Origin of the sequence: Caballeronia sordidicola, from assembly GCF_000729995.1 — a bacterium.
GTDB lineage: Bacteria > Pseudomonadota > Gammaproteobacteria > Burkholderiales > Burkholderiaceae > Caballeronia > Caballeronia sordidicola_A.
On record NZ_JNFG01000023.1, the window covers coordinates 57,672 to 101,993 of the forward strand.

Consider the following 44,322-nt stretch of genomic DNA (forward strand, 5'->3'; position numbering starts at 1 on the left):
CAAGACACTTTTACTACGTTGTCTTCTCGAGATGCGGTTGCAGCCAAAGATCGAGCTGCCCCGCAGTCATCGCGCCGCAGTGGCGTTCTATCTCCTGCCCATTCCTGAAAATGACAAGCGAGGGGACGCATTCAATTCCGTAGCGTTGGGCGAGCGATGCCTCCCTGTCCGTTTCCACTTTCGCAAACAATGCCCGCCCGGCGAGCTTACGAGCGCCAGTGGAAAAATGGGGCAACATCGCCTTCGATACGTTGCACCATCGGGCCCAGAAATGAATGACGATTGGCAGGTCGGACGCACCAACATACTGATCGAACGTAGCCGCGGTTAGTGAAATCGGACCACCGACGGACGATCGTTTGTGGGCAGGGATCCGCGCAGGGGTAGCGGCAATCGATTCGGGTGAAAACCCCTTCGAAACCGGGTCGTTTCCATAAAGCCTGTTCATATTCCACTCCGCAGTTCATCCTTACAACGGCCCGCACGTGGTCGCTTGTAATCGGGCAGCGTTTCCGGTTCCTGGTCCCGGGTCTGTGTAAGTTCGTGTTAACAACAATATCCGCAACACGCGCGTTTGGCTTGCGTCAGATCAAGATCACACGCCGTTGATTTATTCGACCAACGAGTTCCCGCAGGCTTAGGACCGCCTTAGCCGGGTCGAATTGACCTGCGTAGCCTCCGGGCGTTTCGCGCTATTACTTCGACAGCTATTCCTTGGTGAAATTCGATGCCTCGCAGTTGTGCGCGGGCATATTTTTCGACTTGAGCTCGGCCGGCCGCTGGGTGGTGCAGAACGGACAAACGCCACAGGTGTGACCCAACCATGGAATACCGACCCGCTCACCCAGCTGCAGGCCTTCGACGTCTGCCCCGAGAGCATCAATGCGTCCAATAATCTCGTGGCCGGGAATGATAGGTACTTGCGGATGCGCGAGCTCACCGTCGACAACATGAAGGTCCGTGCGACAAACACCGCACGCGCCCACCTTCACGCGAATCTGGTTCGGACCAGGTTCCCGGTCGGCGAGCTCGGTCCATTCGAGCGCACCGCCGACCTTGTTCAGCACCATTGCATGCATCGCTCTCTCCGTTTTCATGACCTTGAGCAACGTGGCCCGCTTCCCTGTTTGACGGCTATTTAAATCCTGAGCCTGGCAATGCCCAGCACTTAATGATTGGTGAACTCCAGCACCACGCGCGAAGGAACGTCGCCATGGGCCAGCCGATGGAACACGTCGTTGATCGCCGATAGCGGCTGCAACTCAATATCCGCCTTCACTTTCCCGTCGGCAGCAAAGGCAAGTGTTTCGGCCATGTCGCGGCGATTACCGACGAACGAGCCCTTGATCGTGATGCAGTTGGCCACCACGTCGAACAACGGAGTCGGGAATTCGCCCGGCGGCAACCCCACCAAAACGCAGGTTCCGTGCTTGCGGGTCATGCCTACACCCTGCTTGAACGCCCCTAGCGATGGTGCGGTAATCAGCACACCATGAGCGCCGCCACCGGTGGCCTTCTTGACGGCGGCGATCGGATCTTCGTCCCGGGCGTTGACCATTACGTCCGCGCCCAGACGTTTAGCGTGGGCGAGCTTGCCCTCGTCGATGTCGACCGCACAAACGTGCAGACCCATGGCCTTGGCGTACTGGATACCCAAATGTCCCAAGCCTCCGACGCCCGAAATGACGACCCATTCGCCCGGGCGGGCCTGCGTTTCCTTGATGCCCTTGTAAGACGTGATGCCGGCGCAGATAAGCGGAGCTGCATCCCGGGCGGCCAGATGCGCCGGGATGTGCGCTACGTAGTTGGGGTCCGCGAGGATGTACTCGGCGAAGCCACCGTTTTTCGTGTAGCCGCCGAACTGAGCTTGCGCACACACGGGTTCACGCGCCGCGAGGCAATATTCGCAATGTCCACATGCCGAATAAAGCCAGGGCACACCAACACGGTCCCCTTCTTTCACGGCCGTGACACCCGCGCCGATGGCGGTGACTATGCCGATACCCTCATGGCCCGGGATGAACGGCAACGTGGGCTTCAAAGGCCAGTCGCCGTTCGCCGCATGCAGATCGGTATGACAGACGCCACAGGCCTCGGTCTTGACCAGTATCTGCCCAGTACCGGGCGTTGGAATGTCGACTTCCTTCAACACCAGTGGCTTGCCGAACGCTTCGACAACAGCCGCCTGCATTTTGCTTTTCATGATTTTCGCCTCAGTTGAAACGTGTCTGGCGCTTTACGCCACTGCAGGCAAAGTCAGCCTCTGACCGCCTCGATTGTCTTGATGAGCACCGTCTGCGCATCGCCGTAGACCATGTCGCAGTTATCCCTCAAGACGGCTGCGTAGCTACCGCCTCTTCAATGCCGGTCGCCGTGGCATCGATCGATGTCCCGGCTTGGCCGGCGATCATTGCCTCGATGTCGCTCAACGCACCGATGACCGCCCGGCGACCCGTGCGGCTCGCAAAGTCGCAAGCTGCTTCCACCTTTGGCGCCATGGATCCAGCCGGGAACGCCAGCTCGCCAAGCGCTGCCGGATTTGCTCGCGCGACCAAGCGCGACGACGGCTTGCCCCAGTCGAGATAAACCCCTTGCACGTCAGTCGCGATTACAAACAAATCCGCCTTGAGTTCAGCCGCGAGCATCGCTGCGCTGCGGTCCTTGTCGACCACTGCCTCCACACCGCGATGCTGCCCTTGTGCGTCAGCGACTACCGGAATCCCGCCGCCCCCGGCGCAGATCACCACACAATTGTGTTCCAGCAACCAGCGCACAGGCTCTATCTCGAGCATGCGCACCGGCTTTGGACTCGGTACGACACGCTGTAACTTGTCGCCTTGTGCAGCCACGGTCCAGCCTTTTCCCTGCGATGCCACCGCCGCTTCGGCGACCGTGTACCTGGACCCGATCGGTTTGTCGGGGTGTTCGAAAGCCGGATCGGACGCGCTCACTTCAACCATGCTCAGCAAGCTCACGCAAGCCCGTCCTGCAGGCAGCAGGTTGCGCATTTCCTGCTCGATCATGTAACCGATCATGCCTTCCGTTTCCGCGTCGAGGACATCCAGCGGGAAGCTGCCCGCCTGCAGCGCGAGCATGCCAACCTGCGGTCCGTTGCCATGCACGATCACGAGATCGTTGCCGGCCGCTGCCTTCGCGAGTTGTGCGGCAGCGATCCGGACGTTGTTGCGCTGTACTTCGGCGCTGACCGCCTCACCGTGCTTGAGCAACGCGTTACCGCCCAATGCGATTACCATCAGCATTGCGTTCTCCTCACTCGGCCAGCGTAGCGACGAGAATAGCCTTGATCGTGTGGAGGCGGTTTTCTGCCTGCTCGAAAACAATCGACGCGTCCGACTCGAATACGTCGTCTGTCACTTCTACGCCATTCAGCAAGCCATATTTCTCGCCGATCTGCTTGCCGATCTCCGTCTTGGTGTCGTGAAGCGCGGGCAGGCAATGCATGAACTTCACGCGCGGATTGCCGCTGGCCGCAAGCAAGGACGCATTCACCTGGAAGGGCAGCAACTCCTCGATCCGTTCGCCCCATTTTTCAAACGGCTCACCCATCGATACCCAGACGTCGGTATAAATGAAATCGACCCCCTTCACCGCTTCCGCCGGTGTTTCCGTTAGCGTCAAACGACCTCCGCTAGCGGCCGCGAACGTGCGGCACTGCGCGATCAGGTCGTCGTGCGGCCACAAGCGGCGCGGCGCACACAGGCGTACGTCCATGCCGAGCTTCGTGCCCACGATCATCAACGAATTGCCCGTGTTGTTATGGGCATCGCCTATATAGCAGTAGCTGATTTCGTGGATCGGCTTGTCGCTGAATTCGTGCATGGTCAGCACGTCGGCGAGCATCTGGGTCGGGTGGAACTCATCAGTGAGCCCGTTGTACACGGGTACCCCTGCGTACTTGGCGAGTTCATCCACAATCTCCTGACCATACCCCCGGTATTCGATCGCATCGTACATGCGGCCAAGCACGCGCGCGGTATCTTTCATCGACTCCTTGTGACCGATCTGGGACGCGCCCGGATCGATATAGGTGACATGAGCGCCCTGATCATGAGCCGCGACTTCGAATGCGCAACGCGTACGGGTCGAGGTCTTTTCGAAGATCAGTGCAATGTTCTTGCCCACCAGACGCGCGATTTCCGTGCCGGCATATTTCGCGCGTTTAAGATCCCGCGACAGATCCAGCAGATAGCGAATCTGACGCGGCGTGTATTCGATCAGCGTCAGGAAACTGCGGTTATGTACATTGAACACGATGAGATCCGGTTGAGAATGGATGAAAGGCGGGTGAGTGATTCAGGCGTCGATCGCGTCGCGCTCGATCGGGCAACTGAGGCAATGCGTGCCACCACGTCCGCGTCCGAGTTCACCGCCCGGGATCTCGATGACCTCCACGCCCGCCTGCCGCATCTTGCGATTGGTGTAAGTGTTGCGGTCATACGCGACCACCACGCGCCGGTCGAGTGCCAGCACGTTGTTGCCGTCGTCCCATTGTTCACGCTGCGTTTCATACGCATCGCCGCCGGTTGTCAGAATGCGCAGTGAACCCACCCCGAGGGCATTGCTCACCACCGTCAGGAACTTGGCGTGATGGCGCTCATAGTGGATTTCGCCGGGTGCATCACCTGGATACAGGCTGGTGCAGCGGATCTCATCGGCGACCTCGGGATAGATGCTGACGAAGTCGATATCGAGAAATGAGAACACCGTGTCCAGGTGCATCGAAGCGCGACGCTTCGGGAACTCGCACGCGATCACCCGCTTGGCGCCGCCGCCCGCGAACAGATGCCGCGCAACCTGCGTGACCGCTTGCGGACTCGAGCGCTCGCCCATGCCGATCAGCACCACGCCGTTGCCAATGGACATGACGTCACCACCTTCCATTGTCTCCACGCCGAAGTTGCGATCGGGGTCGCCCCACCATGTATTCACCTGGCCGGCGAAGCGGGGATGAAAGCGGTACACAGCGGCGACCAGCAATGCTTCCTTGCGGCGCGCCGGCCAATACATGGGGTGAACCGTGACACCGCCGTAGATCCACGCGCTGGTGTCGCGCTGGAAGATCAGGTTCACGAGCGGCTGGATCACAAAGTCCGATTGCTCCAGATAGCCGCCAAAAAGGCCGCGGGCGTCGAAGGGCATTTCGGCCTTTGCCACGCCGCCGACCAGCACCTCGGCCAGTTGTGCGGCCGGCATCTGTTCGAGCCACGCGCGCAACTCTTTCAGCATCCCGGTGCCGACCTCTTCCTCGACAATACGTCGATCGAGAATCCAGTCACGCGCGATCGGGTCGCCGCATATTGCTGCAAGCAGATCGTGAAACTCCAGTACCTCGATACCCCGCTCGCGCATTACTCTCGTGAAAACATCGTGGTCTTCCATCGCCTTGTCGACCCAGATGACATCGTCGAATAAAAGGGCTGCCGCGTTGGCGGGAGTCAGCCGCCGGTGTGCAAGACCGGGACGGCAGACCATCACCGTGCGCAGCTTGCCCGCTTCCGAATGAACGCCCAGAGCCATCAGTGATTCCCCCTCATGTCTTCACGCTCTTCATGAATTGACGACGTAGGTATAAAGCCGCACGCTGCCGTCGGTCTCCTTCTTGCGATAAATTCCCTGGATCTCGTTTTCGAAACCAGGGAACCGGTTCCCGCCTTCCTCGAACATCCGGAAGTAATCGAGCGTCGGCATCGCGCGCTCGGTGTAGCGCTCGCCGGACACCACCACCGCGATGCCCGGCGGATAGACAAGGCCGAGCGTTGCCGCGATTCGCCCCTCGATCTGGTCGATCGGCAACAACTCCACGTTGTTGCGCACGAGTTCGTGCATGGCGGCTTGCGGGGTCATCGCCATTTCGGGAAAGTGCGCTGCGCGGAACTGCTCGCGTTGCAGACGGCTCGCATTGCGCTCACGATAGAACGCATGCATGTCGGCGCAAAGATCGCGCAGGCCGATTCCCGCATAACGCTGGCTATGTGCGGCGACGAAGGTCGGGATGACATCGTCGAGAAGCGCGTTATCGTCATGCAATTGCTTGAAGCGCACCATTGCCGAAAGCAGCGTGCCGGCCTTGCTCGACTCCAGCCCAGGGGTCAGCAGGAACAGGATGCTGTTGAGGTCATTCTTCTCGGGCACGATGCGCCGTTCGCGCAGGAACTCGGCGAGCACCGCCGCCGGAACGCCGTGCTCCGCGTATTCGCCGGTGCTTCGATCGAACCCGGGTGTGATGAGCGTCAGCTTGTTCGGGTCCGTCATTGCATAGCCCGGAGCAAGGTGGCCGAAGCCATGCCATTTCGCGTCCGGCACAAGCTCCCAATAACGCGGGTCGCTCGCGAGTTCGTCCGTCGACAGGTCTTCCCAGCGTTGCATGCCGCTCGCGGCCGCAACCTTGTCCGGGACGAACGGATCGAAGAACCAGCGGCGTGCGGGGTCCGTCTCCGTCGCTTCGTAGTCGTGTTTCAGCGCACGGATCTTCTTGCGCATCTCGATCCCGAGCTTGATCGTGTCGTCCCACAGCACTTCGCCGGAGCGGCCCTTCATCATTTGCGCGCCCACATCGAGCGAGGCGAACAACGGATAGAACGGTGACGTGGACGAGTGCTGCATGAAAGTCTCGTTGAAGCGCCGGTGACTGACCTGGCGACGCTGGCCGTCCAGGTGCGCGTCCTTCACGTGGATCTGCGACGCCTGCGAGAAGCCAGCAAGCTGCTTGTGCGTCGACTGCGTGGCAAGAATGCCGGGCGCGTTGGCATCCAGTCCCTCGATGCCCATCGCGAAACGTCCCTTGAACAACGGATGGAACTTCATGAAGCCGGCCCAGGCTTCGTCGAAGAGAATGTATTCGCACAGATGCCCGATCTTCTCGATCAGCATTTGCGCGCTGTAGATCGTGCCGTCGTAGGTACATTGCTCGATCACCGCAACACGAAACGGCCGCTCGCGCTGCCACGCGTTGGAATCGGTTACGAGCTTGTTGTAACGAATGCCGTCGCGGATGCGGTCCTCGTCGAGCGCGTCGAAATCGATCGGGCCGATCATCCCGTGCGCATTGCGTTGCGTCTGCAAATAGACGGGGATGCCCCCGCCGAGCAGCAGCGCGCCGTGATGTGCCGCCTTGTGGTTGTTGCGATCGAAGAGCACCAGGTCCCCCGGTGTCACGAGCGCGGTCAATGCAATCTTGTTGGACGTGGACGTACCGTTCAGCACGAAGTAAGTCCGCTGCGCGCCGAAGATCCGCGCCGCCGCTTTTTGCGCAGCGAGCGCCGGGCCTTCATGAACCAGCAGGTCCCCCAGTTCGACGACAGAGTTATCCAGGTCGTTACGGAACACCGCTTCGCCCAGATGCTTGACGAACGCGCGGCCGATCGGACTCTTCTGGTAAAACACGCCACCGTTGTGGCCCGGACAGGTCCACATCTGGTTCGCCTGCTCCGCGTAGTCGACCATCGCGCCGAAGAACGGCGTCTTGAGCGAGTCCGCGTACGTCCGTAAATGACTCACCAGATTGCGGGCAACGAACTCCGGCGTATCTTCTTCGATGAACACATAACCCGTCACATGCCCCAGCACCGCAACCGGAATTTCCGCGAGCAGATGGCGCTCGACGAGAATGAAGATGGGTACGTCGAGACCCCGCTCTCGCACAAAGCGCACGAAAGCCTCAACGTCTGTCTCGGACTCGGTCAGCGACCATTCCACGATCACGCAACCGACCGCCGCCTCGCTGCGGATCGCAGAGGACGCTTCTGCCACCGTGACCGCGACGGTGGTGGCATACCCCATGCGTTCGAGTTCATCGACGAGACGCTGAAAGCGCGACGAAGGCAACGCGGGCGGCAAGGGCAACGCACAGCAAAACAGGAAGCCGAACATCTGGTCATACAGCATCTTGATCCTCGTATTGGAAATACGTATTAAGTCACTCCCGAGCTCAACTGATCTTCACCACGCCCCGGCTGAACAGGACGATAGCCACGCCGGCCACCACCACGAGCACGCCCGCGACCGATGCCTCACGTCCCGTGAACACGCGCTCGCCGGCCGCATGTTCTCGCCGCGCCCACCAGAAGACGGGGAAGCCGAGTGCGAAGAGAATGGTCGACATCAGGAGGAACTGCAGTCCCGCGGCATAGACAAGCCAGAGGGAATAGACCGTCGCAAGGACGCCGGTCCAGATCGATTCTTTTGAGGTTTCACCGGCGGTCGGTGCGTACTTCGACTGCGTCGCGAAGCGCCACAGGAAAACGGTACTAGCCAGATATGGCGGCAGGATCATGATCCCGGTGATCGAGATCAGCCACATCCAGGCGTCGTTGGCGAACAGCACCACGAAGATCACGAGCTGCATGGTCGCGCTCGATACCCACAGCGACGGCGCTGCGGCATGGTGACGGTTTTCTTTAGCGAGAAACTTCGGGAACACGCCGTCCTTCGCGCCTTCGAACGGCAACTCCGCAACAAGGATGGTCCAGGCCAGCCAGCAGCTCAAAAGCGACACGAGCAATGAGACGACGATGAACACCGCGCCCCATTCGCCTACCGCTGCCTTCAGCACATAAGCCGCCGACGGTGAAGCAAGCCCCGCGAGTTGCGCCTGATGCATGACGCCGAACGGCAGCGCCGACAACAAGAAATAGAGGATCGTGCAGACCGTCAGGCCGAGAAAAGTCGCGATCCCCACTTGCGACGTTTTGCTGGCACGGTCCGACACCACCACCGCGCCCTCGATGCCGATGAACACCCACAACGTGACGAGCATCGTGCTCTTGACCTGCCCAAGGAGGCTGCCCAAATGCTCCTGAGCGCCCCAGAAGTCGTAGGAGAACATACCGCCCTTGATCGCAACCGCCATCGCGCAGAGGGCAACCGTGATGGTGCCAATATTCAATACGCTCGATATCACGCTCAGGACTGCTGCACGCTTTACGCCATACAGCACGACAAAATGCATGACCCAGATCAGCAGCGACGCGCCGACAATCGACGGCCAGGTGTTGCCCGCCGCGAACACGGGAAAGAAATAGCCGACCGTCTTCATGATCAGCACGGCGAATGCAACGTTACCGAAAGCGGCGGACAGCCAGTAGCCCCAAGCCATCTCGAAGCCTGCTAACGAGCCGAAGCCTTCTTTCGCATACGAGTAGATGCCGGCCTTCAGATCAGGGCGTTTGTCCGCCAGTGTCCGGAAGGTATTCGATAGAAAGAACATACCGACAAGCGTGATCGTCCATGCAATCACGATTGCCGCCAGTCCTGCGCCCTGGGCCATGTTCTGCGGCAAATTGAAGGCGCCGCCGCCGATCATCGAGGCGATCACAACACCCGTGAGGAGCGGCAAGCTGAGCTTGCGGCCGCCGGGCTGAATAGCGGGCTGAGCGACAGGTTGAGTGCCGGGCTGTGCCGCGACCGTATCGGCGGCAGCGGGCTTGAGCGGCAAACTGCTATGCGTCTGGTCCATGAGGCGTTTTCTCCCTGCTGCTGGTGTGCCGTCGGTGTCGCGTCTGTGCGCCCATGCAAGGCTTTTCGACGTTTGACCTGATTCAGCATAGGGACTGCATGGCCCCGCTCGTTGATCTGTGTCAACCCCGGTTTAAGTGGGACCGCTACCTTTCAAAGCGGTGCCTTCGTGCCCATCGCTTAACACAATCCCAACTGGGGTGATCCCATGCAACGTGCGTACACGGGCCCTGACAGCCCGTTCTCCTCCGAAGACAGCAAGTTCTATCTGGTGGGAGGCGGCATTGCATCCCTGGCAGCGGCCGCCTTCCTGATCCGCGATGCCGATGTTCCGGGTCGCAATATCACGATACTGGAAGCGCTTGGCGTAGCAGGCGGAAGCCTGGACGCAGCGGGCTCGGCGCAAGAAGGTTATGTACTGCGGGGCGGCCGCATGCTCGAGAGCAAGTACGTGTGTACGTTTGACCTGTTTTCATCGATCCCTACGCTCGATGAAAGCAAGACGGTCACGCAGGAAATCCTGGACTGGAATGAAACGATGAAGACTGCGTCGAAGTCTCGACTGGTACGCGACGGTCATCGGATCAACAAACCCGAGTTCGGGCTCACTGAACGAGACATCCTCACGCTCGAACGTCTCGCGATCGAACCCGAGCACATGCTCGGCCGCGACCGCATAGCCGACCACTTCGATCCAGCCTTCTTCAAGACCCACTTCTGGCTGATGTGGTGCACGACCTTCGCGTTCCAGCCATGGCACAGCGCAGTTGAATTCAAGCGCTACCTGCTGCGGTTCGTGCACATGGTGTCGGGGTTCAACCAGTTGCACGGAATCATGCGCACGGTCTACAACCAGTACGACTCGATGGTCCGGCCGCTGAGCAAATGGCTCGACGACCGCGGCGTCCAGTTCCAGTTCGGCACGCGTGTGATCGATCTGGTGCTCAACGAAACCACCGGCGAAACGCACGTGGAGGGAATCGTCTGCGAGCGCGAGGGACGTAGCGTTTCAATCCCGGTCGGCCCGAGCGATGCGGTGATCGTCACGCTGGGTTCAATGACCGAAGGCTCGACCCTCGGCGGTATGGATCGCGCCGCCGTGCTGGACGGGAGCGCCAGCACCGGTTCCTGGGCACTCTGGAACAAAATCGCGCTGAACCGCCCCGCTTTCGGCCGCCCGACGGTATTCGCCGATCACGTCGACGAATCGAAGTGGCTGTCGTTCACGACCACATTGCATGATCCTGCGTTCTTCAACCTGGTCCGGGATTTCACCGGCAATGTGCCTGGAGAAGGTGGGCTCATCACCTTCGCGGATTCGAACTGGCTCATGTCGATCGTCCTGCCGCATCAACCGCATTTCATCGGTCAGCCGAGCGATGTACAGGTGTTCTGGGGATACGGCCTCACGATCGATCGCCCCGGCGACTTCGTGAAGAAACCGATGGCCGAGTGCACGGGCCGAGAGATCATGACCGAGGTACTGGGACATCTGCGGGCTGGCAACGCGGCTGCGGTTCTCGACCACGCCGTATGCATCCCGTGCCTGATGCCTTTCATTACGAGCCAGTTCATGCCGCGCGAGCACGGCGACCGGCCGGAAGTCGTGCCGCAGGGATCGGTGAACCTGGCTTTTACCGGCCAGTTTTGCGAATTGCCGGATGACGTTGTCTTCACCGTCGAGTATTCGATTCGCTCGGCGCAGGCGGCGGTCTATCGTCTGCTTGACATCGCGCAGACGCCGCCGGCCGTCTACAAGGGCAAGTTCGATCCGCGCGTCCTGTTCAAGGCGTTCGAGGCCCTTCACGACCTGTAAAAATCAGCCGACACGTTTATCACCGCACTACCGCACTACGCACGGCACGCACTGAGTAGTTTCCGAGCCTGCGCCCATTCAACGCGTTACAAGGAGAAGCAAATGACTGGCAACGACGTTCTGATCGCCACGTTCAATGACCACACCGAAGCCGATGCGGCCGTCCGAAAGCTCATTGAAAACGGCTTCGATATGAAACATTTCAGTGTGGTCGGCAAGGGCTATCACACTGAAGAGAAAGTGGTCGGTTTCTACAACACCGGCGACCGCATGAAGATATGGGGCAAATATGGTGCGTTCTGGGGAGCGCTTTGGGGTGCCCTGTTCGGTGGTGTCTTCCTGACGCTGCCGATCATCGGACCGGTCGTCGTGGTCGGTTATCTTGCATCCATCGTGGTATCCGCTCTCGAAGGCGCGGTTGTAGTAGGCGGTGTCAGTGCCCTGAGCGCCGCGCTCTTCAATGCGGGCGTTCCGAAGGATCATGTGATCCATTACGAGACCGCGCTGCAGGCCAACGGCTTTATCGTCATGGCGAACGGCCCGGCCGAAGAGATGGCGCGCGCCCGTGCAATCCTGCAAACACATCAGCCGGCAAGGTTGGACCTTCACGAAGGCGCCATGCCTGCGTCCGAAGTGCCGGCCGCAACGGCCCTCTGATGTAATTCGCGCCGAATCGGCACGCTGACCTGACATAGTCCGCAGTCGCTCGCGGACCCATGGAGCATCCAATGATTCCGTCGTCGACCCACTCGCAAACCGGCGACAATTCCGGTCCTTCAGCGGGACAGGATTCGAGCGCAGTGGTCGACGACCACCGCCCGGTCCCGCCACCCGATCGCCAGGACCCTCCCACCGCCGCCGCGCTATCCGGCCTCACGACTGATGAGGCCGAACGCCGTCTGAAGACCGAAGGCGCGAACGCGATTGCAGATGTTCGCCAGCGTCCCCTCTGGATGGCAGCCAGGAAATTATGGGCGCCTGTACCCTGGATGCTTGAAGTCGCCATTGTTTTGCAACTGGCGCTAAAAGACTATGTGGGAGCAAGCATCGTCCTCTTGCTCTTGCTCTTCAACGCGGGTCTCGGCCTCTTTCAGGAGAGCCAGGCTCAAGCGACGGTCGACGCGCTCCGGTCGCGTCTTGCGTTGCTGGCCGCAGTCCGTCGCGACGGCAAATGGCAGACCTTGCCCGCTGCTGGCCTGGTGATGAACGATATCGTCAAGCTCTCGCTCGGGACGGTCGTCCCAGCCGATGTCGACTTGATCGACGGCTCCGTGCTGCTGGACCAGTCGATGCTGACCGGCGAGTCGGTGGCAACCGAATCGGGCGCGGGTGCTCACGCGTTCGCAGGCGCACTCGTGCGACGTGGGGAAGCGCGAGCCAGGGTGGTCGCAACAGGCGAACGCACCAAGTTCGGAAGGACAGCGGAACTCGTTCGCACCGCTTCGGCGGAGAGCTCGCAACAGAAAACCGTATTGCGAGTCGTGCGTAATCTTGTGCTGTTCAACGGTGCCGTGACCGTTCTGCTGGGCGTGTATTCGTTCTCGGTCTCCATGCCGATCGGCGAGATGGTGCCTCTGCTTCTGGTCGCGATCCTGTCTTCAATCCCTGTGGCATTACCGTCGATGTTCACCTTGGCCGCGGCTGTCGGCGCCCGGTCTCTCGCGAGCAGGGGTGTGCTGTCAACACGCCTCTCGGCAGTCGACGAAGCAGCCGGTATCGACGTTCTCTGCTCCGATAAAACCGGTACCCTGACGCGCAATGAACTTGCGGTCATGTCGATCAGCCCGATGCCTCCATTCGACGAAGCGCACCTGCTGGCGCTGGCCGCGCTTGCGAGCTCAGACGGTGGCCAGGACGCAGTCGACACCGCCATTCGCGGCGCGTCCTCAGCCAAGCCGATCCCGGACCCGCCCGCGTTAGTCACGTTCGTGCCGTTCGATCCAGCCCTGAAGCGCTCCGAGGCCACGCTACGCACAGAGAACGGCGCGCCCCTGCACGTTGTAAAGGGCGCCTTTGAGACCATCTCTTCGTTGACACCCTCTTGTGCGGCCGCTGCATCGGAAGCGGAGAAACTTGAGACGAAGGGATTGCGGGTGTTGGCCGTGGCCTCGGGCCCGCCCGGCGCACTCGTCATGGCCGGCGTGATCGGGCTCAGCGACCCGCCCCGCGACGACTCTGCTGCGCTGATCACTCAGCTCGGCGAGCTCGGTGTGAGAACAGTCATGGTGACGGGCGACGCTCGCAAGACCGCCGAAACCGTCGCGGCCCTGGTCGGCATTACCGGGAAAACCTGGGCCACCACACCCTTGCCCGAAGACATCGACGCGCAGTCTTACTCGATCTACGCAGGCGTCCTGCCCGAGGATAAATACCAGCTCGTCAAAGTGCTGCAGAAGCACGGCCATATTGTCGGGATGTGCGGCGACGGAGCGAACGACGCACCGGCGCTCCGGCAGGCGCAAATGGGTATCGCGGTGTTGAGCGCCACCGACGTGGCGAAGTCGGCAGCAGGCGTCGTGCTGACCGAAGCGGGTCTGGGTGGCATCGTCGCCCTGGTCGAGGAAGGCCGCACCACCTTCCAGCGTATCCTGACCTATACGTTGCGCTCGATCATCCACAAGATCGTGCAGGTTCTGTTCCTCGCGGCCGGCCTGCTCATGACCGGTCACGCGATACTGACGCCCGCACTCATGGTGCTCATGATGGTGACGGGCGACTTTCTCGCCATGTCGTCATCCACCGATAATGTACGGCCCTCACCGCGCCCGAACATCTGGCACATACGCAACCTGACGCTGGCGGGCATTGCCATGGGCATGATCGATCTGCTCTTCTGCATAGGAACCCTCGCGACCGGCAAGTTCGTACTGGGTCTCGATACCGACGCCCTGCGGACCGTTGCCGTCATCACGTTGGTGTTCAGTGGACAGGCCGTGTTCTACGTCGCACGGGAACGGCAGCGTATGTGGAGTTCCGTGCCCGGACGATGGCTGATCGCGTCCTCGGTCGCGGACGTGGCAATCATTACGGTGCTTGCGTCGAGCGGACTGCTTATGACGGCGTTGCCGCTGCAGCTCATAGCAGGCATTTTGTGCGCCGCTGTCGTGCTGGCCATCGTTCTGGATAGTGCAAAGCTTGCACTCTTTCGCCGCTTGGCCGTTGCTTGAACGTGGGCAAGCCCGTTATCTCGTGCCTTCCCCGGGCTTTAATACCCGTGGCGCTAGCCTGTACGGCATGCGCGACAGCGTCTCGCATGCCGTACAGGCTGAGCAGCAGACCCGCCGTTGACCACTATCCGGATTGACGGAACGCGTATCGGCAAACTGGCTGCATCGTTGCTGGTCGAGCGGATAAGGGATGGCGAAGTTGACCGGCGTGTGGTCGACGTGGGTTTCAAGCTGATCGAGCGCGAATCCAGTTAAGACGGTGCTGATGGTGATGGCACGACGTTCGAGGCGCCCGGAAACGATTACGAATAATGCTGGGAAAACAAGGTCTCAAGCGGATAAGCATTCTTCACGATCGGCGACTTCATCATGACGTAACTGGAGTACTTTTCAATACCGATGTTTCGCGCCAGCAAGTCTTCAATCAGGCTCTGATAGTGCCCAACGCTGCGTGTGACAAACTTGAGCAGGTAGTCGTAGCCGCCGCTCGCGAGATGGCATTCGACAATCTCGTCCACCCCGCGAATGGCCGCGACGAACCTGGCGGAATCCTCACGCCGGTGGTCGGCGAGCGTGACCTGCGTGAACACGCTTTGGACGTCACCCATTTTTTCCAACAGGATCTGCGCGGCATAGCCCGTGATATAACCGGCACTCTCAAGTCGCTTTACGCGAATCAGGCAAGGACTGGGGGAAAGACCAACAGCATCGGCGAGCTCGACATTCGTGATGCGGCCTTGCGTCTGTAAGCGAGAAAGAATTCTGAGGTCGATCCGGTCCAACTTGCAGTTTGTACTCATCAAACGTCTCCCAAATTGATTGGCCGAGCGAAGCGCGACGGCTTCCGCAAATAAACGATCAATTTTCTAAAAATCAACAATGCCTGTTGTCTTACATATCATTCGATATCCGAAGCATTTTCTAAAGCAAACCGGATGATCCATACGCGCGCTACATGGTTCGTGCCAGCCGGAAAGCATCGAAGATTGCGGCATGTATGTTCCGCGACGATTCCGCGTCGCCGATCCGGTAGAGTTCATAGCTGGCAGGCTCCGCGGTCGTCCACGGTTGAGCCTTCCCAAGCAGGAGGCAATCCAGATCGGGTTTCCCGTCATTCACGGACTCGCTACGCAACTCATGGAACAGCTCGTCGACGGGCATCATGCCGCGCTCGACTACAACATGGTCCGCATCCAGACAAACCACTTCTGAAGTCAGTTCATGCGTGAACCAGGCGCGGCGTTTTTTGCCTGGCAAGCGCTCGACGCGCTGGAGCCGCAAATCGTGCCGCAGGGAAACCTTTAGTTCGTTGAAGCGACGCTGCCAACCGATGTCGTCTCCCCGCCCCTCCAGTTCCTCGCCGAAGCATCGATCCAGCGTGATCAGTTCAACGTCGATGCCAGCTTGTGCGTATCTCTCTGTACAAGTCGCGGCCACATGCCGGCCGGTACCGTCGTACACGAGTGCGCTTCCCGACGTGGGGACGTGCATCGTCAGCGCATCGAAAGCCGAAGTACAGTGTTCGTTTCCCGGCAGATCATCAAGATCGGGCATCCCGCCGGTCGCGACAATCACCACGTCGGGATGTTCAGCCAGAACCACGGAAACGTCGGCATAGGCGCCGGTCCTGACATCTACATCAAGACGACTTAGCTCGTTCGCACGCCAGTCGACAATCCCGATCAAGTCTTTACGCCAGCTACCCATGTGCGCAAGCAGTACCTGACCGCCCAGCTTGGGCGACGCTTCGAACAACACCACGTCATCCCCCCGCAGCGCGGCGCCGCGCGCGGCTCCCACCCCCGCCACACCTCCGCCTATCACCACTACCTTGCGGCCAGGCCGGGGAGCCGGATCAACCTCGTGTGCGATCCAGGTCTCGCGTCCCGTCGACGGGTTGTGAATGCAGGCGGATTGATGAGACCGGCAAAAGGATGCGCCGACACAGGGCCGAACGCGATCCTCTTCGCCCGCCATCAGCTTTTTCACAATATGCGGATCGGCGATATGCGCACGCGTCATACCGACCAGATCGAGCATGTTTTCCGATACGGCGTAACGCGCGCTGGCAAGGTCGGCGATCTTCGCTGCATGGAACACCGGTAATGACACTTCGCGCTTGAACGAGGCGACCGCAGATAGCCATGGCGCCGACCTGGCGTACATCGTCGGCATGTTGTCATCGGCAAGTGCCGCCGCCGTGTCCATACGCCCGTAGACCACGTTGAAGAAGTCGATCAGGCCCGACGCTTCCAGTATTTTGGCCGCCGTCAACGCGTCGGCGGAAGTCAGGCCTCCTTCAAGCGCCTCGTTGATGACGTAGCGAATACCGACAACAAAGTCGTGTCCAACCTGCCGGCGGATCTCTTCATGAACTTCAAGGGCGAAGCGGCATCGATTCTCGATGGAACCGCCATACTCATCGGTCCTCCGATTGGTCATCGGGCTGAGGAACTGCCCGATCAAGTGCCCGCCAGCGAGGGTCTCAATTCCGTCGAGCCCCCCTTCCCGGCAACGCCGGGCCGCATGGCCGAAGTCGCGGATGGTCCTCGCTATATCACTGTGGTCCATCTCGCGTGGAATGCTTCGATGCAGCGTCTCGCGCACTCGCGACGGTGCGATCGTCGACAACCAGTCGGACGTGTATGGACTTCCCCGCCGGCCCATGTGCGTAAGCTGGCACATCAATGCGGCGCCATGTCGATGCATCCGCTCGGAGAACGCCTGAAAACAGGGAATGATCCGATCATCAGTCAAGTCGATCTGCGCGAATACATTGGAACTGTCGCGGCTCACAACCGACGAGCCGCCGAACATGCTTAGCCCAATACCGCCAATAGCCTTTTCTTCGTGATAACGCTGGTAGCGTTCGAGCGGCAAGCCGCCTTCGGTCAAACCGCTCGCGTGGCTCGTGCTCATAATCCGGTTCTTCAGCACCAGGTGTCGGATCCGCAGGGGCTGCAGCAGCGGGTCGTGGCTCCGTGGAGGACGGTTCATTGAACTTACCTTTGGATTGGGGGATGGATGGATCGGCAGGCACGCCATTTTTCAAACACCCACTGCGCAAACGCGGACAGAATGTTATGGTTATCGACAGCTGCTGCTACCCGCGTTTGAATAGCTAGAACATAGGTAGTGCATTAATTTCCGTCAAATGACATTTGCTCTTTCGAACACAACACAATGTTATGGATACCCTGCGCAACTTCGGTTCTTCAATGAATTCGCTGGTGGTGTTTGAGGTCGTCGCCAGGGAGAAAAGCATCACCCGCGCGGCGAATGAACTGAACGTGACACAGGTTGCTGTCAGTCGAATGATCGTGAGACTGGAGAAAGCGCTGGGCACTCAGTTGTTCTTGCGCTCGCGCGCCGGCCTGGTGCTGACAGACGACGGACTATTGCTCGAACGCGGCGTGACTGAGGGCTTCGGACATATCAAGCGCTCCGTGACCGATATCAAACAGCGGCAGCAGCGCACGCAAATAGTTACCTTGTCGCTCTCCAGCGCTTTCATTGCGTACTGGCTGATGCCCAGATACCAACGCTTTCAAAGCGCGTTTCCCGAGATCAGCTTGCGTTTTCATGTCATCAGCGGCGTGCTGCAGGGAACCGCGGATGAAGCCGATCTTGCGTTGCGCCCAGCGGACCAGCGGCGTAAATCCCAGCAAAGCTGGACCTTCACGCCTGAAGTTATCGTGCCGGTCTGCAGCCCTTCTTATCTTGAGAACCACGGACCGCTCGACGACGCACGTGATCTGTCAAAGCACACCCTTATCGAGTTAGTGCCGACGACAATCAACTGGGAAAATTTTCACGAACGTGTCGGCATGGCCGGCGCGGTGTCCGGCGACCCGCTCATCTTCTCCGACTATGCGCTGGTACTCCAGACAGCAATGATTGGCCGTGGCATAGCGCTGGGGTGGGTGTCCGGCGTGTCCTATGCGTTGCGAACCGGCCAGTTGGTTCCGGCTTCCCGGCACGTTGTCGCGACGGGCCGTCACTATGAGCTCATTAGCGGTCAACGGCCCGCAAGAGCGCATGTGGAGCGAGTCAAGGACTGGCTGGTCGCCGAGATGGAGGCCGATCTTCAGGAAGTCGCCCGGCTGTATCCGCTTTTGGGGAAGACGGAACCGCCGCGAGAGCTTGATCAACCGCTCGCGACCTAGGCGCAGAGATCTCTGAGCTAGTCCGCCGCAACGCGCGTTGCGGCGGAACTGAAAGCAGGAAACGTAAGTTCAGGCAACCTGAAACGCAGCAACACTCTCTACAAGCCCATGCGCTTGCTCGCGCATTGAGACTGCAGCCGCTGCCGCCTGCTCCACCAGCGCCGCGTTTCGTTGCGTGACTTCGTCCATTTGCGTTACTGCCTTATTAACTTGTTCGATCCCGTCGCTTTGCTCCTCTGAGGCCGACGCAATCTCCTTCATGATCGCGGTGACTCGTTGCACTGAAACCAGTATCTCCTTCATGCACTGGCCGGCGTTATCGACGAGCGTGGCGCCGTTCTGAACGCGATCATTCGAATGATCGATCAGTCTCTTGATGTCTTTCGAGGCGGTCGAGGAACGCTGCGCCAGATTCCGGACCTCAGATGCGACAACAGCAAATCCTCTGCCGTGTTCACCGGCCCGCGCGGCCTCGACAGCCGCATTGAGTGCAAGGATATTGGTTTGGAAAGCGATCCCTTCGATCATCCCGAGGATCTCTCCAATCTGTTTCGTACTATGGGTGATCTCGTCCATGGTCGCGACAACTTCGGAGACGACCTCGTTGCCGCGATTGGCGATGGAAAAGGCGTCGCCGGCGAGCACTGAAGCTTGCCGCGCATTGTCGGCATTCTGCCTGACCGCCGACGTAAGCTGCTCCATGCTTGCGGCAGTTTCTTCCAACGATGCGGCCTGCTCCTCGGTTCGTCTCGACAGGTCCGCGTTGCCTGACGATATCTCATCCGTGGACGTTCCAATGGAATGCGCTGCACCGATGATCGCGACTACCGCATTACGCAGTTGCGCCTGCATCTCCTGAAGCTTGAACAGAAGGCTGCCTCGATCGCCGGCTTGCAGGTCTATGTGTTGAGCGAGGTTACCACCCGCTGTCGCTGCCACGACCTGTGCCGCATACTCCGGCGAACCACCTAGCGAACGATTCAGCCTGCGGTTCACCAGGTACACGACACCAGACAGCATGGCAGCGATGACGGCGACGAGCACAACCAACTGGCGCAGCGATGCGTTGAATGCCTCGTCAATGTCGTCCAGGTAGGCACCCGTCACGAACGACCAGTCCCAAGGTTTAAAGGTGGCGATGTGGCTGCGCTTTCGTACGGGTTCTTTTGAACCAAGCCGGGGCGTAGCATAGTCAACAAACCCATCGCCGGAACCCTTCGCGATCTCTGCCATCGCGCGGTACACGTACTTCCCGTTGGAATCCTGATAGTCGCCGAAGTACTTGCCCTCGGTTTGTGGCTTGGATGGGTTCATGACTGAATGACAGTCTGAATCGACGATGGATACGTATCCGTCAGTGCCATAACGGATCGCTCGTAATTGTGCGAGTGCCTGCTTCTTCGCTTCAGGCGTCGATAAGGTTCCGTCAGCGGCCAGCGCCGCGTAGCGACGCGTAATGCTCATCGCGATGTCCCCGGCATCCTTCAATGAATGCTGCCTTTCTTCCAGACGGACCTCGCGAGTCTGGTAAGCCCCAAAGCCCGCTACAGAGATCAGGCAAACCAGGGAGAGCGCCAAAGGAATCCACAACTGTTGCTGAAATGTAAGGCGTTTCATGAGGTCTTTATATGGAAGTGTACTAAGCGGTGTACGGCACGAAACTCGAATACTTAATAGCTCTCATCGAGTTCATTGGTGTTTTGCAGATTTCAGCGCTGCTGCAGGGCGCACTTCACTCCCTTCGTGTCCGGCGCTCGCCAACACTCAGTTGCCCAAGTTGCTCGCATAAGTTCAGAACGCATGTACACATTGAATTTCTCCCAAGAAGGTCCGATTTCATGCATGTGATTTTCGATGGGGTATTCCCTTAAATGAGGCGTTTTCTAAGGGTTTTCACCAAACTAAAGCATCCATGCACCAACAAAAATATACTTAGATATCTTGCCAAATTATAATGTGAACACTAGACTTTTAGATATCAAAAGCAACCTGACGCCGCGCTTCGGAGGAGTCGACCAGATGACAAATATCTTGCGTGCCGGGCAGATTGCACCGCCGTTGCTGCAACCCACGCTTGCTGCACGAACCGGATCTCGAACGCCTGGCGTCGGACGCGTTGTTCTCGGGCATTTACTGGAAGCACCAGATGCAAACGCGACGCTGGCTGAGACGAACTTTGAGTTCGTCACGGGCGCCGCCGTCTGTTCAACCTGCTTGGTGTCCGGGCCTGACCTGGATTTTGAGCGTAGACGCTTCAATCGCAGGCGGAAACGACAGGCACAAAAAATTAAGTAAGACGCTTCGCCGGGCGTCCACTATTGCGCTCTAAATCTTATCTATTTCGTAGTCCGACATTTTTGTAATGTTCGACTTCAGAGGCACTTCTTCTGATGCCCTCGTCGAAAGAAACAACCTTTTTTTCACACACTTGGAGACTGACATGTACGACGTATTTCAAACGGATCGCCTGATTGACATGTGGCTGACCGAGGACATTGGGTACTGTGACCTCACCGCACAGGTCATGATCGAAGCGAACGAAACCGGTGCATTCTTCATGAATGCACGCGAGGATCTGATCGTGGCGGGTATCGACGTCGCAGCCCGCGTGTTCAAGCGCTACGATCCAACGCTTGAAGTGGTCGTACGCGTCAACGATGGAGACCACGTAAAGAAGGGTGCTGTGCTTCTTGACGTACGGGGAAATGCGCGAAGCGTACTGACCGCCGAGCGAACGGCACTTAACATCCTGCAGCGCATGTCAGGCATTGCCAACCTCACCGCGGAGTATGTCAAGGCAGTCGCGGGAACGCGCGCACGATTGATTGACACACGCAAGACAACACCCGGTTTGCGCATGCTGGAAAAGCATGCGGTGACCTGCGGCGGGGGCTTGAACCATCGCCTCGGACTTGATAACGGCGTGATGATTAAAGACAATCACATTGCGGTTTGCGGCGGAATCATGAAGGCTGTGCAACGTGCGCGTCGCCAATTGCCGGTGTTGACGAAACTCGAAGTGGAATGTGATCGCATCGAGCAGGTCGAGGAGGCGCTGGAAGCCGGCGTTGACGTCATCATGCTGGACAACATGTCCGTCGAGGAAATGACGAAGGCCGTGGAGTTGGTCAATGGCCGTACGAAGCTTGAAGCGTCCGGCGGTATCAACCTCGCAACAATCGGGGCAATCTCCCGGACGGGCGTCGACTATATCTCCACGAGCAAGATAAACCAGGCTTCCGTGTGCGTTGACATCGGTCTGGACGAGGCGGAGTAATACCCTCATGTCCGACGGAATCTTCTTTTTTGTGGTCGGCCCGAGCGGCGCCGGCAAAGACTCTCTGATTGACGGAGCGCGTGACGTTCTCAGCGATTTCGTCTTTGCGCGTCGAGTGGTTACCCGGCCTCACGGCTCGCCGGGCGAGGATCACGAAGCGCTTAATGAAACTGAGTTCACGCGGCTCGACTGCCAGGGAGAATTCCTTATTACCTGGTCGGCACACGGACTAAGATACGGTTTGCGTCGTGATCTCCTCGACGCCCTTTCGCGGGGACGTCACGTCATTGCGAACGGTTCGCGGGCAATGATCGACGTGCTTTCAACCCGCGTGCCGCGGCTGGTTGTAGTCGAAGTGAGCGCGCCCGCCTCCGTACTGGCGGGAAGAATTCTCGCTCGGGGCAGGGAAACGCCGGAGGAGGTTGAAAAACGTGTGACGCGTCAGGTCGAAGCCACCGCTGCTGACGTTGAGGTCCTGAAGGTCATGAACGACTCAACGCTTGAGCAGGGGATCGAACGTTTCGTCGCAGCGCTTGGCCGCGCCACGCAACCTGCTCCGCCCAGCATGCGCGCCTTGAAGGCGAAGATCGCGGGCGATGCACTGAACGAGGCTCAATATGGCGCAGTGCTCGACGACATCCTTGCCCTGCGTTATTCGGACCGGGACATCAACGCGTTCCTTTTGCATGCATCGCAAAACCTGTCTGACACGGAAGTGCTCGCGTTGGCAAAGGTGCGTTGCAAGCTGACGCCACGGATCGTTTGGGACGAGCCGATACTCGTTGACAAGCATTCTATGGGTGGCGTCCCCGGTAGCCGGATCACGTTGATCGTCGTACCTATTGTGGCGGCGTTCGGGCTTGCAATGCCAAAGACGTCATCGAGGGCAATCACCTCTGCCGCGGGCACTGCCGATGCGATGGAAACGGTTGCGCGTGTCGATCTCACCAGCTCAGAAGTACGTCGTTGCGTGAGTCAAGCGCGCGCTTGTATTGCGTGGAACGGACGGTTGAATCACTCGTTGATTGACGATCGGATCAATGCATTTACCAGACCACTGGGCCTTGATTCAAACCGCTGGTCTGTTGCTTCGATTCTATCGAAGAAGTGGTCCGCAGGATCCACCCATGTCATCATCGATCTTCCTTACGGCCCGCATGCCAAGCTAAAGGATGAACTCGAAGCGCGCACTTTAGGTAAGCTCTTTGAGTCTGTTGGCGCGGGCCTGGGATTGCACGTAAAGGCGATGGTCACCGATGGCAGCGGCCCAATCGGGCGGGGCATCGGACCTGCGCTCGAGGTACGGGACGTTAAGCTGGTCCTGGATAACGATCCGGATGCGCCCGCCGACCTGCGGAAAAAAGCACTCCGTTTCGCGGCGGAGATTCTTGCCTGGGCGCCCGCCGTCGGCACTGTTTCCATGGGCCACCAGATTGCGGAATCGCTGCTTTCCTCCGGCCGGGCCCGAAGTGCATTCGACCGAATTGTGGATACTCAGGGTCGGCGCGTACCGCCGGTTTCGCCGGCCAGGTTTGTACGAACGGTTGTGGCGCAAGAGGGAGGCGTCGTCTCCGGCATCGATGGCTGGGCCATAGCGGGAATCGCGCGAAAAGCCGGTGCTCCGGCGGACCTCGGCGCCGGCGTTGATCTTCTCGCAACGGTGGGTCAGTACGTCGAGCCCGGGGACGGACTATTTAATATCCATGGCGCTGACGAAGGGCTTGTCTCGGCAGCGGCTTTGCTGGCGCAAACAACGCGCACGCATGATGTCTGCGTTGAAAGCAGGAATAGCGCGCCCCTCCCCTCCGCTTAGCGCATGCCGATGAAGCGCATGACGATGACGAAGGGCAGGTGATTGGCAGGACCGCATCGGTAGCAGTGATTCCATAAAAGCGCGTCGTTAATTATCTTTGGAGCAGTGAGAATGCCAAAAAGAATCGGCAATTTACGATGGGGGATAGTGTCGTTGCTGATCGCTCCCATCACCTTCGTCATGACGCTGGACCGCGCTGCGATGACGATCGCTGCACCGACGATCCAGAAGGAGCTGGGTCTGTCACTTGTAGAGATGTCAGTGATCCTGACCATCTATTTCTGGACGTACGCATTGGGACAGATCCCTGCCGGAAGACTGGCAGAGCGGCATGGGTCCCGGAAGGTTCTGTTTGGGACGAGCGCGCTTTGGTCCTTGATGATGATAGTGACGCCGTTCGGCGTAGGCTTTAACTGGCTGGTGGGCTGCCGCGCCCTGCTCGGAGGCGCACAATCTGCGGACTGGTCAAGCGGCGTGCTTGCGGTGAAACGCTGGTTCCCCAAGAGTGAACGCGCGAAGGGGAATTCCTTCCTCCTGGGTGGGCTTTATCTCGGACCTATCATTTCCGCGCCCCTTACTGCCTGGATGATTTTGCAGTTCGGCTGGCACTCCGTCTTCTATGTGTTCGGCGCAATCGGCCTCGTTTTGGGCGTTGCCTGGTGGTTCGGTTATCGCGATGTGCCCGCGCGTCATCCCCTGATTACCACCGATGAAGCGACGTATATCGCTGCGGGGCAATCGGAACCGGAGGCCGTCGCTAAAGGCGTATTCCTGAGGTGTCTCCGGCATCCACGGTTCTGGGTTTTCGGTATCCAGTACTTTCTGTTAGTCCTGATCCAAAGTTTTTACACGACCTGGCTGCCCACCTATCTCATGCGCGCACGTGGACTCTCTCTGAAGTCCATGGGCTTTGCGGCATCGCTCCCATGGATCGCCGTGTTCGTGGCGGTGTTTGTGGCGGGGATCGTATGCGACAAGATATTGAAGCGCACTCAATCTGTCTGGGCCGCTCGCGCTCCAGTCGCCATGGTGGGATTTCTTGTTAGCGCCGTCGCCCTTTGTCTGGCTTCATGGGCCGTCAATATTGCGGCCGTCGTAGGTTTCCTGTGCCTGTCTTTCGCCGCGGTAGGTTTTGTGCAAGTCGTCGTCTGGTCGGCAGCCCAGGACCTGGCACGAGATTTTACCGGCGTGATGTCCGGCTGGACTAATCTGTGGGGAGCCGCATCGAATGTCGCGGGACCCGTTGCCGTCGCTTTCATGGTGAAGCTCACCGGTAACTGGGGGAGCGCCCTGGTAGTCATCGCACTGGCGGCAGCGGTAGGCACGGTGCTCTGGTTGTTTGTCCATCCTGAGAAGCCGCTGTTCGACACGCAGCAAGCTCCCGTTGCCGCCCCGCCTAAAGAGCACGTCCAGCAAGTGGCAAGCAACAGCGACTCGATCAGCGATTTGACTTCGGAAGAAGCGCGCCCTTGATGTCTGTTACCCCCGGGTTGCAGGTCGACGGCTTCCCGGGGGGCATTTGAGTTGGCTTCTATTCGACTTGAAGTTTTCTCGTTGCCGCAGCGCGAACTCTGACCGTCCCCACCTTCAGTAGAAAATTTCGCTCAAGTTTCCCCGATGGCTGTCGATATTGTATGAGGAATACAGTACTTAAGACATTGTCGCGGCCACCCTCATCCCCAACATTCAAGGATCGGCACACCGGCAGGATAAGGCGTGAACGCGACGGAAATCAGGCATCAGGCATCTGGCATCACCGATGCCGCCGGTAGACACAGCGAACCGTGTGGCTACACGTTGTGGGGACTTACACCATGTTTCGCCGCGTCACCACGAAGGTACTTTTCCTCCTATGCGTCATGTACTGCATTACGTACATAGACCGCGTGAACGTCAGTACCGCGGCCGCGCAGTTCGGTAAGGAATTCGACCTCTCGCATACTCAGATAGGCTTCGTTTTTTCAGCCTTTGCGTATCCGTATCTCGTCATCCAGATCTTCGGCGGCTGGCTTGCGGATCGCTTTGGTCCGCGCCGAACGCTGACCATCTGCGCGTTCGTCTGGGCCGGTGCGACCGTGCTGACGGGACTGGCCGGTGGTCTCGTGTCGCTGGTATTCGCCCGCCTGCTGCTGGGTCTCGGTGAAGGCGCGACCTTCCCGGCGGCCGCCCGCGCAATGTCAAACTGGACGACGCCCGAGCGCCGCGGCTTCGCGCAAGGCATCACCCATGCCGCCTCGCGCATTGGCAACGCGGCCGCGCCGCCGCTGGTGACGTGGCTCATGCTGACCACAAACTGGCGTGGCGCATTTGTCATTACCGGCATGGTGAGCGTACTGTGGGCGCTCATCTGGGTCTGGTATTTCCGCGACAATCCGCGCGAGCATCGCTCGATGAGTTCTGTTGAAGCCGACCGGCTGCCTGCCTACAACCTCGCGAAGATAAGCGGCCGCGTGCCCTGGCGCGCGCTGCTTCGACGCATGCTGCCCGTCACCGCGGTGTACTTCTGCTACGGCTGGGTCTTGTGGCTCTTCCTCGGCTGGGTACCGCAGTATTTCCAGCATCAGCACATGCAGCTCGGTAAATCAGCGCTGTTCGCGTCAGGCGTATTCCTGACCGGCGTGCTGGGCGACTGGCTGGGCGGCGAGCTGACCGATTTCATCATGCGTCGAACGGGCAACCTGCGCCTCGCGCGCAACGTCATGGTCTCGACGTGCATGTTCCTCGCGCTGCTGTCGCTCGCGCCGATCATGCTGGTTCATTCGCTGTCGATTCCTCTTGCTGCGCTCGCGCTGTCGGTGGGCTTCTTCTTCAACGAGATGACAATCGGGCCGATGTGGGCCGTGCCCATGGATATTGCCCCGCAATACGCGGGCACCGCGAGCGGCATCATGAACATGGGCTCGGCGGGCGCGGCGATTATCAGCCCGGTGGTCGGCGGCTGGATCATCGACCATACCGGCAACTGGAATCTCCCGTTCATTGTCTCGATGGCGCTGATGCTGAGCGGCACGCTGCTCGCTTTCGTGATGCGGCCGGATCGGCAGTTACCGGGTGAAGCGAGTAGCGATGCGCCCTCTACCGGGTACGCCTGACGGGGTACTTTAAACAACCGGCTTCGAACAAAACAACGGCACTGCGCGTAGCGCAACGATACGCATGCCAATCGCGCAGTAAAAAAGGGGAAGAAGAAATGCTGAGAAACCTGTCGATTCGCGCCTGTCTGAGCGCGATGATTGCCTTCTTCGGCGTGGTGCTGCTGCTTGGCGCCGCGGCCGGCCTGCTGTCGCTGCGTGCAAGCAATGCGTCGCTACAGCAGATGTACACGGTCGATACACCCGCCGTCGCCGACCTGGAGGGCAGCGCAGGACAGTTGCTGCGTCTGCGGCTGGCGCTCGCGACCTACGCGTCGCTCGTCGATCTCAACGATCAGGACGGCGCCGCCGCGGTGCTCAAACGCTTCGACCAATATCTGAAGGTATCGAACGATCGCCTTGGGCACTATGTGAGCAACGCGGGGACGGACGACGACGAGCAGCGTCTCATCAAGGACATGCAGGACAAGCGTGACCTGTTCCTGCATAACGGGATCGAGCCGGCCATGGCCGCGCTGAAGGCCGGCGACAAAACCGCGTTCCAGCAGTTGCAGGCTCACCAGCTCCCATCGCTCTATAACGGCTACGAAAAGGCGATGCTCACGCTGGAGCAATTGCAAATCGATCACGGCGCACAACGCTATCAGGACGCGCACGACCGCTTCTATGCCATCAGTACTGCCGTCGCGGTGGGCATGGTGCTGGCGCTGCTGTTCTCGTGGCTCGGGCGCGTCGTGCTGGTGCGTGCGATCGTTCACCCGGTCGATGCCACCATCGCGCAATTCGAGCGCATTGCGAGTGGTGACCTCACCGGTCGCATCGACGTGACGAGCGACAACGAAATGGGCAAGCTGGCGACCGCGCTGCGCAAGATGCAGGACTCGCTGATTGCGACGGTGAACACGGTGCGCGCGGGAACGGAATCGATCGACACGGGCGTGCGTGAAATTGCATCGGGCAATACCGATCTGTCGCAACGCACCGAGGAACAGGCGGCGTCGCTGGAAGAGACCGCTGCGAGCATCGAGGAACTTAACTCCACCGTCAAGCAGACTGCAGAGAACGCCAGGCAGGCCAGCTCGCTGGCACAGGGCGCGTCGAGTCTCGCCGCCGAAGGCGGAGAGTTGACCCAGCAGGTGGTCGGCACGATCCATCAGATTGTCGACGACTCGCACCGCATGGCGGATATCGTTGGTGTCATCGAAGGCATTGCGTTCCAGACCAATATCCTTGCGCTCAACGCGGCGGTAGAAGCGGCACGCGCAGGCGAGCAAGGGCGTGGCTTTGCCGTGGTGGCGAGCGAAGTGCGTTCGCTCGCGCAGCGCAGCGCTGCGGCCGCCAAGGAGATCAAGGGCATGATTGAAGAATCGACGGCGCGGGTCCAATCGGGTGCACAACTGGTCGAGCGCTCCGGCTCGACCATGACTGAGATCGTCAAGGCCATTGCTCGTGTCAGCGCGATCATGAGCGAGATTGCTGCGGCGGCGATCGAACAAAGCTCGGGCATCGATCAGGTCAACATAGCAGTCGCTCAGATGGATGAGGTCACGCAACAGAACGCCGCGCTCGTCGAACAGGCAGCCGCTGCGGCGGGCTCGCTGGAGGATCAGGCGCGTCGGCTCACGGCGGCAGTGGACGTGTTCCGCACGGAAGCGTCCCGGGCGTCAAACGCGACGGGCGTTCACGGGCGCGGCGTTGAACTGGAGCGTGTAGCGCACAGCTTGGCGCACTCCTGATATCGAATTATTGTGCGCAACCCGAGGCTTCTCATTCGCACTGAATAACGGGCTTATATCGATGTCGTCAGCCGGGTCAGCCACATCGGCGAGACCGACAGCAGCGCCGACTCTATATTCCTGTCATACCCCAGGAAAATAATGACGCCCAGCACGACAAACAACATGCCGAGCGCAGTCTTGGATACCTTTCCCAATGACGCGAGCAATCCGCGCGACCGAAGCAGCGAGGCGCGCGATACGCTGCCGAGCACCAGCAGCGGGACACCTGCGCCCATGCCAAAGACAATCATGAGCAACGCTATCTGCCCCAGGTGGGTACCTTGCGCGGCGAGCGTCGTAGCGGCGCCCAGCGTCGGTCCAACGCACGGGCTCCAGACCAGTCCCAGCAACAGTCCAATGCCAAACTGCGATACAAGGCCGTCACCACTCAAGGAGCTCAACGCACCCTGCGCTACGTTGCCCACCCGTGAACCTAGCATGGCAAAGGCGGCTGACAGGCGGCTGGACAACATCACAATCCCGAACACGGCCATCAACGCGGCCGCCACCCGGCGAAATAACTCGGGATCGAGCCCGGCATTCGCGCCAAGGTTGGCGAGCACCGTGCCAACGGCAGCGAACGACAAACTGCGGCCGCCCGCTAAAGCGAGCGTGCCGAAGCGGTGTTTCGACAGTGCGGACGCAATGAGAATCGGGATTAGCGGCAGCACGCAGGGCGACAGTATCGATGCCGCCCCGGCCACGAATCCCAGCACATAAGTGCCGAGCCCGAAGTCCATCAAAGGGCTGATTCGAACGTCTTTCGAATAGCGGGTTCAGTGGTTTGACCGGTGGACCGCGCGACCTCGTGGCCTCCCTTGAATACGACGAAGGTCGACTGCTGAGTGATGCGCAGGCTCTTCTTCAACGCGGTTTCCGTGTCGTAATCCGCCTCGAAGACAGTCAGTGATTTGAATTCAGCATCCGATGAGAGCCGGTCGACAATCGGTTGCTGGATCTTGCAGGTCGGGCACCACGTCGCGTGCAAATACACAACCGTTGGCTTACCGGCGGCAACCTGCTGGTCGAATTGGGTCTTGTTGTAAGGCGCCTCCCCGGCGAAGGCGATGTTCGCCAGCGTCAGCAACAGGGACCCCAGTGCCGCCCGTCCAATGATCGTTTTCATCATGTCGTCCGCCTGTTTAATTCGTCACTAAGGCCGGTAAATGGCCAGCAAATGGAAATTCGTCGATGAGGCAACGATGGTTACAGCGCGACAGAAAATAATTCGCGCCTGATCTGGAGCCGATGCGCTGCTTCGATCTACCCATCGATATCCGTTAACCGGCCCCAATCTCAGCGCGGCCGGTTGAATCGCCTCGACATCAAATCAATTTAAGCGTCGACGCCTTCAAAGTGGCCGCCGCACGCGTCGAGCATTCGAGCTTGCGGAACACGCTTTCGACGTGCGTGCGCACCGTGCTGGGACTCAACTCCAGCGCCTTTGCGACCTCCTTGTTACTGGCGCCCAGGCTGATGTGACGAAGCACCTCCGATTCACGAGGCGACAGCAGCGTGCCTTGAGCCGAGCGGGGTTTAACCCAAATTCCGCCGCCGTCATACTCGTCATGTTCATTCGAGATCAGCGCACTGACGGCATCGGCATTGAAGCGCTCTGCCGACGCCTGCTCACGCAGCAGTGTTGCGGCATCTTCGGGGGAAAGGGCCTCACGCCAGGGACGCTTCGAGCGCAACGCGACCCAGGCGGCGGCGGCAGCAAGCACCTGGCCTTCGCGAGCTATACCCTCGCCTGCCACGCCCCGAAAATAGCCCGAGCCGTCCATCCGCTCATAGGCAAGCGAAGCAATCTCCGATTCGCGAGCGAGGCCGCCGATCTGCTTGCCCGCCCGTGCAGTCCAGTAAGGGACCAGCCGCACTTTCTCCCAGGCTGCCGCGGGCAGACGACCCGGCGTGTTCCATATCGCATTCGGGACAGCTGCGCGTCCCATGCCGTGGATCAAACCGGCGAGATACACGCGGCGCTCTGTCTCCTCACCCAGGCCCAGGCGCGCGCAACACGCGGCCGACGCTTCGGCCACGCGCCGTGAATAGCCTGCCATCCAGGGCAGCTTCAGGTCGATCACATCGGCGATGATTTCCGGCGCACTCGTTTGCTGCATCGGCTGGGTATGCAGGGCGTCGTCGGGCGTCGACGCACTCCACTGTTCGAGCTCGTCCAGCCACTCCGCCGAGCGGGACAATGCGAGTTGCGCGAGCGCGTGCGGATACTGATGACCGGCCTTCTGGGTGATCAACGCTTTCGCCTGCTCCACCCCATAGATCCGGCTAAAAATCTCGATATCGCCGGCCAACGCGACGAGAAAAACCGCATCCGGCACGTTGGCGCCTTGTGTGCGGTTCGGAAAACCGCCGCCGTCCCAACTTTCGAAAATGTGCCGCAACGCAACCTGGGTGGCGCCGGCCAGTCCGAGCATGCGCGCGACCTCGCCTGATACCTCGCAGTGAATCTGCGCCAGCGGCGTGATTGCCGCGCCAAACCCTCCCGGTGATTCATCGTCGCCGGCCCATCCAGGACGCATCGCAAGCATATTCGCCCTGCTGCCGATGTCGTCTCCCAGCCACTCCGAGAAACCCGCCGCGTTAGCCGTGCAACCCGACCAGCGCAGCAGCGATACCTCCTTGACGACGCCGCACTGCATGTCGTCGTGGCCGGCGTCGGCGGCGAGCCGCGCGGCGATCCAACCGGTTCGCATCGAATGATCGGTTGGCTGCCCCATGCTGAGGTCGCCGACGAATGCAAGCGCCTTGACGGCGTCCAGCACCCGGATAGCAGATACGTCTTGCATCAGTTTCGCCTCATTTTTTTCGCTGCTCACGCATGGCCCCCGTCTGACCAGACTCGGTCATTTGACCGATACAAGGGCTCGCCCAATCAGCGCATTCTCCACTCCGCGCACTAAATTCCTTCCCAAGCCTATTTCTTCAAGAGGATTTACATTATGAACACGCTGCTTAAAAAATGCCTGGCCGCTACGCTCTTGCTCGGTGGCCTGATGTCGCTCTCAGCATTCACGCCGGCGAGCGCCGCGTCCGCACCTGACGATCTGAAAGGCAAGAATGTGGTGCTGGTGCACGGCGCGTTTGCCGATGGATCGAGCTGGGACAAGGTTATCCCCATTCTGCAGGCGAAAGGCTTGCACGTGGTGGCGGTGCAAAATTCGCTCAAGTCGCTCGACGACGATGCAGCGGCCACGAAACGAGTGATCGAGCAACAGAACGGTCCCGTCATCCTGGTCGGCCATTCATGGGCCGGTGCTGTCATTACGCAAGCCGGTAATGACGACAAGGTCAAAGCGCTGGTGTATGTTGCCGCTTTTGCGCTCGACAAGGACCAGTCGATCAACGACGTCCTGAAGGGGAAGCCGGCGCCGTCATGGGCGTCCGCGCTGCAGAAGGATTCGGCCGGATACCTGACACTTTCGACCGATGCGATCATTCACGACTTCGCCCAGGACCTGCCGGTTGCACAAGCCCGCCTGGTGGCCGCGACTCAAGGTCCGTGGTTCGCCGGGTGTACCGACGACAAGGTGACCGAAGCCGCGTGGCATAACAAACCGTCGTGGTGGGTATTGACTGAAAAGGACCGCATGATTCCCCCGGCTTTGCAGAGCGCAATGGCGCAGGAGATCGGTGCGACGGTTGTGAAGGTTGATGCAAGCCACGTTGCGATGTTGTCAAAGCCGGCAGACGTCGCTGCGGCAATCATCGCTGCGGCGCGAGCAACGCAGTAAGTCGGTTGGAGGCTCCAGGCGAGGCTCTTGGCCATCGCTCGCCGGGAGCCTTCGCCTTGAGTCATTACGACGCTCGGGGCATTGCGAGCTCAAGGCAAGGTGAAGCGTCATCTCGCCAGCGACGGCAGTGCCGCGATCGCAATCGCGATCGCAATCGCATCACTGCACCGCGAGCGATGCCCTTAGCATTTCCACCACTGCAGCCACTTTCGGCGTCAATTGACGTGCTCTCTGCCAGATCAAGAATAGCGGCAGGCCGTCGGTTGCGAAGTCGGCAAGGACCTCGACAAGCCGGCCGGTACGCAACCTGTCATCCGCCAGCCACGTCGCAAGTTGTGCAATACCCAATCCCGCCTCTACGGCTGCGAGCAGAGCCTCTGCGTCCCCAAACACAAGGCGATAAGACATCGCGCGTTTCACGACAGAGCCACCTTCGGAAGCAAAGGTCCATGAACTGACGGTTCCATCGGGCCTTCCATAACAGATGCAGTCGAGCTCGATAAGCGCGTCGGTAGTCGTCGGTAAACCCCGGCGTTCAAGATAGTCTGGCAACGCACAAAAGATGAGACGCTCGTTGCCGACATAGTGATGCGCGACCGATGCGGGCCACTCACTCATTGCGCCAATGCGCACTGCCACGTCGACCCCTTCTTCGACAATATCGACAAACCGGTCCGTGAACGTCACGTGCGGCAGCAGATTGGGATAGTGCTCGCAGAGTCTCGTCACTATCGGCAGCACGGCAAGACGACCGAACGTCGCCGGCAAGTCGATGCGAATGCGCCCCATGGGTTCGAGCTTTTGAGCAGCGAGGATTGCTTCAGCTTCAGCGAGCTCGCGCAGTATGCGCACGCACGTTTCATAGAATGCCGAGCCTGCATCCGTGAGCGCAAGAGAGCGTGTCGTTCGCTCAAACAACCGCACGCCTAGGCGCTCCTCCAGCCGCGCCACGCTTTTGCTGACGGCCGAACTTGTCAGGTTGAGGCGCTCGGCGGCCGACGCGAAACTGCCCGAATCGGCTGCATAAACAAACGGAGCAATGCCCTTCAGGCTTTCGGCGGATGACATGTCATTAGTGAAAATGTTTCCTGAATAGGATGAAATACTATCGTGAATGACGACCCAGCTATCGAATAAGCTGTTTTCTTTCCACTTTTCCCTGGTTATTCGCCATGCAAAAACGCGCTTTGATCGTCGGTGCCAGCGGCGTGATCGGCACCGCGCTGTCCGAACATCTGCTAGCTACTGACTGGACCGTGACCGGCCTTTCGCGCGGACGCGGTACGCTGACCGCGGGCGTGCATGCGCGCACAGCCGACCTCACTGCGCCGGATGAAGTCGCGTCTGCCTTGAACGATGTGAACGTGGACGCCGTGTTTTTCACTGCCTGGGCGCGGCAGGCGAGCGAGAAGGAAAATATCCGCGTCAATGGCGCGATGGTAAGCAACGTCCTGAACGTCGTAGGTCCATCGCTGCAAAACGGTCATGCGGCGTTGGTCACGGGCCTGAAGCACTACCTTGGCCCATTCGAGGCTTACGGGACAGGCGCCGTCCCCAAGACTCCGTTCCGTGAGGAGCAAGGCCGTCAACCGGTCGAGAACTTCTATTACGAGCAAGAGGACAGGCTGTTCGACGCAGCCTCCCGCTTCGGCTTCACATGGAGCGTGCACCGGCCGCACACCGTCATTGGCTACGCGCTGGGCAACGCGATGAACATGGGTGTAACACTCGCGGTGTATGCGACGTTGTGCAAGCAGAGCGGCCAGCCGTTCATATTTCCCGGCTCCGCCATGCAATGGAACGGACTGACGGATATGACTGACGCCCGCCTGTTGGCACGACATCTGGAATGGGCGGCTAGCAGTGAGCAAGCAAGGAACGAAGATTTCAATGTCGCAAATGGCGATGTATTTCGATGGCAGTGGATGTGGTCGCAGATCGCGGACTACTTTGGCATCGAAGCCGCACCGTTCGACGGCGTGACGCGTCCGTTAGAAAGCCGGATGCAGGACGGTGCACGGGAATGGCAGGCTATCGCCAAGCAATATGAACTCAAGGAGCCGGTGATTGAAAACCTCGCATCCTGGTGGCATACGGACGCCGACCTTGGACGGCCCATGGAAGTGGTGACCGATATGTCGAAGAGCAGGAAGGCAGGCTTTTTGGCGTACCAAAGCACGCTGGATGCATTCATTGACCTGTTTGAGCGGCTAAAGGTCGAGCGGGTCATTCCCCGATAGGGCGCGCTCTAAAGGCCTCGGCGCGGGTCACGCTTCATTTTCTTTCGCCCGATACCACGTCGGGTAGAACGTCTTCACGGCGTCCCCGTCGGTTCGCAACGCGTGGCAGCCATCGAGTTGGAATGGTTGCTGGTCGTTCGATGCGTTGATCTCCTCGCTCATGGTCTGGAACGCGGCGGTCGCCACCCCGCCGATCAACTCGGTCAAATGCGTGCAGCCCTTCGTGCCGCCGAATAACGCACGGGTCTCGCGCGTAAAACCAGCCTTCAGCGTCAAGCCGATCAGCTTCTTATATTCCGGTCCGATCACATCGCAGAAACCGGGATAAGGGACGACTTCGGATTCCGCGTGGGCATCGACGATCAGGAAATCCGTGTTGACCGTGATCCGCAGGCGCATCTGATGAATCGCTTCACCGGCGAGCCGCACAACGCCGCTCGAATGGCGGTCGTAGGTCTTCGTATCCTTGAGCACGCCCTCAATGTCATACAGGCCGTCCGCGCGGCGAAAGCCACTCAATTCGATACGGCGCACATGGAGAAGTTGACGTTCCATCGGCCTAATGCGTGAAGCTTTCGATGATGCGTTTTGCCCGATCGACAATGGGTTTGTCGACAAGCTTTCCATCAACTGCAATTGCGCCCTTCGGATTCTCCGCGAGCTTCGCCAGCACACGCTCGGCCCACGCAAAATCCGCGTCGCTAGGCGCGAAGCCCTGGTTCACGGCCTCGACCTGGCGCGGATGAATACAGAGCTTGCCGCCGAAGCCAAATCGCCGGCCGGCCGCGACATCCGCGGCAATCAGATCAGCGTCGTCAATCGATAAGGTCACGCCGTCAACGGGCGCTGGCAGTCCGGCAAAACGCGACTCGATCACGAATTGCGAGCGGACATAATCGAGCTCACGGCCGCTGTCTTCCACGCCGGCATCGACGCAATAATCGAACGAGCCGAATGCAAGCCGCGACACCGACTTTTCATGCGCGATACTGCGCATCTGCACGACGCCGACCACGCTCTCGATCAACGCAACCAGCGACACGCCTTCGCCGCAACGCAATGCAACATCGGCCAGCTCGCTCGCCACTTCGGCCTTGGGCACCATGACGCGCGAGACCTGCGACGCGCGCACCATCTTCACATCGTCTTCGTGCCACGGCGTGCCGAACGCATTCACGCGAATCATGACGCGGGGCTTGTCCGCGTTCGCGAGACCAGACTCAAGCCACGTCGCAAGACTCTCGCGCGCCTGGATTTTTGCATCGGGTGCGACTGCATCTTCAAGGTCGATCACGACCTGATGCGCGGCCGTCGCGAGCGCCTTTGAAAAACGTTCCGGGCGATCTCCGGGCACGAAAAGATAACTGCGTACCGACATATCTGTCTCCTGAATAAGGGGTTATCCGGCATTCCAGTCACGCTGGAAAGTCTCGGAATAACTGAATCGGTCGGCCGGATGAATGCTGATCGCTGCTTCGACCACTTCGCCGCGTTGATTGAGGTATCGGCGGCAAAGCCAGAGCGCAGGCGTTCGCGGCTTGACGTTGACAAGCGCGGCGATAGCCGAAGGCATGGCGATGGCCCGGATCTCCTGCTGCACCTGGGCAATGCGTTCACCAAACTGCTTCTCGATCAGCGTATAGATCGGCACATGCGATTCGCTTTCGTGCACCACCAGCGATCGAAATGCCGGCTGGATCCAGACTTCCGTATGACAAATCGGATCAGGACTGTCGCCCGAACGCCGCAAGCCCGCGATCCGCAGCCACGTTTCGCCAGGCCTGGCCTTCAGCATGTCGCGGATCCCGGGGTCCCGGACCTCCGATGTTTCCTTCGATAAAATCTGCAGGACGGTATCGGCCGTATAGCGATGCAAATCGCTCAGTTGCTGCATGACTTGCCGATACCCGCCCTCGGATCGCACGGCTTTCACGGTTGTGCCCACCCCGGCCTGCCGCACGACCATGCCCAACTGCACCAGTTGCTTCACCGCTTCGCGCACGGTCGAACGGCTGGCGCCGAACTGCTCGCACAGTTCGAACTCGGTCGGAATAGTGGAACCGACTGGAAAGCGGCCGCTCTGAATTTCATTGAGAAGCGTCTGCGCTAATTGCATGTAACGCGGTTGCTGACCCAGGACTGTGACCATCGGCTCTTGCGTGAAGGTAGGTGAACGGGATGAATGCGCCCGTCCAGACTCGTCGCGCAACACTTCGGCGTTCATTGCACGACGGCCTTCTCGCGGAGCGAGGCGATCCGATCAGCATCGTAACCGAGTTCCGCGAGCAACCTGTCCGTGTCCTGCCCCAGATCGGGCGCCGCGCGCAACGGCAACGGTTCATCCACGCGCACCGGCGCCGCCACACCACGAATCTTGCCGAAGCGCGGATGCTCGGCATCGACCACGCCCTCGCGCTCGGCCACGAACGGATTGTCGAGCGCCTGCTTGACGTCATAGACCGGCGCAGCGGGCACGCGGCCGCCAAAACGCTTCAGCCACTCTGCCGTGGTCGCGGTGGACAGCGCCGCGTCGAGCTCCTTTTCCAGCAAGTCGCGATTGGCCAGCCGTGCCTTGAAATTGTTGAAGCGTTCGTCCGTGACCCATGACGGTTTGTCGAGGACTTCGGCCAGCACGCCCCAGAATTTCTCCTTGTTGCACATCAGGAAGATCCAGCCGTCCTGAGTCTTGTACAACTGGCTCGGCGTAAGCGATGGATGCGACGACCGGCGATCGCGGCCGGTCACGACATCTCCGTTCAGGTACCACGTCGCGACGTAGGCAAGATTGTGCATGGCGACATCGAAGAGACTGACGTCCATGTCGCGGCCAATGCCCGAAGCACGCGCCTGCACGATTCCCGCGAGCAGCGCCATGGCGGCCGTGGTGCCGGTCATCAGGTCGATGATCGACAAACCGAAGCGCGCCGGCGGACTATCCGGCTCGCCCGTGACCGACAGATAGCCGGCCTCCGCCTGCATCAGGTAGTCATAACCGGGCCACGACGCACGGCTTCCCGTGCGCCCGTAAGCCGACAGATGGCCGCAGACAATAGCCGGATTCGCTTCCTTCAACTGGTCATAGGTCAGCCCGAGTTTGGCCGGCAGGTCCCCACGCAGGTTGTTGAAAACAGCGTCGCTTTTCCTGACCAGATCGAGCAGCACCTGGCGAGCTTCCGGCTTCTTCAGATCAAGCGTCAGGCTGCACTTGTTGCGATTGAACGCCTCGAAGAAATGGCTATCGCCTTCGCCGAAAAAGTACGGACCGACCGCGCGGCCAACGTCGCCGCCTTCGCGGAAATTCTCGACCTTGATGATTTCCGCGCCGAGGTCGGCAAGATGCTGGGTCGCGAACGGACCCGCGCCGTATTGCTCGACCGCGACAATACGCACACCGGAGAGCGGCAAAGTCATATCGGATTCCTCGCAATCAAATTCTTGGCAATGATGATTCGCTGCATCTCGTTGGTGCCTTCGCCAATGCATAACAACGGCGCATCGCGATACAAACGCTCGACGTTGAATTCCTTCGAGTAGCCGTAGGCGCCATGAATCCGCATTGCCTCAATGCTGTTTTCGAGCGCCGCCTCGGTGGCGAAATACTTCGCCATGCCGGCTTCCATATCGCACCGTTCCCCGCGGTCATACGCAATCGCGGCCGCCTCAGTCAACAAGCGCGCCGCCTGCACCCGGGTTGCCATTTCGCCGAGCTTCAACGCAATTGCCTGATGCTCGCAGATCGGCTTGCCGAAGGTCTTGCGTTGCTGCGAATAGGACACGGATTCGTCGAGCGCAGCTTGCGCCACGCCCACACCGCGCGCCGCTACATTGATACGGCCCAGTTCGAGTCCGCCCAATATCTGCTTCAGGCCGCGCCCTTCTTCGCCGCCGATCACTTGCGACACCGGCACGCGAAAATCCGTGAAGGTCAGCTCGCACGTATCGATTCCCTTGTAGCCCAGCTTTTCAAGCTTGCGGCTGACTTCGAAGCCGGGACCTTTTTCGACGATCAGCAGCGTCATGCCCTTGTGACGCGGCTGCGCCTTCGGGTCGGTCTTCACCAGCAGCGCAAGCACGTTGCCGTGCAGGCTATTCGTGATCCAGGTCTTGCTGCCGTTGACCACGTACTCATCGCCTTCACGCCGTGCAACTGTACGGATCGCCTGCAGGTCCGTGCCGCAATCTGGTTCCGTCAAGCCGATGCCGCCGCGCAACTCACCCGTGGCCATGCGCGGAAGATATTTGCTCTTTTGCTCCGCGGTGCCGTTGCGCTGCACGGTCATCGCCATGATCAAATGCGAGTTGATGATGCCGCTTACCGACATCCACACGGCCGAGATCCGGTCGACAATCTTTGCGTACGTCGATGTCGACAGACCCAGGCCTCCATACTCCTGAGCGATCAGGCAGCCGAATAACCCCATCTCCTTCATCTTCCCGACGATCTCGTGCGGGTATTCATCGGCGGCTTCGAGCGCATGGACATACGGCTTGACTTCGGTCTTGAGGAAGCGGTCAAGCATGTCGAGAATCAATACTTCGTTTGCCCTCGCCTCTTCCGCTGTTTCTGTCGTTTCTACATCGATGGTAGCCATGAAATCTCCTGCCTTGAAGGCGAAGGCTTGCAGCAATAATTAAAGAGGACGACGCAGCACGCCTGCCAGCGTGGACACCGGCGTGCGTTCGAGATCGAGAACCGCGTCGCGGACCTGAGCGGCACGTTCGTGCGAGACCGCGCGCTGGGCGTTGTCGAAGAACTTCGCGACGATGTCGTCGTTGCTCAGCGGCCGGTCCGACGAGCCGCGGTTGATCGCTTCGCGATGGACCAGACGGCGCCCGTCGCGGGTAAAGACGATCACCTCGCCGGTGTAATGGCGCGGGAATGTGGATTCGTGATCGACTTCGTAATTGACGCGTTGCGCCAGCGACAACACTGCCGGGTCGGCGAGCGAAGCGTCGTCGAGATCGTCGAGCGTGAAGCGTCCCTTCAGCAATCCGGTCGCCACGATGTACGGAATGCTGAACTGCGCGTCGTAGCTGTTCGACGGACGCTTCTTGTTCGCTACCGGCTCACAGACCACATCAACGGTCGGACCCGGCACACGCACGATCACGTTCTCGATCTCATCACCGGTGAGGCCGTACTGCTTATGGAGCTCGACGGCGGCATCGGACGAGGCATGGGTGAAATGGCAAGCGGGAATCGGCTTGAGCGCGACATGATCGATTTCCCACTGCTCTCCCAGCCCGGCTGTCGCGATGGAAAGATCCGGCATGGCGTCATCGCTCAGATGCAGCGCAAAGAGGCCGTAGCGGCCTTCGTACGGCGCGCCCGGACCTACGAAGCCGTGCTTGGCCAGCGACGCCGCCACGGTGCCGCTGACGGCGGCCCACCCTGGGTGCAGGCGCTTGGTCCACGCGCCGTCCTGCAAAAATTCAAGACTGCCTGACGCCATGGACAGCGCAATCCCCTGCGCATGGGTCGCGCTTGCTTCGTCGAGCCCCAGCAGGCGCGCGGCGGCCAGCGTGCAGCCGAATGTGCCTGCAAGCCCTGTCGGGTGGAAGCCCGCTTTGTGGAAACCGCCTTGCGCAACCGCCCCCACTCTCGTGGATACCTCCATGGCGCAAAGATACGCGGTGAGCAGATCTGCACCGCTCGCGTTCTCGCGCTCGCCGAGGCCAAACACGCAGGGCAACGCGCTAGCGGTCGAATGGATGACGCCACGGGCATGGGTGTCGTCGAAATCGAGACCGTGGATCAGGAGTCCGTTCAGGAGCATCGCGTCGCGCATCGCGAGACGTTCCGAGTGTGCGAACACCGACGCGTTGCCGCTGCCGAGTTCCTGCATGGCGGCCAATGTGATGCGTGAATAATTGAACGTGGTGGTCGCGAATGCGAGGCCGATGCTATCCAGCATCAGATGCTTGGCACGTTCGCGTACCGATTGCGGTACATCCGGCAGTTGCAGGTTCGTCGTGAAGCGCGCAAGCGCGGCGGAGATGGAAGTTGGGTTCACCGTGCAATTCCTTCTTGCTTGAAATCGAGGTTGGTATCGAGTGCATCATCATCCGGTGATGCCTCTTCGAGCGAATACTGGTTCGCATCCACACCGAGCGAAACGATCGCCACGATCAACAGGATCAGCACCCCTGACACCATGCCAAGCACGCCGAACAATCCAAACTGGGCATACAGCAGCACGGCAACATAGGAAGTGGTCATTGATGCAAGCCGGCCGCATACGCCTGCCGCACCCGTTCCCCGCAAACGCAAGGCGGTGGGGAACAACTCCGGCACATAGCCAAAAAGCCCGAGCGTGACGATCGCGAAAATGCAGCTCACGAGCACGAAGCCGACGCAAGCAATCGCGGCGTTGGCGACCATCTGCGGATAAATGAAGCCGAGCACGATCGTCATGATCGAGAAGAATACGAGACCCTTCGCACGCCCCAACCGGTCCGCACAGAGGAAGCCCAGGACCGCGCCAAACGGAGCGCCGAACGACATCAGCGTGGTAAAGCCAAGCGAGGTCACCACGTCACGCCCTTCCTTCACAAAGAAGGTCGGCAGCCACGCCACGAAACCGTACACGGCGACATTCACCGCGATCGCGGTCAGGGCAGCGGTCAGCGTGCGGCCGATCATGCCGCGCCGGAACAGCGCGCTGAACGGCAATTGCGGAACCTCGAGATTCTGCGTACGAGCGCATTCAGGCAACGGCCCACGCTGCTTCGACACCTCGGCTTCGATCGCGCTCACGGTGCGCTCGGCATCATCGAGGCGGCCGACCGACTCGAGCCAGCGCGGCGACTCCGGCATGCTGTGACGCAGCGCCCAGACGATCATCGCGCCGACGCCCGCAATGGCGAACATCCAGCGCCATCCCAGCGTCGGGATCACGACATAACCCACGCTCGTTGCGATCACGAGGCCCGAGTTGACAATCAGTCCGAGCAGCGATATCCATCGTCCGCGATACGCCGGCGGGATGAATTCGCACAGCGTTCCGGCGGCGACGACCAGTTCGGCGCCCAGCCCGATGCCCATCAGGAAACGACAACCGATCAACCAGTAGATGCTCGGCGCAAACGCGGCTGCGATCGACATCACGCCGAATAGCGCGAGGTTGAACTGATACGAAGAGCGGCGTCCAAAGCGGTCACCGAGATACCCTGACAAGCCCGCGCCGATCACCATCCCGCAGAATCCCGCCGACACGAACAGCGCGTTGAGATGCAGCGTCGAGAAGCCTTGCTTCATCATCGCGGCCGCTACGCCGCCGGCGAGATACACGTCGAATGCATCGAGGCACGCGCCCGCGCTGATGAGGCCGAGGATCTTCCAGTGGAAAGCAGCCATCGGCAATCTGTCTAGCCGCGCGCCTGAGCTTACGAGTTGATTCACAGTTGTCTCCTTACTGTGAGAGAGAGATGAAACGCCGTTCGTTCTTGGGCCGAATCGACATTCCTTGCGGGCTGCGGCGCTCTGCTAGTCCCCGGTGCCATAGCCTTTTTTAGCGATCAACGCGGTGCGTACAAAATCCATGACAGGGGTACCGTCTTGTTTGAATGCGCGCGTATGGACGGTGACGATCCCTTGCGTGGGACGTGACTTCGATTCGCGTTTTTCAAGCACTTCAGATTCGGCGTACAACGTATCGCCGCAAAATACGGGACCTGTCAGCTTGATTTCCTTCCAGCCAAGATTCGCGATGGCCTTGCCGCTGACATCGTTCACCGACATGCCGAGCACGATCGCAACCGTCAGGCCGCTATTCACCAGCAATTGCCCGAACTCGCTTTTGGCGGCATGCGCGGCATCGCAGTGCATCGGGTGGAAGTTCATTGTCAGCAACGAGAAATGGATGTTGTCAGCCTCGGTGATCGTCCGGCCCGGCCGATGTTCGTAAATATCCCCGACCGTGAACTCCTCGAAATAGCGCCCATAACTCGCGCGATACCGTTGCTTCCCCAATTCTTCGGCTTGCATGTTCAGCGCTCCTGTCTCAATTGTTTGTTTGTACGGACAAAGTATCTTCCCGAACAATCTGTCCGTCAATCGAGGGTATCTACCGAGGAGTGCAGTGCGGGTTTTATATGAGGAATAGAGCCTGAATGTGGGTCTTATGTGACCACTACCCGGCTTGAATGGCGATGTTTGGACGAGAGGTAGTTGAGTGAAGGGGCATCCATCACAACAGAGGCATGTCTCGAGCGCCTTGGACCCCGCTCAGAAGGTACGCGCTTTCGGCGGAATCGATTCAACGGTCAACGGTTGCATGTGCACCGGCTTGTAATCGATGCGGTCGCCGCGGCTGAACCACAAGGTATGCCGAAGCCAGTCGACGTCGTCCCGGTCCGGGAAATCGGCGTTGGCGTGTGCACCACGACTCTCTTTGCGTGAGTCCGCGGACACAACGGTGGCGCGTGCCGCTTCGATCAGGTTCGCCAGTTCCAGCGCTTCGACCCGTGCTGTGTTGAACACCTTCGACTTGTCCTTCAAATGGACGTGATTCGTGCGCTCGGTCAGTTCCCTGATCTTCTCCCGACCCTCCTGGATAAGACTTGTAGTGCGAAACACCCCTGCATGGGCCTGCATGGTCGAACGGATGTCGTTGGCTATCGTCTGTGAGTATTCGCCCGACGTCGATTTATTCAGCTTGTCGAGACGCTCAAGCGCGAAATCGGCGGCATCGGCCGGCAGCGGCTTTTGCTCCCTGATTTCCTTCACGTGCCTGGCGATGTGGTTGCCCGCTTCGCGGCCAAACACCACCAAGTCCAGCAGCGAGTTCGTGCCGAGGCGGTTCGCACCGTGCACCGACACGCACGAACACTCGCCCACCGCGTAGAAGCCATTGACCGGTTCTTCACTATCCTTCGACGTGCCGACGACCTGCCCGTGAATGTTCGTCGGAATACCGCCCATCTGATAGTGAATGGTCGGCACGACCGGGATTGGTTCCTTGATGCAGTCCACGTTCGCAAACTTCAGCGCGATCTCGCGGATCGACGGAAGACGTTTCATGATGGTCTCGGGACCGATGTGCGACAGATCTAGCAGCAAGTGGTCCTTGTTGGGTCCAACGCCGCGCCCTTCCTTGATCTCTTGTCCCATGGAACGACAGACCATATCGCGCGGCGCCAAGTCCTTCAGCGTCGGCGCATAACGTTCCATGAAGCGCTCGCCGTCCGAGTTGCGCAGAATGCCGCCTTCGCCGCGCACTCCCTCGGTAATCAGCACGCCCGCACCCGCGACTCCAGTCGGGTGGAATTGCCAGAACTCCATGTCCTCAAGTGCAATGTCCGCGCGGGCCGCCATGCCGAGTCCGTCGCCGGTATTGATGAACGCGTTCGTCGATGCCGCGAAGATCCGGCCTGCGCCGCCCGTGGCGAACAGCGTGGTCTTGCCTTCGAGAATGTGGACGTCGCCCGTTTCCATTTCCATGGCAGTCACTCCGAGCACGTCGCCGTCGGCGTCGCGGATCAGATCCAGCGCCATCCATTCAACGAAGAAGTGCGTCTTGGCTGCGACGTTCTGCTGATACAGCGTGTGCAGCAACGCATGGCCGGTACGGTCGGCGGCGGCGCAAGCGCGCTGCACCGGTTTTTCACCGTAGTTCGCCGTGTGCCCGCCAAACGGACGCTGATAGATCGTGCCATCTGCGTTGCGGTCGAACGGCATGCCCATGTGTTCGAGTTCGTAGACAGCGCCAGGCGCTTCACGGCACATGAATTCGATCGCATCCTGGT

General features: G+C 59.8%; 36 protein-coding genes. 12 read left to right on the forward strand and 24 right to left on the reverse strand.

All coding sequences use genetic code 11. The annotated features are described in order from the left end of the window. Positions 1-13: 13 nt before the first annotated feature. From FH08_RS0122725 to FH08_RS0122760, 8 genes are all read right to left on the reverse strand, one after another. Positions 14-448, reverse strand: a complete 435-nt coding sequence (locus FH08_RS0122725; RefSeq protein ID WP_051888452.1) for a thioredoxin family protein — start codon at positions 446-448, stop codon at positions 14-16. Between the two features lie 259 nt (positions 449-707). Then, complete coding sequence (locus tag FH08_RS0122730) at positions 708-1,079, reverse strand: alcohol dehydrogenase catalytic domain-containing protein (protein ID WP_031360558.1); 372 nt, start codon at positions 1,077-1,079, stop codon at positions 708-710. Positions 1,080-1,168: 89 nt separating this feature from the next. Beyond that, the gene (locus FH08_RS0122735; protein WP_031360559.1) at positions 1,169-2,203 is read right to left on the reverse strand and encodes a zinc-dependent alcohol dehydrogenase; all 1,035 of its coding nucleotides are present in this window, start codon (positions 2,201-2,203) and stop codon (positions 1,169-1,171) included. Positions 2,204-2,330: 127 nt separating this feature from the next. Continuing rightward, a complete protein-coding gene (locus FH08_RS0122740) occupies positions 2,331-3,260 on the reverse strand; it encodes a carbamate kinase (protein WP_031360560.1) in 930 nt (309 codons plus the stop codon). A 10-nt stretch (positions 3,261-3,270) separates the two neighbouring features. Then, positions 3,271-4,275, reverse strand: a complete 1,005-nt coding sequence (locus tag FH08_RS0122745) for an ornithine carbamoyltransferase (RefSeq protein WP_031360561.1) — start codon at positions 4,273-4,275, stop codon at positions 3,271-3,273. 39 nt (positions 4,276-4,314) lie between these two features. Then, the gene (locus FH08_RS0122750; RefSeq protein ID WP_031360562.1) at positions 4,315-5,538 is read right to left on the reverse strand and encodes an arginine deiminase; all 1,224 of its coding nucleotides are present in this window, start codon (positions 5,536-5,538) and stop codon (positions 4,315-4,317) included. A gap of 30 nt (positions 5,539-5,568) precedes the next feature. Continuing rightward, entirely contained in the window at positions 5,569-7,905 is a 2,337-nt protein-coding gene (speC, locus tag FH08_RS0122755; protein ID WP_031360563.1) for an ornithine decarboxylase, read from the reverse strand. A gap of 43 nt (positions 7,906-7,948) precedes the next feature. After that, positions 7,949-9,475: a basic amino acid/polyamine antiporter gene (locus FH08_RS0122760; RefSeq protein WP_051888453.1), complete on the reverse strand. Its 1,527-nt coding sequence runs from the start codon at positions 9,473-9,475 to the stop codon at positions 7,949-7,951. A gap of 207 nt (positions 9,476-9,682) precedes the next feature. Between FH08_RS0122760 and FH08_RS0122765 the strand changes: the two genes are divergently transcribed. The 4 genes from FH08_RS0122765 to FH08_RS50565 all read left to right on the forward strand — a co-directional run bounded on the left by FH08_RS0122765 (position 9,683) and on the right by FH08_RS50565 (position 14,712). Next, entirely contained in the window at positions 9,683-11,290 is a 1,608-nt protein-coding gene (locus tag FH08_RS0122765) for an oleate hydratase (RefSeq protein WP_051888454.1), read from the forward strand. Positions 11,291-11,392: 102 nt separating this feature from the next. Further along, complete coding sequence (locus FH08_RS0122770) at positions 11,393-11,947, forward strand: general stress protein (RefSeq protein WP_031360566.1); 555 nt, start codon at positions 11,393-11,395, stop codon at positions 11,945-11,947. 71 nt (positions 11,948-12,018) lie between these two features. Next, positions 12,019-14,457, forward strand: a complete 2,439-nt coding sequence (locus FH08_RS0122775; RefSeq protein ID WP_081889548.1) for an HAD-IC family P-type ATPase — start codon at positions 12,019-12,021, stop codon at positions 14,455-14,457. Between the two features lie 117 nt (positions 14,458-14,574). Beyond that, positions 14,575-14,712 (forward strand): substrate-binding domain-containing protein, encoded by a 138-nt coding sequence (locus FH08_RS50565; protein ID WP_081889549.1) that lies wholly within the window; start codon positions 14,575-14,577, stop codon positions 14,710-14,712. A gap of 47 nt (positions 14,713-14,759) precedes the next feature. Here FH08_RS50565 and FH08_RS0122785 read toward each other — a convergent pair whose 3' ends face one another. Both FH08_RS0122785 and FH08_RS0122790 read right to left on the reverse strand, forming a co-directional pair. Continuing rightward, complete coding sequence (locus FH08_RS0122785) at positions 14,760-15,257, reverse strand: Lrp/AsnC family transcriptional regulator (RefSeq protein ID WP_031360568.1); 498 nt, start codon at positions 15,255-15,257, stop codon at positions 14,760-14,762. Positions 15,258-15,408: 151 nt separating this feature from the next. Beyond that, positions 15,409-17,454, reverse strand: coding sequence for an FAD-dependent oxidoreductase (locus FH08_RS0122790; RefSeq protein WP_031360569.1), 2,046 nt, complete (start codon positions 17,452-17,454; stop codon positions 15,409-15,411). A 191-nt stretch (positions 17,455-17,645) separates the two neighbouring features. On the opposite strand from FH08_RS0122790, the gene FH08_RS0122795 reads away from it, so the two are divergent. Then, a complete protein-coding gene (locus tag FH08_RS0122795) occupies positions 17,646-18,623 on the forward strand; it encodes a LysR substrate-binding domain-containing protein (protein ID WP_051888455.1) in 978 nt (325 codons plus the stop codon). A 69-nt stretch (positions 18,624-18,692) separates the two neighbouring features. Here the strand turns inward: FH08_RS0122795 and FH08_RS0122800 are convergent, their stop codons facing one another. Further along, entirely contained in the window at positions 18,693-20,240 is a 1,548-nt protein-coding gene (locus FH08_RS0122800) for a methyl-accepting chemotaxis protein (RefSeq protein ID WP_031360571.1), read from the reverse strand. A gap of 823 nt (positions 20,241-21,063) precedes the next feature. Here FH08_RS0122800 and nadC point away from each other — a divergent pair. From nadC to FH08_RS0122830, 5 genes are all read left to right on the forward strand, one after another. Continuing rightward, positions 21,064-21,900, forward strand: a complete 837-nt coding sequence (gene nadC, locus FH08_RS0122810) for a carboxylating nicotinate-nucleotide diphosphorylase (RefSeq protein ID WP_031360573.1) — start codon at positions 21,064-21,066, stop codon at positions 21,898-21,900. A gap of 7 nt (positions 21,901-21,907) precedes the next feature. After that, on the forward strand, positions 21,908-23,713 hold the full coding sequence (gene phnN / locus FH08_RS0122815) for a phosphonate metabolism protein/1,5-bisphosphokinase (PRPP-forming) PhnN (protein WP_063771224.1): 1,806 nt from the start codon (positions 21,908-21,910) through the stop codon (positions 23,711-23,713). A 111-nt stretch (positions 23,714-23,824) separates the two neighbouring features. Further along, positions 23,825-25,186 (forward strand): MFS transporter, encoded by a 1,362-nt coding sequence (locus FH08_RS0122820; protein WP_051888456.1) that lies wholly within the window; start codon positions 23,825-23,827, stop codon positions 25,184-25,186. Between the two features lie 341 nt (positions 25,187-25,527). Further along, a complete protein-coding gene (locus FH08_RS0122825) occupies positions 25,528-26,805 on the forward strand; it encodes an MFS transporter (RefSeq protein ID WP_031360576.1) in 1,278 nt (425 codons plus the stop codon). A gap of 98 nt (positions 26,806-26,903) precedes the next feature. Continuing rightward, positions 26,904-28,541, forward strand: coding sequence for a methyl-accepting chemotaxis protein (locus FH08_RS0122830; RefSeq protein ID WP_031360577.1), 1,638 nt, complete (start codon positions 26,904-26,906; stop codon positions 28,539-28,541). 53 nt (positions 28,542-28,594) lie between these two features. Here FH08_RS0122830 and FH08_RS0122835 read toward each other — a convergent pair whose 3' ends face one another. From FH08_RS0122835 to FH08_RS0122845, 3 genes are all read right to left on the reverse strand, one after another. Continuing rightward, complete coding sequence (locus FH08_RS0122835) at positions 28,595-29,323, reverse strand: cytochrome c biogenesis CcdA family protein (protein WP_031360578.1); 729 nt, start codon at positions 29,321-29,323, stop codon at positions 28,595-28,597. After that, complete coding sequence (locus FH08_RS0122840; RefSeq protein WP_031360579.1) at positions 29,323-29,712, reverse strand: thioredoxin family protein; 390 nt, start codon at positions 29,710-29,712, stop codon at positions 29,323-29,325. Before FH08_RS0122840 ends, FH08_RS0122835 begins: the two co-directional genes overlap by 1 nt. Positions 29,713-29,908: 196 nt before the next feature. After that, positions 29,909-31,390: an HD domain-containing phosphohydrolase gene (locus tag FH08_RS0122845; protein ID WP_031360580.1), complete on the reverse strand. Its 1,482-nt coding sequence runs from the start codon at positions 31,388-31,390 to the stop codon at positions 29,909-29,911. 153 nt (positions 31,391-31,543) lie between these two features. Between FH08_RS0122845 and FH08_RS0122850 the strand changes: the two genes are divergently transcribed. After that, a complete protein-coding gene (locus tag FH08_RS0122850; protein ID WP_031360581.1) occupies positions 31,544-32,335 on the forward strand; it encodes an alpha/beta fold hydrolase in 792 nt (263 codons plus the stop codon). A gap of 159 nt (positions 32,336-32,494) precedes the next feature. Here the strand turns inward: FH08_RS0122850 and FH08_RS0122855 are convergent, their stop codons facing one another. Then, positions 32,495-33,403 carry a LysR family transcriptional regulator gene (locus tag FH08_RS0122855; protein ID WP_031360582.1) on the reverse strand — a complete coding sequence of 303 codons (909 nt, stop codon included), beginning with the start codon at positions 33,401-33,403 and terminating at the stop codon, positions 32,495-32,497. Between the two features lie 104 nt (positions 33,404-33,507). On the opposite strand from FH08_RS0122855, the gene FH08_RS0122860 reads away from it, so the two are divergent. Next, positions 33,508-34,575, forward strand: coding sequence for an SDR family oxidoreductase (locus FH08_RS0122860; protein WP_031360583.1), 1,068 nt, complete (start codon positions 33,508-33,510; stop codon positions 34,573-34,575). Positions 34,576-34,602: 27 nt separating this feature from the next. On the opposite strand, the gene FH08_RS0122865 is transcribed toward FH08_RS0122860, so the two are convergent. From FH08_RS0122865 to sdhA, 9 genes are all read right to left on the reverse strand, one after another. Next, a complete protein-coding gene (locus FH08_RS0122865; protein ID WP_031360584.1) occupies positions 34,603-35,130 on the reverse strand; it encodes a DUF2889 domain-containing protein in 528 nt (175 codons plus the stop codon). A 4-nt stretch (positions 35,131-35,134) separates the two neighbouring features. Beyond that, entirely contained in the window at positions 35,135-35,953 is an 819-nt protein-coding gene (locus tag FH08_RS0122870) for an HpcH/HpaI aldolase/citrate lyase family protein (RefSeq protein WP_031360585.1), read from the reverse strand. 21 nt (positions 35,954-35,974) lie between these two features. After that, complete coding sequence (locus tag FH08_RS0122875; protein WP_031360586.1) at positions 35,975-36,724, reverse strand: GntR family transcriptional regulator; 750 nt, start codon at positions 36,722-36,724, stop codon at positions 35,975-35,977. Between the two features lie 71 nt (positions 36,725-36,795). Continuing rightward, positions 36,796-37,986, reverse strand: a complete 1,191-nt coding sequence (locus FH08_RS0122880) for a CaiB/BaiF CoA transferase family protein (protein WP_031360587.1) — start codon at positions 37,984-37,986, stop codon at positions 36,796-36,798. Beyond that, entirely contained in the window at positions 37,983-39,167 is a 1,185-nt protein-coding gene (locus FH08_RS0122885; RefSeq protein ID WP_031360588.1) for an acyl-CoA dehydrogenase family protein, read from the reverse strand. The genes FH08_RS0122880 and FH08_RS0122885 overlap by 4 nt, the downstream gene beginning before the upstream one ends. A gap of 39 nt (positions 39,168-39,206) precedes the next feature. Beyond that, positions 39,207-40,589 carry an MmgE/PrpD family protein gene (locus FH08_RS0122890; protein WP_031360589.1) on the reverse strand — a complete coding sequence of 461 codons (1,383 nt, stop codon included), beginning with the start codon at positions 40,587-40,589 and terminating at the stop codon, positions 39,207-39,209. Next, positions 40,586-41,932, reverse strand: a complete 1,347-nt coding sequence (locus FH08_RS0122895; protein ID WP_051888457.1) for an MFS transporter — start codon at positions 41,930-41,932, stop codon at positions 40,586-40,588. Before FH08_RS0122895 ends, FH08_RS0122890 begins: the two co-directional genes overlap by 4 nt. Positions 41,933-42,061: 129 nt before the next feature. Further along, positions 42,062-42,562: a MaoC family dehydratase gene (locus FH08_RS0122900; RefSeq protein ID WP_031360591.1), complete on the reverse strand. Its 501-nt coding sequence runs from the start codon at positions 42,560-42,562 to the stop codon at positions 42,062-42,064. A gap of 240 nt (positions 42,563-42,802) precedes the next feature. Continuing rightward, the coding region (sdhA, locus tag FH08_RS0122905) for a succinate dehydrogenase flavoprotein subunit (protein ID WP_031360592.1) at positions 42,803-44,322 on the reverse strand (1,520 nt) is incomplete at its 5' end.

Excerpts from the sequence above, each read along its gene's own strand:
- FH08_RS0122725 (WP_051888452.1), bottom strand. The coding sequence starts at position 448 with ATGAACAGGCTTTATGGAAACGACCCGGTTTCGAAGGGGTTTTCACCC.
- FH08_RS0122730 (WP_031360558.1), bottom strand. The coding sequence starts at position 1,079 with ATGCATGCAATGGTGCTGAACAAGGTCGGCGGTGCGCTCGAATGGACC.
- FH08_RS0122735 (WP_031360559.1), bottom strand. The coding sequence starts at position 2,203 with ATGAAAAGCAAAATGCAGGCGGCTGTTGTCGAAGCGTTCGGCAAGCCA.
- FH08_RS0122740 (WP_031360560.1), bottom strand. The coding sequence starts at position 3,260 with ATGCTGATGGTAATCGCATTGGGCGGTAACGCGTTGCTCAAGCACGGT.
- FH08_RS0122750 (WP_031360562.1), bottom strand. The coding sequence starts at position 5,538 with ATGGCTCTGGGCGTTCATTCGGAAGCGGGCAAGCTGCGCACGGTGATG.
- speC (WP_031360563.1), bottom strand. The coding sequence starts at position 7,905 with ATGCTGTATGACCAGATGTTCGGCTTCCTGTTTTGCTGTGCGTTGCCC.
- FH08_RS0122760 (WP_051888453.1), bottom strand. The coding sequence starts at position 9,475 with ATGGACCAGACGCATAGCAGTTTGCCGCTCAAGCCCGCTGCCGCCGAT.
- FH08_RS0122765 (WP_051888454.1), top strand. The coding sequence starts at position 9,683 with ATGCAACGTGCGTACACGGGCCCTGACAGCCCGTTCTCCTCCGAAGAC.
- FH08_RS0122770 (WP_031360566.1), top strand. The coding sequence starts at position 11,393 with ATGACTGGCAACGACGTTCTGATCGCCACGTTCAATGACCACACCGAA.
- FH08_RS0122775 (WP_081889548.1), top strand. The coding sequence starts at position 12,019 with ATGATTCCGTCGTCGACCCACTCGCAAACCGGCGACAATTCCGGTCCT.
- FH08_RS0122785 (WP_031360568.1), bottom strand. The coding sequence starts at position 15,257 with ATGAGTACAAACTGCAAGTTGGACCGGATCGACCTCAGAATTCTTTCT.
- FH08_RS0122790 (WP_031360569.1), bottom strand. The coding sequence starts at position 17,454 with ATGAACCGTCCTCCACGGAGCCACGACCCGCTGCTGCAGCCCCTGCGG.
- FH08_RS0122795 (WP_051888455.1), top strand. The coding sequence starts at position 17,646 with ATGGATACCCTGCGCAACTTCGGTTCTTCAATGAATTCGCTGGTGGTG.
- FH08_RS0122800 (WP_031360571.1), bottom strand. The coding sequence starts at position 20,240 with ATGAAACGCCTTACATTTCAGCAACAGTTGTGGATTCCTTTGGCGCTC.
- nadC (WP_031360573.1), top strand. The coding sequence starts at position 21,064 with ATGTACGACGTATTTCAAACGGATCGCCTGATTGACATGTGGCTGACC.
- phnN (WP_063771224.1), top strand. The coding sequence starts at position 21,908 with ATGTCCGACGGAATCTTCTTTTTTGTGGTCGGCCCGAGCGGCGCCGGC.
- FH08_RS0122820 (WP_051888456.1), top strand. The coding sequence starts at position 23,825 with ATGCCAAAAAGAATCGGCAATTTACGATGGGGGATAGTGTCGTTGCTG.
- FH08_RS0122825 (WP_031360576.1), top strand. The coding sequence starts at position 25,528 with ATGTTTCGCCGCGTCACCACGAAGGTACTTTTCCTCCTATGCGTCATG.
- FH08_RS0122830 (WP_031360577.1), top strand. The coding sequence starts at position 26,904 with ATGCTGAGAAACCTGTCGATTCGCGCCTGTCTGAGCGCGATGATTGCC.
- FH08_RS0122835 (WP_031360578.1), bottom strand. The coding sequence starts at position 29,323 with ATGGACTTCGGGCTCGGCACTTATGTGCTGGGATTCGTGGCCGGGGCG.
- FH08_RS0122840 (WP_031360579.1), bottom strand. The coding sequence starts at position 29,712 with ATGATGAAAACGATCATTGGACGGGCGGCACTGGGGTCCCTGTTGCTG.
- FH08_RS0122845 (WP_031360580.1), bottom strand. The coding sequence starts at position 31,390 with ATGCAAGACGTATCTGCTATCCGGGTGCTGGACGCCGTCAAGGCGCTT.
- FH08_RS0122850 (WP_031360581.1), top strand. The coding sequence starts at position 31,544 with ATGAACACGCTGCTTAAAAAATGCCTGGCCGCTACGCTCTTGCTCGGT.
- FH08_RS0122855 (WP_031360582.1), bottom strand. The coding sequence starts at position 33,403 with ATGTCATCCGCCGAAAGCCTGAAGGGCATTGCTCCGTTTGTTTATGCA.
- FH08_RS0122860 (WP_031360583.1), top strand. The coding sequence starts at position 33,508 with ATGCAAAAACGCGCTTTGATCGTCGGTGCCAGCGGCGTGATCGGCACC.
- FH08_RS0122865 (WP_031360584.1), bottom strand. The coding sequence starts at position 35,130 with ATGGAACGTCAACTTCTCCATGTGCGCCGTATCGAATTGAGTGGCTTT.
- FH08_RS0122870 (WP_031360585.1), bottom strand. The coding sequence starts at position 35,953 with ATGTCGGTACGCAGTTATCTTTTCGTGCCCGGAGATCGCCCGGAACGT.
- FH08_RS0122875 (WP_031360586.1), bottom strand. The coding sequence starts at position 36,724 with ATGGTCACAGTCCTGGGTCAGCAACCGCGTTACATGCAATTAGCGCAG.
- FH08_RS0122880 (WP_031360587.1), bottom strand. The coding sequence starts at position 37,986 with ATGACTTTGCCGCTCTCCGGTGTGCGTATTGTCGCGGTCGAGCAATAC.
- FH08_RS0122885 (WP_031360588.1), bottom strand. The coding sequence starts at position 39,167 with ATGGCTACCATCGATGTAGAAACGACAGAAACAGCGGAAGAGGCGAGG.
- FH08_RS0122895 (WP_051888457.1), bottom strand. The coding sequence starts at position 41,932 with ATGGCTGCTTTCCACTGGAAGATCCTCGGCCTCATCAGCGCGGGCGCG.
- FH08_RS0122900 (WP_031360591.1), bottom strand. The coding sequence starts at position 42,562 with ATGCAAGCCGAAGAATTGGGGAAGCAACGGTATCGCGCGAGTTATGGG.